Origin of the sequence: Lysinibacillus zambalensis (assembly GCF_040183165.1) — a bacterium.
In the GTDB taxonomy this organism is placed as follows: Bacteria; Bacillota; Bacilli; order Bacillales_A; family Planococcaceae; genus Lysinibacillus; species Lysinibacillus zambalensis.
In genome coordinates this window covers 173,014-230,684 of record NZ_JBEGDG010000003.1, presented here as the reverse complement: position 1 = coordinate 230,684, position 57,671 = coordinate 173,014, and the positions used below count along the sequence as shown (strand labels likewise).

General features: G+C 37.8%; 54 protein-coding genes and 1 riboswitch (2 of these 55 only partly in view). Of the genes, 38 read left to right on the top strand and 16 right to left on the bottom strand.

The window, feature by feature from the left end:
- The 4 genes from ABNX05_RS06775 to ABNX05_RS06760 form a co-directional block, all read left to right on the top strand.
- A protein-coding gene (locus ABNX05_RS06775) for an efflux RND transporter permease subunit (protein ID WP_349659033.1) crosses the window boundary here: on the top strand, positions 1 to 1,450 show its 3' portion. It extends 1,595 nt beyond the left edge of the window; only the last 1,450 of its 3,045 coding nucleotides appear in the window; its start codon lies off the left edge, out of view; its stop codon occupies positions 1,448 to 1,450.
- Between the two features lie 131 nt (positions 1,451 to 1,581).
- Positions 1,582 to 2,667 (top strand): SDR family oxidoreductase, encoded by a 1,086-nt coding sequence (locus ABNX05_RS06770; protein ID WP_349659032.1) that lies wholly within the window; start codon positions 1,582 to 1,584, stop codon positions 2,665 to 2,667.
- Between the two features lie 509 nt (positions 2,668 to 3,176).
- A complete protein-coding gene (locus ABNX05_RS06765; RefSeq protein WP_349659031.1) occupies positions 3,177 to 3,938 on the top strand; it encodes a TerC family protein in 762 nt (253 codons plus the stop codon).
- Positions 3,939 to 4,044: 106 nt separating this feature from the next.
- Entirely contained in the window at positions 4,045 to 5,400 is a 1,356-nt protein-coding gene (locus ABNX05_RS06760; protein WP_197142252.1) for a TrkH family potassium uptake protein, read from the top strand.
- A 503-nt stretch (positions 5,401 to 5,903) separates the two neighbouring features.
- On the opposite strand, the gene ABNX05_RS06755 is transcribed toward ABNX05_RS06760, so the two are convergent.
- Positions 5,904 to 7,643, bottom strand: a complete 1,740-nt coding sequence (locus ABNX05_RS06755; RefSeq protein ID WP_349659030.1) for a B12-binding domain-containing radical SAM protein — start codon at positions 7,641 to 7,643, stop codon at positions 5,904 to 5,906.
- 211 nt (positions 7,644 to 7,854) lie between these two features.
- On the opposite strand from ABNX05_RS06755, the gene ABNX05_RS06750 reads away from it, so the two are divergent.
- On the top strand, positions 7,855 to 9,318 hold the full coding sequence (locus ABNX05_RS06750; protein ID WP_349659029.1) for a PAS domain-containing sensor histidine kinase: 1,464 nt from the start codon (positions 7,855 to 7,857) through the stop codon (positions 9,316 to 9,318).
- Positions 9,319 to 9,437: 119 nt separating this feature from the next.
- The gene (locus ABNX05_RS06745; protein WP_079559637.1) at positions 9,438 to 9,884 is read left to right on the top strand and encodes a MarR family winged helix-turn-helix transcriptional regulator; all 447 of its coding nucleotides are present in this window, start codon (positions 9,438 to 9,440) and stop codon (positions 9,882 to 9,884) included.
- 283 nt (positions 9,885 to 10,167) lie between these two features.
- Here ABNX05_RS06745 and ABNX05_RS06740 read toward each other — a convergent pair whose 3' ends face one another.
- From ABNX05_RS06740 to ABNX05_RS06730, 3 genes are all read right to left on the bottom strand, one after another.
- Positions 10,168 to 10,872, bottom strand: coding sequence for a DUF8580 domain-containing lipoprotein (locus tag ABNX05_RS06740; protein ID WP_349659028.1), 705 nt, complete (start codon positions 10,870 to 10,872; stop codon positions 10,168 to 10,170).
- Positions 10,873 to 10,935: 63 nt separating this feature from the next.
- Positions 10,936 to 11,550 carry a CPBP family intramembrane glutamic endopeptidase gene (locus tag ABNX05_RS06735; protein WP_349659027.1) on the bottom strand — a complete coding sequence of 205 codons (615 nt, stop codon included), beginning with the start codon at positions 11,548 to 11,550 and terminating at the stop codon, positions 10,936 to 10,938.
- A gap of 81 nt (positions 11,551 to 11,631) precedes the next feature.
- Complete coding sequence (locus ABNX05_RS06730) at positions 11,632 to 11,820, bottom strand: YkvS family protein (protein ID WP_053483503.1); 189 nt, start codon at positions 11,818 to 11,820, stop codon at positions 11,632 to 11,634.
- 125 nt (positions 11,821 to 11,945) lie between these two features.
- Here ABNX05_RS06730 and ykzS point away from each other — a divergent pair, with 125 nt between their 5' ends.
- The 3 genes from ykzS to ABNX05_RS06715 all read left to right on the top strand — a co-directional run bounded on the left by ykzS (position 11,946) and on the right by ABNX05_RS06715 (position 13,602).
- The gene (gene ykzS / locus ABNX05_RS06725; RefSeq protein WP_349659026.1) at positions 11,946 to 12,134 is read left to right on the top strand and encodes a protein YkzS; all 189 of its coding nucleotides are present in this window, start codon (positions 11,946 to 11,948) and stop codon (positions 12,132 to 12,134) included.
- A 92-nt stretch (positions 12,135 to 12,226) separates the two neighbouring features.
- Positions 12,227 to 12,403 (top strand): aspartyl-phosphate phosphatase Spo0E family protein, encoded by a 177-nt coding sequence (locus ABNX05_RS06720; protein WP_079559641.1) that lies wholly within the window; start codon positions 12,227 to 12,229, stop codon positions 12,401 to 12,403.
- A 332-nt stretch (positions 12,404 to 12,735) separates the two neighbouring features.
- A complete protein-coding gene (locus ABNX05_RS06715) occupies positions 12,736 to 13,602 on the top strand; it encodes an NAD(P)-dependent oxidoreductase (RefSeq protein ID WP_349659025.1) in 867 nt (288 codons plus the stop codon).
- Positions 13,603 to 13,717: 115 nt separating this feature from the next.
- Here the strand turns inward: ABNX05_RS06715 and ABNX05_RS06710 are convergent, their stop codons facing one another.
- Complete coding sequence (locus ABNX05_RS06710; protein WP_197142234.1) at positions 13,718 to 14,110, bottom strand: DoxX family protein; 393 nt, start codon at positions 14,108 to 14,110, stop codon at positions 13,718 to 13,720.
- A gap of 159 nt (positions 14,111 to 14,269) precedes the next feature.
- Here ABNX05_RS06710 and ABNX05_RS06705 point away from each other — a divergent pair, with 159 nt between their 5' ends.
- The 6 genes from ABNX05_RS06705 (at position 14,270) to ABNX05_RS06680 (ending at position 23,749) form a co-directional block, all read left to right on the top strand.
- A complete protein-coding gene (locus ABNX05_RS06705) occupies positions 14,270 to 14,587 on the top strand; it encodes a winged helix-turn-helix transcriptional regulator (protein WP_349659024.1) in 318 nt (105 codons plus the stop codon).
- Positions 14,588 to 15,294: 707 nt separating this feature from the next.
- Complete coding sequence (locus tag ABNX05_RS06700) at positions 15,295 to 16,623, top strand: MFS transporter (RefSeq protein WP_349659023.1); 1,329 nt, start codon at positions 15,295 to 15,297, stop codon at positions 16,621 to 16,623.
- Between the two features lie 214 nt (positions 16,624 to 16,837).
- Positions 16,838 to 17,740: a chemotaxis protein gene (locus ABNX05_RS06695; protein ID WP_197142230.1), complete on the top strand. Its 903-nt coding sequence runs from the start codon at positions 16,838 to 16,840 to the stop codon at positions 17,738 to 17,740.
- A 277-nt stretch (positions 17,741 to 18,017) separates the two neighbouring features.
- Entirely contained in the window at positions 18,018 to 19,571 is a 1,554-nt protein-coding gene (locus ABNX05_RS06690; RefSeq protein WP_349659022.1) for a Ppx/GppA phosphatase family protein, read from the top strand.
- Complete coding sequence (locus tag ABNX05_RS06685) at positions 19,561 to 21,717, top strand: RNA degradosome polyphosphate kinase (RefSeq protein ID WP_349659021.1); 2,157 nt, start codon at positions 19,561 to 19,563, stop codon at positions 21,715 to 21,717. The genes ABNX05_RS06690 and ABNX05_RS06685 overlap by 11 nt, the downstream gene beginning before the upstream one ends.
- Positions 21,718 to 21,745: 28 nt before the next feature.
- Positions 21,746 to 23,749, top strand: coding sequence for an EAL domain-containing protein (locus ABNX05_RS06680; protein WP_349659020.1), 2,004 nt, complete (start codon positions 21,746 to 21,748; stop codon positions 23,747 to 23,749).
- 25 nt (positions 23,750 to 23,774) lie between these two features.
- On the opposite strand, the gene ABNX05_RS06675 is transcribed toward ABNX05_RS06680, so the two are convergent.
- Both ABNX05_RS06675 and ABNX05_RS06670 read right to left on the bottom strand, forming a co-directional pair.
- On the bottom strand, positions 23,775 to 24,239 hold the full coding sequence (locus tag ABNX05_RS06675; protein WP_349659019.1) for a hypothetical protein: 465 nt from the start codon (positions 24,237 to 24,239) through the stop codon (positions 23,775 to 23,777).
- Between the two features lie 54 nt (positions 24,240 to 24,293).
- On the bottom strand, positions 24,294 to 24,908 hold the full coding sequence (locus ABNX05_RS06670; protein ID WP_349659018.1) for a TetR/AcrR family transcriptional regulator: 615 nt from the start codon (positions 24,906 to 24,908) through the stop codon (positions 24,294 to 24,296).
- 217 nt (positions 24,909 to 25,125) lie between these two features.
- Between ABNX05_RS06670 and ABNX05_RS06665 the strand changes: the two genes are divergently transcribed.
- The 7 genes from ABNX05_RS06665 (at position 25,126) to ABNX05_RS06635 (ending at position 32,314) form a co-directional block, all read left to right on the top strand.
- Positions 25,126 to 26,019: an NAD(P)-dependent oxidoreductase gene (locus tag ABNX05_RS06665; protein WP_432760128.1), complete on the top strand. Its 894-nt coding sequence runs from the start codon at positions 25,126 to 25,128 to the stop codon at positions 26,017 to 26,019.
- A gap of 15 nt (positions 26,020 to 26,034) precedes the next feature.
- On the top strand, positions 26,035 to 27,555 hold the full coding sequence (locus ABNX05_RS06660) for a CoA-acylating methylmalonate-semialdehyde dehydrogenase (RefSeq protein WP_349659016.1): 1,521 nt from the start codon (positions 26,035 to 26,037) through the stop codon (positions 27,553 to 27,555).
- Positions 27,556 to 27,618: 63 nt separating this feature from the next.
- Complete coding sequence (locus ABNX05_RS06655; protein WP_349659015.1) at positions 27,619 to 28,935, top strand: GntP family permease; 1,317 nt, start codon at positions 27,619 to 27,621, stop codon at positions 28,933 to 28,935.
- Positions 28,936 to 28,947: 12 nt separating this feature from the next.
- On the top strand, positions 28,948 to 29,709 hold the full coding sequence (locus ABNX05_RS06650) for a 3-hydroxybutyrate dehydrogenase (protein ID WP_349659014.1): 762 nt from the start codon (positions 28,948 to 28,950) through the stop codon (positions 29,707 to 29,709).
- A 16-nt stretch (positions 29,710 to 29,725) separates the two neighbouring features.
- On the top strand, positions 29,726 to 30,910 hold the full coding sequence (locus tag ABNX05_RS06645) for an iron-containing alcohol dehydrogenase (RefSeq protein WP_349659013.1): 1,185 nt from the start codon (positions 29,726 to 29,728) through the stop codon (positions 30,908 to 30,910).
- 143 nt (positions 30,911 to 31,053) lie between these two features.
- On the top strand, positions 31,054 to 31,506 hold the full coding sequence (locus ABNX05_RS06640) for an HIT family protein (protein ID WP_349659012.1): 453 nt from the start codon (positions 31,054 to 31,056) through the stop codon (positions 31,504 to 31,506).
- Entirely contained in the window at positions 31,499 to 32,314 is an 816-nt protein-coding gene (locus ABNX05_RS06635) for a PP2C family serine/threonine-protein phosphatase (RefSeq protein ID WP_349659011.1), read from the top strand. Before ABNX05_RS06640 ends, ABNX05_RS06635 begins: the two co-directional genes overlap by 8 nt.
- Here the strand turns inward: ABNX05_RS06635 and ABNX05_RS26365 are convergent.
- Positions 32,311 to 32,769, bottom strand: coding sequence for a hypothetical protein (locus ABNX05_RS26365; RefSeq protein WP_432760127.1), 459 nt, complete (start codon positions 32,767 to 32,769; stop codon positions 32,311 to 32,313). The two genes, ABNX05_RS06635 and ABNX05_RS26365, sit on opposite strands and share 4 nt — an antisense overlap.
- 148 nt (positions 32,770 to 32,917) lie before the next feature.
- Between ABNX05_RS26365 and fadH the strand changes: the two genes are divergently transcribed.
- From fadH to ccpC, 4 genes are all read left to right on the top strand, one after another.
- Positions 32,918 to 33,685 carry a 2,4-dienoyl-CoA reductase gene (gene fadH, locus ABNX05_RS06630; RefSeq protein WP_349659010.1) on the top strand — a complete coding sequence of 256 codons (768 nt, stop codon included), beginning with the start codon at positions 32,918 to 32,920 and terminating at the stop codon, positions 33,683 to 33,685.
- A gap of 68 nt (positions 33,686 to 33,753) precedes the next feature.
- Positions 33,754 to 33,993, top strand: a complete 240-nt coding sequence (locus ABNX05_RS06625) for a short-chain dehydrogenase (RefSeq protein ID WP_079559655.1) — start codon at positions 33,754 to 33,756, stop codon at positions 33,991 to 33,993.
- A 247-nt stretch (positions 33,994 to 34,240) separates the two neighbouring features.
- Complete coding sequence (cbpB, locus tag ABNX05_RS06620) at positions 34,241 to 34,681, top strand: cyclic-di-AMP-binding protein CbpB (protein ID WP_079559656.1); 441 nt, start codon at positions 34,241 to 34,243, stop codon at positions 34,679 to 34,681.
- A gap of 68 nt (positions 34,682 to 34,749) precedes the next feature.
- Positions 34,750 to 35,643: a transcriptional regulator CcpC gene (ccpC, locus tag ABNX05_RS06615; protein ID WP_349659102.1), complete on the top strand. Its 894-nt coding sequence runs from the start codon at positions 34,750 to 34,752 to the stop codon at positions 35,641 to 35,643.
- 41 nt (positions 35,644 to 35,684) lie between these two features.
- On the opposite strand, the gene ABNX05_RS06610 is transcribed toward ccpC, so the two are convergent.
- Complete coding sequence (locus tag ABNX05_RS06610; RefSeq protein WP_349659009.1) at positions 35,685 to 35,876, bottom strand: hypothetical protein; 192 nt, start codon at positions 35,874 to 35,876, stop codon at positions 35,685 to 35,687.
- 183 nt (positions 35,877 to 36,059) lie between these two features.
- Between ABNX05_RS06610 and ABNX05_RS06605 the strand changes: the two genes are divergently transcribed.
- The 8 genes from ABNX05_RS06605 to ABNX05_RS06570 are packed head-to-tail and all read left to right on the top strand — an operon-like array spanning position 36,060 to position 47,899.
- On the top strand, positions 36,060 to 38,456 hold the full coding sequence (locus ABNX05_RS06605; protein WP_349659008.1) for a DUF8725 domain-containing protein: 2,397 nt from the start codon (positions 36,060 to 36,062) through the stop codon (positions 38,454 to 38,456).
- Positions 38,456 to 39,391: an ABC transporter ATP-binding protein gene (locus ABNX05_RS06600; RefSeq protein ID WP_349659007.1), complete on the top strand. Its 936-nt coding sequence runs from the start codon at positions 38,456 to 38,458 to the stop codon at positions 39,389 to 39,391. The genes ABNX05_RS06605 and ABNX05_RS06600 overlap by 1 nt, the downstream gene beginning before the upstream one ends.
- Positions 39,388 to 40,236: an ABC transporter permease gene (locus ABNX05_RS06595; RefSeq protein ID WP_349659006.1), complete on the top strand. Its 849-nt coding sequence runs from the start codon at positions 39,388 to 39,390 to the stop codon at positions 40,234 to 40,236. The genes ABNX05_RS06600 and ABNX05_RS06595 overlap by 4 nt, the downstream gene beginning before the upstream one ends.
- A 12-nt stretch (positions 40,237 to 40,248) precedes the next feature.
- Positions 40,249 to 41,682, top strand: coding sequence for a DUF8809 domain-containing protein (locus ABNX05_RS06590; protein ID WP_349659005.1), 1,434 nt, complete (start codon positions 40,249 to 40,251; stop codon positions 41,680 to 41,682).
- 11 nt (positions 41,683 to 41,693) lie between these two features.
- Positions 41,694 to 42,689, top strand: coding sequence for an AAA family ATPase (locus tag ABNX05_RS06585; protein WP_349659004.1), 996 nt, complete (start codon positions 41,694 to 41,696; stop codon positions 42,687 to 42,689).
- Complete coding sequence (locus ABNX05_RS06580) at positions 42,686 to 43,561, top strand: DUF58 domain-containing protein (protein WP_349659003.1); 876 nt, start codon at positions 42,686 to 42,688, stop codon at positions 43,559 to 43,561. Before ABNX05_RS06585 ends, ABNX05_RS06580 begins: the two co-directional genes overlap by 4 nt.
- An 11-nt stretch (positions 43,562 to 43,572) precedes the next feature.
- Positions 43,573 to 45,318 carry a vWA domain-containing protein gene (locus ABNX05_RS06575; protein ID WP_349659002.1) on the top strand — a complete coding sequence of 582 codons (1,746 nt, stop codon included), beginning with the start codon at positions 43,573 to 43,575 and terminating at the stop codon, positions 45,316 to 45,318.
- Positions 45,302 to 47,899, top strand: a complete 2,598-nt coding sequence (locus tag ABNX05_RS06570) for a VWA domain-containing protein (protein ID WP_349659001.1) — start codon at positions 45,302 to 45,304, stop codon at positions 47,897 to 47,899. The genes ABNX05_RS06575 and ABNX05_RS06570 overlap by 17 nt, the downstream gene beginning before the upstream one ends.
- Positions 47,900 to 48,109: 210 nt before the next feature.
- On the opposite strand, the gene thiW is transcribed toward ABNX05_RS06570, so the two are convergent.
- The 7 genes from thiW to ABNX05_RS06535 form a co-directional block, all read right to left on the bottom strand.
- Positions 48,110 to 48,607 (bottom strand): energy coupling factor transporter S component ThiW, encoded by a 498-nt coding sequence (thiW, locus tag ABNX05_RS06565; protein ID WP_349659000.1) that lies wholly within the window; start codon positions 48,605 to 48,607, stop codon positions 48,110 to 48,112.
- A gap of 100 nt (positions 48,608 to 48,707) precedes the next feature.
- Positions 48,708 to 48,815, bottom strand: a riboswitch (TPP riboswitch).
- Between the two features lie 66 nt (positions 48,816 to 48,881).
- On the bottom strand, positions 48,882 to 50,078 hold the full coding sequence (locus tag ABNX05_RS06560; RefSeq protein WP_349658999.1) for an MFS transporter: 1,197 nt from the start codon (positions 50,076 to 50,078) through the stop codon (positions 48,882 to 48,884).
- A 201-nt stretch (positions 50,079 to 50,279) separates the two neighbouring features.
- Positions 50,280 to 51,353, bottom strand: coding sequence for an ABC transporter substrate-binding protein (locus tag ABNX05_RS06555; protein WP_349658998.1), 1,074 nt, complete (start codon positions 51,351 to 51,353; stop codon positions 50,280 to 50,282).
- Positions 51,350 to 52,147: an ABC transporter permease gene (locus ABNX05_RS06550; protein WP_197142184.1), complete on the bottom strand. Its 798-nt coding sequence runs from the start codon at positions 52,145 to 52,147 to the stop codon at positions 51,350 to 51,352. Before ABNX05_RS06550 ends, ABNX05_RS06555 begins: the two co-directional genes overlap by 4 nt.
- The gene (locus tag ABNX05_RS06545; protein WP_197142169.1) at positions 52,144 to 52,956 is read right to left on the bottom strand and encodes an ABC transporter permease; all 813 of its coding nucleotides are present in this window, start codon (positions 52,954 to 52,956) and stop codon (positions 52,144 to 52,146) included. The genes ABNX05_RS06550 and ABNX05_RS06545 overlap by 4 nt, the downstream gene beginning before the upstream one ends.
- On the bottom strand, positions 52,946 to 54,052 hold the full coding sequence (locus tag ABNX05_RS06540) for an ABC transporter ATP-binding protein (RefSeq protein ID WP_349658997.1): 1,107 nt from the start codon (positions 54,050 to 54,052) through the stop codon (positions 52,946 to 52,948). The genes ABNX05_RS06545 and ABNX05_RS06540 overlap by 11 nt, the downstream gene beginning before the upstream one ends.
- 17 nt (positions 54,053 to 54,069) lie before the next feature.
- Positions 54,070 to 54,612: a helix-turn-helix domain-containing protein gene (locus ABNX05_RS06535; RefSeq protein WP_079559677.1), complete on the bottom strand. Its 543-nt coding sequence runs from the start codon at positions 54,610 to 54,612 to the stop codon at positions 54,070 to 54,072.
- Positions 54,613 to 55,018: 406 nt separating this feature from the next.
- Between ABNX05_RS06535 and ABNX05_RS06530 the strand changes: the two genes are divergently transcribed.
- The 4 genes from ABNX05_RS06530 to ABNX05_RS06515 form a co-directional block, all read left to right on the top strand.
- Positions 55,019 to 55,561: a peroxiredoxin gene (locus ABNX05_RS06530; protein ID WP_197142165.1), complete on the top strand. Its 543-nt coding sequence runs from the start codon at positions 55,019 to 55,021 to the stop codon at positions 55,559 to 55,561.
- 135 nt (positions 55,562 to 55,696) lie between these two features.
- Entirely contained in the window at positions 55,697 to 56,149 is a 453-nt protein-coding gene (locus ABNX05_RS06525) for a TlpA family protein disulfide reductase (protein WP_049668264.1), read from the top strand.
- 45 nt (positions 56,150 to 56,194) lie between these two features.
- Positions 56,195 to 56,656 (top strand): hypothetical protein, encoded by a 462-nt coding sequence (locus ABNX05_RS06520; protein WP_349658996.1) that lies wholly within the window; start codon positions 56,195 to 56,197, stop codon positions 56,654 to 56,656.
- Positions 56,657 to 57,096: 440 nt separating this feature from the next.
- On the top strand, positions 57,097 to 57,671 hold the 5' portion of the coding sequence (locus ABNX05_RS06515) for a potassium channel family protein (protein ID WP_079559812.1). Its footprint extends 88 nt past the window's final position; only the first 575 of its 663 coding nucleotides appear in the window; the start codon lies at positions 57,097 to 57,099; its stop codon lies off the right edge, out of view.

Here is a 57,671-nt window from a genome sequence, read left to right as displayed (position 1 = left end):
ACTTGCCTTATTTGGACTTATGAAAATTGGCACAGAGTTTTTACCGCCAACCGATGAAGGATTTGCATCCATAAGTGTAAATCTTGAAAAAGGGGTAGCCGTATCAGAAACAGAAAAAGTGGTTGCGAAAATTGAGGAACGTTTGAAACAGGAGGAAGATGTTGACGTATATGTTAGTTTAATCGGTGGTACACAACAAGCACAAGCTCGGGGACAAACAAGTGCTAACCAAGCTGAGCTATATGTAAAGCTTGTCCCTTTAGCAGATAGGAATCGTTCGATTTTTGAATTTGTAGAAGAGGTTGAAAGAGATTTGCATGCAAAGCTAGGGGAGCAAGTTGAAATCAACTTCAATGTCTCAACGACAACAGGTTCGTCACCAAATACATTAACGTTTAGGTTAACAGATTCTGATGAGAGAAGACTTCATAGCTCTGTTGATAAAGTGCAGCAGGAGCTATCAAAGATGATTGCTATCACAAAGGTATCTACGGATTTAGATATCACTGTAAAAGAACTTCAAGTCGAAGTAGACCGTGAAAAGGCGAAGGACTACGGATTTGTGCCTGCACAAATTGCTCAGACGGTCAATCAAATGACAAAGGGTCAGCTAACTACGCAATTAATGGCAGAGGATGGTGCTGTATTGCCTGTTTATACAGGCTTTGGACAAGTGTTTAATGATAGTATCGAGTCATTAAAATCGATGCAGCTACGTTCACCTGCAGGTTTATTTGTAAAACTAGAGGACATTGCAACTGTTTCTGTACAAGAAGGGCCAGTATCAATAAGACGTTCTGATCAGGCTGCTGCTGTTGCATTTTTTGTAGAATATAAAACGAAAGAATCGCTAGGAGGCATCTCAGCTAAAGTGGACAAAGCATTGGAAAAAGCGGATTTGCCAACTGAAACTCAAGTTGTCTTTAGTGGAGATCGTGAGCTATATGATAGTGCAATTAATGATATGCTTTTAGCAGTTGCGTTAGCGGTCGTACTTGTATATATCGTGATGGCCGCACAGTTTGAATCTTTTAAATATCCATTTGTTATCATGTTCACAGTACCTTTAATGATTATTGGTGTTGCTATTGCTATGTTTGCTACGAACACGCTAATTGGTGTGACATCAGTTATAGGCATCTTAATATTAGTTGGAATTGTCGTGAATAACGGAATTGTCCTTGTAGATTACATTAATCAACAAAAAGCTAGAGGACTGGCGACGTATGATGCGATCATACTTGCTACACAAGATCGACTTCGACCAATTTTAATGACTGCACTAACAACGATTTTAGGATTGCTACCACTTGCTCTGGGCATCGGTGAAGGAACAGAGATGAATAAACCGATGGGAATTGTCGTAATCGGAGGACTTGTGACATCAACTTTATTGACACTATATATTGTACCGATCGTGTACAGCTTAACTTCTTCTAAAAGAAGTTAAAGCCTCCGGCGGATGTCACGGAATCGGAAAGGAGTCCTTTATGCAACAAAGGCGATTCTGGACGCAATTATGCCAATAATTGATTGGATAAAAAAACTAGGAAGATGCGGTAAGTTCAGGGGGGATGAGAGATGGGGGTTCATTTTTTTACAGGCTTTCCGGGTTTTATTTCAAGTCAAATAATACGAGAGTTATTTCGAAAAAATCAATCACAGGAAGTCATCACTATTGTTTTAGCTGGTGAGTTAATAAAAGCAAATTTAGAAAGAGAACATATTTTAGCGGAGTTTCCTAACTGTTCTATTCGTATTGTAGAGGGAGATATTACATTACCGAATCTCGGTCTAGAAGACCAAGCTGTACAGAAAATTGTACCTCAAATAGAGGTGCTCTGGCATCTGGCTGCCATTTATGATTTAGCCGTACCACGCGATATCGCATGGAAGGTAAATGTGCATGGTACGACTATGGTCAATGATTTTGTTCGTACACTTCCAAACGTAAGACGCTATATGTATTTCAGTACAGCGTATGTCGCAGGAATACGCGAAGGTATTTTGAGAGAAAATGAATTAATTCGCCCGCCTGCATTTAAAAACTATTATGAGGAAACAAAATATGAAGCGGAGCATCTGGTAGAGGATTTGAAATTAGAAATACCACTGACAATTATTCGGCCTGGTATCGTACGTGGACATTCCGAAACAGGAGAAACGATTAAATTCGATGGACCGTATTTCTTTTTAAATATGGTAGATAAATTAAAATGCCTACCTTTTATTCCGTACATTGGTCAATCGAAATCAACAATAAATGTAGTGCCAGTGGATTACATTATAAAGGCTTCGACTTATTTAGTTGATGAAAAATGTGCTGAAGGGAAAACATTACATCTAACGGACCCAAATCCGCATCCAGTGCAGGAAGTGTATCGGACGATGGTTAAATTATTAACGAACCATTACCCTAAGGGGCGATTACCGCTAACACTAGCAAGACTATCTTTACAAGTCCCACTTCTTCGGAAAAATCTAGGTGTTGAGCAAGAAACTTTAGATTATTTAACTTGGGATGCTAAATTCGATACGTTGGAAGCAGAGACTATTTTGAAAAAAGGTAATATTACATGCCCCGACTTTATACAAACTATGCCAAGAATGATTGAATTTTATTTAGCGCATAAAGAGGATAAAAGCTATCAAATTCAAATAAAGTGACTTCAAGTAGTAGTACACTAATTGAGGTGATGCAATCGGCTACAGATGTGTTTATTGGGAAATATAGGTTTGTTGTTAATTGATAAAAGCATTTTTGGTTTATATTTTGCTAATGTATGCCCATTTTAACTAATAGTAGCCCGTAGCGGAAATCAGAGCCTTCTATTAGATAGTAGGGTAGAATAATTTTGCCACTCCTATATGATAGTGCTATAATGAGTTTACAGAAGAAGAACCTTCGACGTTTTGTCAAAGGGGAGTAGCTAACAGATACGAGCGATGTATCTGGATTACATCCGTCAGGACATGGTTTTTACCATCGGGTGTGATAAGCGATTAACTCTATACTTGCGGAATTCATTCCACTAGTAATAGAGAGGTACTGATGAATTGTCAGATATTATTTGCTTAGCGAGACCTTTGCCTTTTAATAGGGCAGAGGTCTTTTCTTTTGTACTCGTATAGTGAAAACTAATTTGGGTATACAGAGCTTTAGAGGAGGCACATGAATGGAATCAATTGTATTACAATACGGTTGGGTACTTATTGTACTTGTAGTATTAGAAGGGTTATTAGCAGCAGATAATGCAGTAGTAATGGCTGTGATGGTGAAGCATTTACCACATGAGCAACAAAAAAAGGCACTATTTTATGGATTATTCGGTGCATTAATTTTCCGATTCGCAGCACTATTTGTCATTACAGTATTAGTGAATTATTGGCAAATTCAAGCATTGGGAGCAGCTTACTTATTATTCATGTCCGCCAAAAATATATATGATTTACGCCATAAAAAGGATTCAGAAGATGAATCTAGTGAAGAAACGAGGAAAAAGGGCTCTGGTTTTTGGATGACAGTGCTTAAGGTAGAGGCAGCGGATATTGCATTTGCTATTGATTCTATGCTTGCTGCAGTTGCCATCGCGGTCACTTTACCGAAGGTAGGAAGCTTTGATATTGGTGGCATCAATGGTGGACAATTTATTGTCATGTTACTGGGTGGGTTTATCGGAGTGATCATGATGCGATTTGCGGCACAATGGTTTGTGAAAATATTAAATGACTACCCTTCACTTGAAACAGCTGCGTTTTTAATTGTAGGTTGGGTAGGCGTGAAGCTTGTTGTGTTGACTTTGTCACATGAGAAGGTGGGTATTTTACCTGCAGAATTTCCACATTCAACTGTGTGGGAGTTAACTTTCTGGATCGTACTAGTGGGCATCGCATTAGTAGGTTATTTAGTAGGAGTTCGTTTTAAAAATAAAGCTTAATATCATTTAGAGGGATAGTCGTAGCTATTCCTCTTTCTTTTTTTAAGTATTTTTCCTATACTAATATCTATCGAGTTTGGCATCATATTAGGAAGGGGTTTTCAACGTGCCCTGGAAAAGATCAAAAAATAGACTTGTTACACCTTTTCAGGTGCTTGTCTCTTATTATTTTATTGCTATAGCGATTTCCTTCCTGTTACTACGGCTACCAGGCGTTCATCAAGAAGGTGTACACGTTTCATTATTAGATAGCTTGTTTACGGCTGTAAGTGCAGTTAGTGTAACGGGTTTAACAACATTCGATATATCTGAAAGCTACACAACATTTGGCCTCGTGATGGTACTTGTCATTTTACAACTTGGCGCAATTGGCATTATGTCACTTGGTACCTTTGTGTGGTTACTAGTTGGGAAAAAAATAGGAATGCGTGAGCGTCAGTTAATTATGATTGACCATAATCAATACAATTTGTCAGGGGTTGTCCAATTAATTCGCGAAATATTGAAAATCTTAATCGGTATTGAAGTGATGGGTGCGTTTATTTTAACGTTGCACTTTACAAACTATTTCGATACTTTCGAAGAAGCGCTGATTCATGGTGTTTTTGCCTCCGTTTCTGCTACCACAAATGGTGGTTTTGATATTACGGGCATGAGTTTATTACCGTTTCATAACGATTACTTTGTACAAATAATAACGATGTTATTAATCGTGCTAGGCGCGATAGGCTTCCCAGTATTAATTGAAGTGAAATCGTTTTTACTTCATCGCCATGCAAATTTCCGCTTTAGTTTATTTACAAAAATAACGACCTCTACATATGCAATTTTATTTGTGGTAGGGGCTCTCGTTATTTTATTGCTTGAATCATTCCATTCCTTTAAGGGAATGTCTTGGCATGAAGCGCTATTTTCTGCAATGTTCCATTCTGTTTCAACACGATCAGCTGGACTGACGACGTACGATGTCACAACCTTTAGTGAAGCGACAGATATTTTTATGAGCTTTTTAATGTTTATTGGTTCTTCGCCAAGTTCAGTTGGTGGAGGGATACGTACAACAACGTTTGCCATGGCTATTCTATTTCTAATTACCTTTTCACGAGGAAGAGAGGATATTCAAGTATTCGGACGAGAAATACATTTAATCGATGTATTCCGCTCGTTTGTTGTTATTTTATTGGCATTCTTTATGGTATTAGTCGCGACAATTATGTTACTCATTACTGAGCCACACGCATCACTGATTCAAATAATTTTTGAAATTACATCAGCGTTCGGAACGTGTGGGATGTCTTTAGGGATTACCTCGGATTTATCTGCATTTGGTAAAATTATTATTATGATTTTAATGTTCGTTGGTCGTGTTGGTTTAATCTCCTTCCTTTACACTCTTGGTGGTGGTGGTAGAGGCAAAAAATCAAGTTATCACTATCCTAAGGAACGAGTAATTATCGGGTAAGTACTAGACCATTCAATACTTGAATAGCCCCATATCTAAGATTGAAATAAAAAAAGAGCTAATGTAGCTCTTTTTTTTATTTCCGTACTATTTTCCGGTTGCCAATAAGTTTATTGAACGAGAATTTTAAAGGTTAACTTAGTAGAAAATCTATTCATAAAGAGGTATTTAGATTGCGTAATTGACAAGGAATTGTCTTTGACACACAATTGTCGAAAAATTTTAAATTGTTTTTTCCTGGTTATTATGACTATTTAATAGGTAATATTTCCAATGAATAGCTATCAATGCATTAATATTTTCGAACTAAACTTTTTTAGGATAATAGTAATACTTAAAAGAACATCTGTTAAGTGTAATAAAGCAATTATTTTTGATTGCCGAAGATTTAATAAAAATGTAATTATATGGGTTGTTTTTAAAGGTTGCTGAAAAATTTAAGAGTTTTTAATGTATGAAAAAAACGCTAGTCCTAAATTTTCTTCATGGACTAGCGTTTCTTATTATAAAGAGTCGATTGTTGCAAAATATGGAGCTTGACCGTGACGGAAGTAAGTTAAAAGATAGCCACTTTTTTGTACAATTTTGCCTTTTGAAAAATTTTGGTAATCAATGTAATGTGGAATAATGAGCGTATGTTTAAACAACTCTTTTTCAGATAGATTGAAGTTGGCAAATGTCTCACCTGCGATGGCAGGGTTTTCACGTAATGCCGAATAAAGTGCTTTTTGTTGCTCCTCTGTAGGACGCTCCTTCCACCATAATTTACGCGGCTGGAACTGTTGAGCCATTAAATAATCTAGTTGCATTAGGCTTTGAATGGTAGTTAAATCAGCACCTTCAACAGTTTCTAAAAACATTAATAAGCGAAGGAATAAATCCTCAAGCTGATGTCCGATACGCGACCAACCTTTAGTTTCCCAATAAGTACCGAAGTTTTGGAAGAAATCAAATGGTGTTTCAAACACGTCAGTTACTAAATATTCAATCGTATGATCCATACGGTGAGCGTTCCAGTATTTCTCAAGCACGTCCTCTGCATGTTTAATGCGCACAATATCATCAAATGTTAAGACATTATTAGAGAAAATCTCGTAAGGTGATTGGTCTACATACGTATAGCCAAATTTTTCAGCCTCTAGACGAAGGCCTGTACCACGCAGAAGCTTAAGGAATCCAAGCTGTAATTCTTCTGGACGCATTGCGAAAACGTCATTAAAGGTTTGACGGAAGCTTGCATAATCCTCCTCTGGTAAACCAGCGATTAAGTCTAAATGCTGATCGATCTTTCCACCTTCTTTGACCATTGTCACTGTACGTGTTAGTTTTTCAAAGTTTTGACGGCGTTTCACGAGAGTGTTTGTTAAATCGTTCGTTGATTGAACACCGATTTCAAAACGGAAAAGACCTTTTGGTGCGTTATCATTTAAAAACTGGATAACCTCAGGACGCATAATATCAGCGGTAATTTCAAATTGGAATACAACCCCTGGCTTATGTTCATCGATTAAAAACTGGAACATTTCCATCGCATAGCTGCGGCTTATATTGAATGTACGGTCCACAAATTTAATAGTACGTGCACCGTTGTTCATCAAGAATCGAATATCTTCTTTTATTTTTTCTCGGTTAAAATAACGAACCCCTACTTCAATAGAAGATAAACAAAATTGACAGCTAAATGGACAGCCGCGACTTGTTTCAATATATTGGATTCGTTTGCTTAGATGAGGGAGGTCCTCCTCGAAACGAAATGGACTTGGCAATTCACGTAAATCAATTTTTGGTGCTTGTGCGTGAATGCGTACTTTACCATCCTCTAAGTAGCAAATCCCTGGAACATCCTCCAATGCAATTTCTCCATGCAAATGGCGTAGTAATTGTTTAAAGGAAGTTTCTCCTTCACCCATAACAATGAAATCAACCTCTTCAATTCTACGTAACCAATGGTGCGAATCGTAAGAAACTTCAGGTCCGCCGAGCAAAATTTTAACATTTGGACAGACAGTTTTTAACATTTTGATAACGTGAATAGTTTCTTCAATATTCCAAATATAGCAACTAAATCCTACAATATCAGGTTTTTTTTGGAATAAATCTGATACAATATTAAAAGCAGGATCTTTAATTGTATATTCTGCAATGATCGGATTAAATTCTGGTAAAGCAGCACCTTTTAAATAACGCAGTGCTAAATTTGTGTGAATATACTTTGCATTTAAAGTAGTTAAAATAGTATTCATGAAATAATCTTCCTTTCAATTTCTAATTGTAACAGTCAAGTAGCTGTCAAACAATATAATCCTTTTTGCCTATTTATTTTGTGAACAGTTCGTGAAATAATTTTAAATACTTAAATTTACTAAATTTTGTAATAATAGAATCGTGCAGTCATAAAGTATAGTAAAGGCTCAAAATTCGATTAAGGGGTTTTTTACTCTATTGAAAGGTTCGGTGAGAAAGTTGAAGCAAAATGATATTAATCAATGTTTTGGAAATCTTATGACAAGTACTTCGTCACCAACACTTATTCTTAATAAAGTAGGTAAAATTTTAAACATGAATGAGGCTGCTATTAAACTGTTTAACCTCAATTCATCGTATATAGGTTATTTAACAATGGACGAGTCCTCTAATTTAAATTGGGCAAAATTCGTTAAACAATTACAAAGTGATTTGAGATCAGAAGAAATCTTCAATATTCAAACAGCTAGTAATGAGTTTGAAATGATGTCTTTCAAATGTTTTTTTGATCCGAACACAGAAGAAATCGTTGCGCAAATTTCAACATTAAATAATGACATAGCTCATGAATTATATGTTAGCCAAGAGCAAGAGAGATCACAATCTTTCCATGCTTATGATCACTTACCGTACGCTGTTATTATAAGTGACGCTAGCGGGATTATTCTTGGGCTAAATAAGTATGCTGAGATGTATTTAAAAATAGAAAAATCGCAGCTTCTTCATAAGGCACACCAGCACATCTTTGATACTTTTACACTTAAGAAAGGCCAAATTACTTCATACCTTTCTAAACTGATGGGTGAAAAGCATGCAAATATTCATGTAGTCGATGAAACGCAAGTTATTACCCCTTGCTATTATGAAATTTCAAGTATCTATGATGAATACAACAATATTATTGTCACAGTCATTAATGATGAAACAGAAAAGAAACAACTTCAACATAAAGTTGAACATCAGCAAGCTTTAAATGTTGTCGGTCAAATGGCCGCAAGTATCGCCCATGAAATCCGTAATCCATTAACTTCTTTAAAGGGCTTTACCGAATTATTAAAGTTAAATGCTGATGAAGAGTCCAGTATGTATTTATCTGTCATCGATAGTGAACTCCAACGGATGGAACAAATTTTATCCGAGCTCTTAGTATTGTCCAAGCCAACAAGTATGAAAGTAGAATTATTAGAGCTAAATAACATTGTGAAGCAAGTGATTGAGTTTATGCTTCCAGATGCGCTTATGAAAAATATTATGATTCAATACATTTCTCCTTCTACACAAGTATACATTGGTGGCAATGAGAATCGCTTAAAGCAAGTATTCATGAATCTTATTAAAAATGCGATGGAATCCATGAATAATGGTGGAACGATCACAGTAGAAATGACTGCTGACTGTGCAATTGCTGAATTACAGATTAAAGACGAAGGTGTCGGTATGGACAGTGCTACCCTTCAAAACTTATTCCAGCCTTTTTACACGACGAAATCAGCAGGGACAGGACTAGGCCTTGCTTTTGTGAAAAAGGTGATTGAAGAGCATGAAGGTGTAATAGGTGTGAGTAGTGAATTACAAAAGGGGACATGCTTCCACTTACAATTCCCCATTTACTCATTTAATCAGGTGGATACAATGGATGTGTCCACGAAAGATTCTGCTTATTTAGTAACATAAAAAGAGTCAATGTGTACCGTAAACGACATATGAGGCTTAAAATCAAATAATGCTTTTGACAATGCTTTTCTAATATCGCTATAATGGCATGTATAAAAGCGAATTGAAAGGAAAAGGATATGACGTCAGAAGATATAAAGCAATCATTAAAATTATATATCGTATTATCACGTGCACATAAAGCAATTAATGAGACAACCCAACAATTTTTTCAAGAGAATGGACTAAATCCTACTGAATTTGCTGTCTTAGAGCTTCTTTATCATAAAGGAAGACAGCCATTACAGCAAATTGGCAATAAAATTTTGCTTGCTAGTGGGTCTATTACGTATGTCATTGACAAACTTGAAAAAAGAGGATATTTATTACGTGTTTCATGTCCGTCAGATCGCCGTGTTACGTATGCAGAAATTACGGACAAAGGTGAAGCATTTATGGCGGAACTATTTCCAAAGCATGAACAGCATTTACATGAATTGATGAGCGTGCTATCTATTGAGGAAAAAGATCAAGCTATCACTTTATTAAAAAAATTAGGACTGTCTATTAAGGATTTGTCTTATTAAAAAGGGTTGTCTCAATGAATTTGAGGCAACTTTTTGTGTTGAACAAAAGGCTTAAAACTATTAGGGAGAGAACTTGGTGATTAACGTCATGGAAAAGGGGAAAGCGAGCGACAAAAAAGTATCCTGTCCTTGCGTAACCGCCCTTGTAACGGCTCCTAGCTACCCATGGGTACCAATCCGACCAATCGGAAGGGAAATGAGCCTCACGCTACGGTGTAAACCGTATTAAAAACAATAAAAAGACTGTAGAGCAAACAAGTTTGTCTACAGTCTTTTTGAATCATTATTTTTTAGAAATAGTTGCTGCCATTTTAAACATAGCATCAGTTAAATCAAGTTCTTCGTTATCGTGAATAGTTAATTTAATAATTAAACCATCTTTTTCAAAAACAACGCCGATTACTTTTTCTTTGTCATCAACAAAATTTACAACATAACCTTCAATGTTTTTAATACCCTTAAATGCAGCTAGATCCTCAGAAGATAAAGTTGATGGTTCACCAACAGCATTCATATAATCTTGCATAGATGTTTTTACTTCATCATAGCTTGATTGTGAAACATCTTCGATACGCATGAATACTTCAGCATTTTCGTTAGAAATTAACATGTCTTTACCAGGTTCTTCTTGAGAAAGTTTAAATCCAGGTAGTTGTTGCATTTTATAGCCTTGATCAGCACTTTTCGATTCGCTTGCTGTTTCAGTTTTTTCTTTGCCTTTTTGTACATAGTTAACTTCTTGTTTCGGAGTATTTGCACTATCTGTAGTGTCTGGTTTGTCTGTAGTATCTTTATCTGTTTCATTTGTAGGCGTTTCTTCTGAGTCATTTACAGTTTTATCCTCAGCTGATGGTTTTTGCTGTTGTTCAGTATTTGATGGCTCATTTTTTTGAACATCAGAATCCTCTGTTTTATCAGAAGTGTTACATCCTACGACTAAAATGGCTGTTAGTAATAATGCAGGTAGAGAAATTAATTTTTTTTGCATGAAAAGCCCTCCTTTTATTATTAAACGTTGGTAAAGAGAAAATGTTTCCAAATTTTAATGCTATTATGTTAAAGGTAACACTAAAAATAAGAGTAGTACAAAGACTACATGGGATACAATAACAAGTGGCATACTCTTACGCCATTCATATAACAAGCCCCAAATAATGCCGGTTACAAGTGCAGCAATCATACCTAGCATAAAGCCGCTTATTGCAATAGAGATAGCACTTAAAATCGCTGTTACAATGACTGCTAAAGTAGGTCTCATAAAGCGTTTCAGCTGTTGTTGAACATAGCCGCGCCAAAAGAGCTCTTCACCAATAGCAACGATGAATACAAGTAATATATAGTGCCAAATAGTCTGTGGTCCATAATTTGCTAAAAACTTTTGTACTGATTGTACCAATGAACCATTAATATATGGTGCAAGCCAATAGCCAAAGCGTATAATACCGTATGTTATTGTACCGTATCCAATACCGAAAAGTAAAAATTTCCATGTCGGTAACTGATCTTCAATTTTACCAGCTAAAATCGCAATGGCAATACATACAAGTAAAGTAAATGCATATAGGTACCAAAATACAGCTTGGTTTGCAAAGGTAAAAGCAAGCATGCCATAAACGAATAATAAAGAAAGGAGCCATATTATTGTTTGTTTCGAATTTGTAAGCATTATTCGACCTCCATGCTTTTAATTTTATCAAAAAAAAAGTCCCTTATCATCTATAAAGACAAATAGGGACTATTCAGACTATTAAGCTTCATTTGTATATAAAATTTTGTAACGTTTATGGTTGACGACCGTCTTTTCTTCAATTTCAAGGGAATCGAAATTCTCCATGTATGTTAAATCAACGATCACCGAATTTTCATTTACTTTTTCGACTATACCTTGTAAGCCGTCTTTAAACTCGATAATATTTCCAACTTCAGCTATTTTCACAGACAGTCAGCTCCTTCATCGACTAATAATATACAGTTTGCATGAAAAAATGGAAAACGTAAAGCCTTTTTTGAATAATTCATAATTAATTACACAGAATGCTAAAAAAGAGAGGAATCAAAAAAATGGAAAAATACGAAAATATGCTTAAACAATTACAAAACGGGGAATTAAAAAGTATAGAGATAGAAAAGGAACAATTTTATGAGTTCCGAGAAGTACTAGTAAAACATCCTTTATTTAAACATTATAGAGGTGAGGCCAAACAAAATGGACGCGTAATTTATACTTATCAAGAAATTCCAAGAAGCTGATTTGTCGAACATTGTCGTAAGTTAATGCTGTAAGAAATGAAATATAAATGTATAATAATGGTATGATTATTTGTGTGTGGAGGGTTATATGAATGGTCAATCTACTCTTGAAACAAATGGAACAAACTCGTGAGATGATGATTCGCTCAGGTGTAGAGAACGGGTTACAAAATGCGAAAACCATTCAACTGAGTCGCAGATTAGATCAGTTAATGAATACTTATTATAGACAGACAACATTTGAAGAAGAAGAGCGTCAAGAAGATTGAAAGAATGTTCCAGTATTCAGAGTATAAACTTTTTAAATAATATGTTTAAAAAGCATTTGGTGGGGAATACTTATTTTGAACACAGCAACATTCTCATTTCCCCTTTAGAGCAGTGATACCCCATCTACTGCTCTCTTTTTTTTGTCTTCATTAAGCCAAGATGAAATTGATTTACTCGTATATATGCAGCGCATAAAGTTTTTAGTACAAGTTAATAAGAGAAGTTTGAATTATCGCACTTATTCAACTACACTTATAGATAAGAATAAGTGCTAACGGTTGATCATTTAAAAAGATCAATCATTGCCTTGATCACAAAGGAGTATGTACATATGGGAAAAGAAGGTATTGCATTTGTCGGCACAGGCGTAATGGGCGCAAGTATTATAAAACATTTATTAAAAAATGGTCATGAGGTAACAGTTTTTACACGCACAAAGGAGAAAGCGGAGCCACTCTTGGCGTTAGGTGCAACTTGGGCAAGTACACCAGCAGAAGCATTTAAACATAAGGATATTGCCTTTACGATGGTTGGATACCCTGCGGACGTAGAGGAAGTTTATTTTGGAGATAACGGTTTATTTCAAACAGCTGAATCCGGCAATATCGTTATTGATATGACCACTTCAGAGCCAACATTGGCAAAGAAAATTTTCGAACATGCTCAAAACCAAGGAGTAGAAGCGCTGGATGCACCTGTTTCAGGAGGAGATATTGGCGCTCAAAATGGGACATTATCAATTATGGTTGGAGGTAGCCAAGCTACATTCAATAAAGTATTACCAATTATGAATCATTTCGGTGAAAATATTGTTTATCAAGGAGAAGCTGGTGCAGGGCAGCATGCTAAAATGTGTAATCAGGTCGTTATTGCATCTGGAATGATTGGTGTGTGTGAGTCACTGGCTTACGGTTTAAAGGCTGGACTTGATTTATCGACAGTATTGCAATCCATTTCGTCTGGTGCAGCAGGCTCTTGGTCGTTAAGTAATTTAGCCCCTCGTATGATCAAAGGAGATTACGCACCAGGCTTTTATATCAAGCATTTTGTAAAGGATATGAAAATAGCATTAGATGAATCTAAAAAAATGGGAATTACATTACCAGGTCTAACACTTGCTTATGATATGTATGAAAGGCTAATAGAAGAGGGTTATGGTGAAAACGGTACTCAGGCACTTTTAAAGGCCTATCAATAGAGGTTAACCGACCACTAGAAAACTGAAGAATATAAAATTTTATGAAACCCGAAGTATCGATCTTAGATACTTCGGGTTTAGTAGCTCACTCAGAAAATAGTTAACTACGGCAGCATTACTCTTTATCAAAAAGTTTTGCGTCTAAAGAAAAACTAGATGCTCCTGCAAGTGCAAAGTATAAAGCCATCGCAGCTAAAGCTAAATCCAATTCGTACCCGGCTAAGCCGTTTTCCCCGATAAAGCCAACGCTAAGCTTCGCTGTAAAAATGGCAACGATCATTGTTACTGTCAATAAAGCGCCGATAAGTCTTGTACCTAAGCCTAAAATAATGGCTACACCACCGACTAATTCTATAATGGCAACAATATAAGCCATGAAGCCTGGAATACCAATGGCATCAAAATAATCAGCTGTGAAGCCGATACCTCCCTGAAACTTTTGGAAACCGTGAGTTGCAAAAATAATGCCAAGCACCACACGTAAAATAGTTGAACCGATATTTTGCATAGTTAAATAAACTCCTTTTGTTTTTTAGCTTACATTTCGTAACTTAGTTTATTTTTAAAAACAACTTTTGTCAAGTAACTAAATTTTATTTTTGGAAATGATTTTCGAAAAAATGATATACTGTTATATAAGAACAAAATACATTGGAGGCAGGAAAATTTGGATCAAAAAAAAATTTGTCCCCGATTTGAAAAAGCGCTGAAAATATTAAATCATAGCTGGAACACCCTGCTTATATATCAGTTATTGGAAGGTCCTCAACGATACTCAACGATAAAAAATAAAGTGGGTATTAGCAGTCGTGTGTTAACGGAAAGATTAAAAGAGTTAGAGATTGAGAACATTGTGGAGCGCACGGTTATTCCATCAACACCAGTAGTGATTGAATACGAGCTAACAGAAAAAGGACATGCACTTGCACCGGTCCTTAAAGCAATTGAACAATGGTCTTCTATGTGGGTGAATATAGAAGAATAGTAAAAAGGATATCCAAGCGAGGGGGCTTGGATATCCTTTTAGTGTTGTTGGGAAATGGTAAGGAAATTGAAGGGGGATTTCCGTCAAAAAAGTATGGCTCTCTTTTTCATAGCGAGGGGTTGATTTCCGTTCCGGCTGGGTGCTTTCCTGGGGGCATCCGATGAGCCGCTTCACTCGCGTTGCTCGCTCTAGGGTCTCGGGCCAACAGGATGTTGGTCACGAAGGCGTTATCACAGGAAGTGATGCTTATAGTCTTCGTTCCTCTATATCGCTGATCCCCAAGGAGTCACCCAGCCTCCACTCCAATCAACGACTTTCACATAGCATGTGTGAAAATACAGTGCTATCTTAGCGACATAAGCTACAAAGCGAAGTATGTGGCTCGATTCTTCCCAGAATAAAACGAGTAGATGGATAGACATCTTATTTTTTGACAATAGTTTTACAAAAACAGTAATATCCAAGCGAGGTGGGCTTGGATATTTTTTATTATGAAGGTATAGAAGTTACTGTTTAACTTATAAAGTACTAAAGTCATTGTTTAATAAGTAAATCTTAAGTTTCTCGCAGCTAAGGAGAATTTTAGAGTGTTAGTTAAATGAAAATGCATGTATATTGTAAATAGTGTTAATTTTCATTAAATAAAAGGTATTTTTTATTACATGAGGGAATTTATTTAATAATATAGAGAAGGGAAGGAGGGTTTTATGAAGCGGAATTCAACAGTAGACGTCCAGCATCGGAGTCAGTTAGCACTTTATTTATCATTGCCAATTTTGTCATGGGCATTTTATGATTTTGCGAATACAATATTTTCTTCAAATATTAATACGATATTTTTCCCGTTTTATATGGATGAGGTTTTAGGGACGAATGAGGTAATGCAGCAGGTGGCAAGTACATTTATTTCTTATGCGAATGCGATCGCTAGCTTGTTTCTCGTTCTTTTTTCGCCACTTTTTGGAGTATGGATCGATCAAACAGGCTATAAAAAGAGATTCATAGTATGGTTTGCATCTATATCCATCTTCTTTACTTTTATGATGGGGATTTTTGCGAATTTACAGATGCCAACAAATTTTTCGGGTGTGCCACTTAGTTTGTTTTTAGTTGTAGCTAGTTTTATCATCGCAAAATTTTTCTTTAATTCCAGTCTAGTATTTTATGATTCCATGATGGGTGATTTAGGGACAAAAGAGGAAATGCCCCTTATTTCGGGCTATGGGGTAGCGATTGGGTATCTTGGTACAATATTGGGACTACTTGTTTATTTATACGTAGGAAACAGTGATTTCCATCGAGCATTTATTCCGACTGCCATTTTATATTTATTATTTTCTTTGCCATTATTTTTTATTAATAAAGATACACCGATACCAACATCTCAACGAAAGCCTATTAAATTTTTAGATGGGTATAAGGAAATTGTTCAAACCTTTAAGGACATGAAGCAATATAAAGCTATTTTCACCTTTATGATTGCTTACTTCTTTTTAAATGATGCAATTGCAACAACTATTGCAATGATGGCTGTATATGCAACAACAATCGTAGGCTTTACTTCAGGTCAATTTATCGTGCTTTATTTAGTGTCTACGGTGTCAACTATTATTGGCTCTTTTGCATTTGGTTATATTACAAAAGCAATCGGTGCCAAACGTGCGATAACTATGGTGGCAATATTAATGATAGTTGCTTTAGCATTTGCTGTTTTTGCGACTGAGCAATGGATGTTCTGGCTTGCAGGTAGTATGTTTGGCGTATCGCTAGGATCCATGTGGGTAACATCTAGAACTTATATTATTGAATTGTCTCCTGAAGAAAAACGGGGTCAGTTCTTTGGCTTATTTGCATTTTCGGGTAAAGTATCCTCCATTATCGGGCCAGCAGTCTACGGAACCGTTACGTTATGGATGAAAGATTATGGAACGCTAGCAAGTCGTGTTGCGTTATCGACATTAATTGTGATGACGATAATTGGCCTATTGATACATTTAAAAGTCAATGGCTCAAAAGTTGGAGATGATATTAGATAAGACATATACGCATTCCATGTATATCCGGCTGAACACTTTCCTGAGGGCGCTTGGCGAGCCAATTGGCTTTTTGTTTTCTGTATGGTAGTTCACCCGTGTTATGGATGGCGAGCCATGTTAATAATAAAATTGGAAAAAGCAAGTAGGAGAAATGTATCGCCTATGATACAATTGAATTATAAATAGAAGTTGGATAGAAAGGAGCGGGGTTGCTTTGGAACATAAAGGTATATTATTAGAAAGTGGCACAAATGAGCTAGAAATTGTTGAATTTGAAGTAGCTAATAATAAATTTGGTATTAACGTTATTAAAGTAAAAGAAATTATTCAACCGATTCCAGTAACATTTATTCCACACGCGCACCCGCATGTAGAAGGGATCATTCAATTACGAGGTGAGGTATTACCAGTAGTTGATATGCTCCGAGTATTAGGTATTCAAAGTCAAGAGCGTAGTTCTCAGCAAAAATATATTGTAGCTGAGTTTAATAAACAGCGTGTAGTATTTCATGTAGATAATGTAACACAGATTCACCGTATCTCATGGAATCAAATCGAGAAGCCTTCTGATATGTATCAGGGAGGAACATCACAAGTTATTGGTGTTATTAAGCAAAACGAGCAAATGATTTTATTGCTTGATTTCGAGAGAATTATGGTAGACATAAATCCCGATTCTGGTATTAGTGTAGAAGCCGTTAAAAAGCTTGGTAAACGTGAGCGTTCTGAAAAACGAATTTTAATTGCAGAAGATTCACCATTATTACGTAAGCTCTTATTCGATACTATGAATGAAGCAGGTTATGAGAATGTTGAATTCTTTGAAAACGGCCATGATGCTTATGAATACCTCCAAGCTATCGTTAAAAGTGGTAGCGATGTAGCCGAGCATATTCAATTAGTTGTGACGGACATTGAAATGCCACAAATGGATGGGCATCATTTAACGCGTAAAATAAAGGAGCATCCAGATCTCCAAAAGCTTCCTGTCATTATTTTCTCAAGCTTAATTACAGATGATCTTCGTCATAAAGGTGACCAAGTAGGTGCAGAGGATCAAATTAGTAAGCCAGAAATTACGGAGCTTATTTTACGAATCGACCAACTTATCATATAAAATAAAATTAAAGTTGGAAAAGGTACTTCACAATATTAATAATGGGTATCCTGAAAGTATATTAATAATGTAAGAAAGTCGGATGCCTCTTTTAGGCTCCGGCTTTTTTGTATAGATACATGAGGCTAGGGAAAAATAATATACAACGAGGAAGGCAAACCATTAGTCGACGAAAAAGAGGAGAGCACCCGAATGTTCGAGTACTTATACATTGTGGTTCACCTCCATATTTGATGTAGATCCATTAATACTATGCATGCGCTAAGGAAGTGATTATTTGAATGATTTAAAAACCGCTATTATCGATATTGGCTCAAACACTGTTCGCTTAGTATTGTATCGATATGATAAAGAAGAGGGACTTCGTGAGATTGGAAATATTAAAACGGTTGCACGTTTACGTACATATTTACAGCCCTCTGGTGAAATGTCTGAAGAAGGTATAAAAGTATTAACAGAAACATTACTGACTTATAAAGCAATACTTGATGATTATGAAGTGACTGATGTGAAAGCTGCTGCAACAGCTGCAATCCGTCAGGCAACTAATAGAGAAGAAATACTGACCTTAATGAAAAAACAGACAGGCATTCAAATAGAGCTTTTAACTGAAGAAGAAGAGGCATATTATGGCTTTGTTGCAGTGGCGCATTCTATAAGCACAAAGTCCGCTGTAACAATCGATATTGGTGGCGGTAGTACAGAAATAACGCTATTTGAAAATAAAGAACTACAGAAATCTCATAGTTTCCCGTTTGGTACAGTTTCTTTAAAGCAACGTTTCGTAAAGGGCGAGATTATGAATGGTAGTGAAAAAAAGGAACTAATTGCATTTGTGAAGGAACAGTTCAAATCACTTTCATGGATTCAAAATATCGGTTTACCGATTATTGCTATTGGCGGTAGTGCTCGAAATATTGCCCAAATTCATCAACAAAAACATGCATATCCAATCGCAAGTGTACATGGCTACGAAATGACGCAGGGCAATTTAGATGAGCTCAGTGTATTTTTAAATAATTTAAGCTTTCATGATTTGAAACAGTTAGATGGGCTTTCGACAGATCGTGCGGATATCATCGTTCCTGCATTAGAGGTTTTTAATGTGTTGATGGAAATTGTCGGAAGTGGATTATTCCAGATAACAAAAAAGGGTTTGCGAGAAGGGCTCGTTATACAGCGTATTTTACAAACAGATAAAAGTGCGTTTGATAAATACAATGTGTTTGAGGGAAACGCTAAAAGATTTGCTCGTCAGTATGGTCGTTCTGAAGAAGAAGCGGACTATTTAATGCAGTTAACGGATCAATTGTACCGTGAATGTTGCCACTTTGGTTATTTACAACATCATCCAAAAGATTTGCACTTATTGTCGAAAGCGGCGAGGGTGTTTAATATTGGGGAGTATATTGAGTTAAGTTCGGCTAGTCAGCATACTTTTTATTTAATTGCGAACCAAACTATCGATGGGTTAAGTCATAAGGAACGTGTAAAATTAGCACTTTTAGCTTCGTATAAAAATAAAGATTATTATCAGCGATTCGCTGCTCCGTTTATAGAATGGATGAGTCGTGAGGAGTATCGCAAAATACGAGACTTTGGTGCTTTTTTGAAATTTGTCTATGCGTTAAATGTGTCTAAACGAACAATTGTTAAGACTATAAAGATGCAAACAAAAGAGGATTATGTACAGCTTAGCATCTATGTGAAAAATAATGCGGCCGCTGAAAAATACCAAGCAAACCGACAAAAAAAACATCTAGAGCGCGCACTAAAGATACCGATAAAAATAAACTTTGTGGAAGTAGGGTTGAACAATTATGACAACTGAAATTACGAATAATCAGTTAAATGACAAGGAATCAACAGAAATACAAGGTCGATTACTAGAGGAAATCGCTAAACCGCAATACTATAACAACCGTGAATTAAGCTGGCTTGCCTTTAATGAACGAGTTTTAGAGGAAGCAGAGGATATCGATAATCCTCTGCTAGAACGATTGAAGTTTTTAGCAATTTTTAGTTCGAATTTAGATGAATTTTTCATGGTGCGTGTTGCAGGACTACAGGATCAAGTGCGTGCAGGTTTCCATAAGCCCGAAAATAAGTCAGGCTTAACACCAAAAGAGCAATTAGCGAAAATTGCAGAACGAACTCAGGCATTAGTGCGCCGACAAACTGAAGTTTACAGACACTTAATATATGATTTATTACCACAGCATAATGTACATATCGCAGACATGAAAGACTTAAATAGTGCACAGAAAGCATTTATCAATGAAATGTTTGCAGAAACAATCTTCCCTGTTTTAACACCCGTAGCTGTAGATGCTTACCGTCCTTTCCCGACTTTGCTTGGTAAAACATTAAATTTACTTGTTTTATTAGAGCAAGATGAAGCGGACATTGAGAATCATGAAAAGGTAGCTATTGTACAAGTTCCATCTGTTTTAGATCGTTATATTAAAGTACCATCAGCAGACGGAGAGACGGTTATTGTCTTATTAGAAGACGTGATTGTAGCGCATATAGAAAAGCTCTTTTATGGTTACAGTGTCAAATCAGCGCAGGCTTTCCGTTTGACACGTAATGCTGATTTAACGATTCATGAAGAAGGTGCAAGAGATTTACTTGTAGAAATCGAAAAAGAGCTGAAAAAACGTAAATGGGGTGTAGGCAGTCGTCTCGAAGTTCGTGAGGGTGAGATGAGTGAGGAAGTGCTTACATACTTACTCGATGAATTTGAAATTGAAGAAACGGATGTCTTCCATATAGATGGACCATTAGATTTAACATTTATGTTCTCTTTTGTAAAAGGTATATCTGTTGGTAGAGAACATTTAGAATATGAAAGCTTTATCCCACAGCCGCCATTAGATTTGCAATCGGATGAAAATATTTTTGAAAAAGCGCTGCAACAAGACATTTTCTTCCATCATCCGTTTGAATCATTTGCGCCAATTGTAGATTTTATTGCAGAAGCGGCCGTTAATCCGAACGTTTTAGCAATCAAACAAACTTTATATCGTGTAAGTGGTAATTCACCCATTATACAAGCCTTAAAGCTTGCAGCAGAAAATGGTAAACAGGTAACAGTTTTAGTTGAATTAAAAGCACGTTTTGATGAAGAAAATAATGTTCTTTGGGCAAAGCAACTTGAGCAAGCTGGCTGCCTTGTTATTTACGGCATGAATAACTTAAAGACACATTCGAAAATAACGCTTGTTGTAAGTCGGCGTAATGGGAAAATTGAGCGCTTTGTTCATCTGGGTACAGGAAATTATAATGATGCAACTGCAAAAATTTATACAGATATGGGTATCATAACAACAGATAAGGAATTTGGCATTGATGCCACTAACTTCTTTAACTATTTAAGTGGCTATACAGAGAAACCAACTTTTAATCATTTAGTTGTGGCCCCGTTTGATATTCGAGATGAATTTATCCGCTTAATGGATGAGGAAATTGCCTGTCATAAGAAGCATGGTAATGGTTTTATTCGAGCTAAAATGAATTCACTAACGGACAAAGACTTAATGATGAAGCTATATGAGGCATCGATTGCAGGTGTGAAAGTAGAGCTGATCATTCGTGGAATTTGTTGCATTAGACCAGGCATCCCTGGAATTAGTGAAAACATAACAGTAACGAGCATTGTTGGTCGTTTCCTCGAGCATTCGCGTATTTATTGGTTCCATCATAATGGGGAAAATAAAGTATATTTGTCTTCGGCGGATATGATGACTCGTAATATGATTAAACGTGTGGAAATTTTATTCCCAGTATATGCAAGCGAAGCCAAAGCTCGTATTATTAACATTATGAATACACAACTTGAGGATACAGCAAAAGCTCGTATTCAAGACTCCAATGGAAAATATCATTATAAAGAATTTGATCGTGGTGAAGATCCAATTAACAGTCAGGAAATTTTCCTAAAGGATGCACTAAAACCTACGCTAGACGAAGAATAAGCAAACACGCTACTTAGTGAGGGATATAATGAAAAAATATAAAGAGAATGTAGCGCAATTTGCAGACTATCATCAAATCATACAACTTAATCCATTTGATGCGGTCGTATGTTTGAGAAAAGTGGATACAAAAGCGTTTGAAGTCGTTAATTTTAACGATAAACTACCGTCATTTTTGAACCTACAAGATGTGAAAGCTACTAACGCTGAACAATTTTTTACGGAGCAGTGCTGGCTACAATTATCGAATATAGTACAACAACAATTAAATCTAGAGCAAAGGCTAGAAGTATGTACGGAGCACAAAGTAAAAACATTTGCTGTTCGTGTACAGCACTTAGAAAATTCAGTTGTAGCAGTTATTCTACGTGAGAAGAAAATTGAAGTAGAACCTTATTTGCAATTTGTGGAACAGCACGTATGTCCGGTGTTAACAGCTGATTTACAAGGTCGCATTATTCATCAAAATGTTGCTGCCACTTCTCAGTTGTTAAAAGAACAACAAAGCTTGATCGGACAAAATATTTTTTCATTATTAGAGAGTAAGTATATCGACGAATTTAAATTATTATTTGCAAAAACTATTGAGGGCTCAGCATTTGGTATGCCAGAATGCTTGTTTAAACAACAACTGTTAAGTAAAGAACCATTTTATTTACGAACGCATCCAACATACTTTAATGGTGAAATTATAGGTGTACATTTATTTGTGAAAGACGCAACCTCATTTATGAATGATCATCAAGCCTTTTATTACCTAGCGTTAATGGACGAATTAACGGGTATTTGGAATCGTAAGGCTTTAAAGGAACAGTGGCTTCAGCATTTAAATGATAAAAAGCAAAATAAGCAAGCAGCTATTATTTTGATGGATATTGATCGTTTTAAAAAATTTAATGAATCCCTTGGCGAAAGTAAGGGTGATGAGCTTATACGAATGTTTAGTCAAAGACTTCGGGAGCTCTGTCACGCTAAATGCTCGTTTTATCGTTATAATAGCGATGAATTTATTTTTGTTCTTAAAGATGCAACCGTCGACAAAATTGAACAGATGGCCAATGCTATTTTAGATGCATTAAAACAGCCATTCATGATTGATGGGCAGGAATATTTTATTAGTGTGTCGATTGGTATCTCCCTTAGTCCAGCGGATGGCAAAGATTTAGAAACACTTATACGTAAAGCAGATAAAGCATTATTTTCTGTAAAAGACCATGGTCGTTCACACTACCGTTACTATCGTGAAGATACGACAACTATTTTTCCAAATGAGGCACTAATGGAGGCGCATTTACGTCGTGCTATCGAATTTAACGAGTTAAGTATCCATTTACAGCCACAAATGGATTTAACGAATAACAGTATTAATAGCTTTGAGGCATTATTACGATGGAATAACCGGAAATTTGGCTTTGTGTCACCTGCACAGTTTATACCCATTGCAGAGGCATCAGGCTTAATTATTGAAATCGGTGATTGGATTATTGACGAGGTGTGTCGCTATCAAAAAGAGTGGCAGATGAATGGCTATCGACCAGTACGAATTGCCATCAATATTTCGCCAAAACAATTTAGAAAAGAAAACTTTGCTCGGAAAATTAAAGCGGCTTTGAAAAAATATAATGTGCCACCTGAATTATTAGAGGTGGAAATTACCGAAAGCTCTATGACGAATGTCCATGAAACATTTTCAATTTTAACTGAATTAAAGCAGCTAGGTGTTTATGTTTCCGTGGATGATTTTGGAACGGGCTATTCATCTTTAAGCTATTTAAAACGTTATCCGATAGATATTATAAAAATTGACCAATCGTTTATAGCGGATATTACGAAAGATGATAAAAATGAGGCCATTATTAAAGCCATTATTTCAATGTCCCATAATTTAGGGTTGGAGGTCGTAGCTGAAGGAATCGAGGAACTATCACAGGTCGATTTTCTAAAACGTCACCAATGCCAAAAAGGACAAGGCTATTTATATAACAAGCCATTGCCCGTAGAAACCATTGTTAATAAATATTTTGTTAGCTAAAGCTAACAAACAAAGTAGCACTTCATCAATTCTGATGAAGTGCTACTTTTTTAGAGCTTGGGAAAGGGGTGGGGGGATCTAAGCGAAATGAAGGTACAATCCGACCGAAATAAGGGATAACCGAATCACTACTCCAGGCAACCTGATCAAAAAAGGGTATACCCGGATCACTTTTCCGTGCAACCTGATCAAAAAAGGATATAACCGGATCACTATTCCAGGCAACCTGATCAAAAAAGGATATAACCGGATCACTTTTCCAGGCAACCTGATCAAAAAAGGGTATACCCGGATCACTTTTCCAGGCAACCTGATCAAAAAAGGGTATACCCGGATCACTTTTCCGTGCAACCTGATCAAAAAATGGTATACCCGGATCACTTTTCCGTGCAACCTGATCAAAAAAGGGTATAACCGGATCACTTTTCCGTGCAACCTGATCAAAAAAGGATATAACCGGATCACTACTCCAGGCAACCTGATCAAACAATGGCTTTACCCGAACGCATGCAGCTTCCACCTATACAAATCCTTCTAACATGAGCTATTTATTTTTTATTTTCAATCCATCTAACACAATAGCTGTAAATTGTGCCATTTCCGCGGATAAATCGAAGTCTTCATTATGAATTAACCAGTCATAGACATTTGCACGCATACAACGTTGAATAATTGTTTGAATATGATTAACCTCAATATCGTGACGAAACTCCCCAAGTTGAATACCCTCTTCGATATAACTGTTCATAATTTGGAAAATCATTCTTTGTGGACTAATTAAATAATGATCTTGTTCCACTTGACTTGTCATCGCCGCAGTATAGACTGTACGCAATAAATCCTTTCCCACAACGTTCGTTAAATACTTCATTTGCTCTTGATAAAGCGTTAAAATTTTTTCGCTTGCTGGTAAAGAAGAGTCGATATTTTTTTCTACAGTGCTATAAAAACTATCGAGTTCCTTAAATTTTTCTAAAATAACATCGTACTTAGTTGGGAAATAAGTGTAAAACGTTCCCTTCGATACATTGCATGCTTTCGTAATTTGTTCAATGGATACATGCTCATATCCATGTTTATTAAATAAATCTAAAGATGTTTTAAGTAATTTTGCCCGTGTTTCTATTGCCTTTTTTTGACGGCTCGTTAGTGGATTCATGTTCTCATATTCCTCCGAAATAAGTATATTAAGATGCCCTTGTAAAAAATCTGAAAATATAAAATATTTTGATTGACGTAAGGGATTTAGTTTGATTATCATTTAATTGACTGGGGTCAATGACTGCGGTTAATTAATATTTTGTTATTAATGTTACGACAAAGGAGTAGAGTTGGCTAGTGTTTCTCGAATTTTCAAGGAGCAGGGGAGGTCAATAATGACGGAGAAATTAGGTTTTATCGGCTTAGGCAATATGGGGTTACCGATGTCAGTAAATTTATTAAAGGCTGGCTATAAGGTTTATGGTTTTGATATTAATTCGCAAGCAATTGAGCAATTTAAAAAAGAAGGTGGAGTTGGATTTGCAACAGCAAAGGAAGTTGCTGAGCAAAGTGATATTATCATGACTAGCTTGCCGACACCACAAGTAGTAGAACAAGTATATAGATCTGAACAGGGTATATTGCACCATGCTAAGAAAGGATGTTTATTAATAGACTTTAGTACGGTGAATCCCGAATTAAATGATTCCTTACATAAGGAAGCACAATTATTGGGATTAAGTTATCTTGGGGCACCTGTTAGTGGAGGCGTTATAGGTGCTATTAATGCAACACTTACGATAATGGTTGGTGGTAAAGAGGAGGATTATCAAACTGGGTCTGAAATTTTCCAAATAATAGGTAAAAATATTTATTATCTTGGTACGTCTCCAAGTGTAGGTACACGTATAAAATTACTCAATAATTTAATGATTGGATTCTATACAGAAGCAGTCGCTGAAACAATCGTGCTTGGTGAAAAAATGGGGATCCATGCAGATACGCTGTATGAAGTATTAAGTAATAGTTATGGTCAAAGCCGTATTTATGAACGCAATTATTTGGAATACATGAAAAACGACAACTATCAGCCAGGTTTTTCTACAAATCTATTACTAAAAGATTTGAAGCTTGCAAAAAATATGGCAGATGAAGCAGGGGTACCACTTCGAATCGGGGAAAAATTAGTGGATCTTTATAGCGATATTTCTCAGCAGGGCTATGGAGAAAATGATATGTCTGCCACTTATTTAAGTTTAAAAGAAAACTGTAAAATTGAACAATCTTAAAGGAGGACTAAAAATATGACAACAGCACAAGAGGCTAAAACTTTAACACACTTTATTGGTGGAGAACTAGTAGAAGGGAAAAGTGGACGTTTCGGTTCAGTATATAATCCAACGACGGGAGAGGTAATTGCAAAGGTTCCACTGGCAACTGTAGAAGAAACGCGGGAGGCTATTGATAAAGCACAGGCAGCGTTTCCACAATGGAGAGATACGTCAGTAGCAAAACGTGCTGAGATTGTATTAAAGTTCCGTAATCTTATTACTGAAAATATGGAGGAACTTCTACAAGTTATTTGTACAGAGAGCGGTAAAACAATTGAGGATGCGAAAGGTGAAATTACACGTGGTTTGGAGTCTGTTGACTTAGCTATTAGTGCACCTCATTTAATGAAGGGAGAGTATTCTGTCAACGTCGGTGGTCAGATTAATGCCTACTCTGCAAAGTATCCATTAGGTGTAGTAGCGGCTATCTCGCCATTTAACTTCCCAATCATGGTGCCTTTAGCACAAACAAGTATGGCAATTGCTGTCGGCAATGCAGTTATTTTAAAAGCTTCTGAGCGTGTTCCTATGACTGCCTTATATGTGAGCGAACTTTGGAAAAAAGCTGGTTTACCAGATGGTATTTGGACGGTAGTAAACGGGGATAAAGATGCAGTGAATGAACTATTAGAGAACCCGATTGTACAAGCAATTTCATTTGTAGGATCGACACCAGTTGCCCAATATATTTATGAAACAGGCTCGAAATACGGTAAACGTGTTACAGCTCTTGGTGGAGGGAAAAACAATATGGTTGTGATGCCTGATGCAGATCTTGATCAGGTAGCAAATGCATTTATCGGAGCAGCTTATGGGGCAGCCTCTCAACGTTGTATGGCCATTTCAACGATTATGCCTGTTGGCAAAGATACAGCAGATCGTCTTGTTGAAATCTTAAAGGAGAAAATCTCTAACTTGAAGGTAGGTTCATATACAGATCCAGAGACAGATTTTGGCCCTGTCATTTCACAGCAATCGAAGGAAGCGATTATTGCGGCTATTAAACGAGGCGAGTCTGAAGGTGCGACGGTTATTTGTGATGGTCGTGAGCTCGATATTGTCAAAGAGTCAAAAGGATTCTTTGTAGGGCCAACATTGCTAGATAACGTAAAACCAGGCATGGAAATTTACGAACAAGAAATATTCGGTCCAGCTCGAAATGTTGTACGTGTTGATTCATTAGATGAAGCCATCCAACTTATTAATAAGCATGAGCTTGGAAATGGGGTAACAATCTTTACGAATGACGGTTTAGCAGCTCGTAAATTTACAACAGAAATCGATGTTGGGATGGTTGGCGTGAATGTACCAATTCCTATTCCAGTTGGTTACCATAACTTTGCAGGATTTAAAGGCTCTCGTTTTGGTGAAGGGCATATGTTTGGTCCCGATCAGGCACGCTTCTTTACAAAAACAAAAACAATATCAGAGCGTTGGATGACAGGTCAAGTATCGACAGCATCTACGTTTGCATTCCCAAGTAATAACGACTAGTGAAAATAGAAGAGCTGTGTTCTTTTACAGCTCTTTTTTCAAAAAGAATATGAGGAGGATGGGATGTTAGAATACGTTGGGCTTTTTGGTAGTTTAGCTTTACTCGTGTATTTAACGATGAGAGGCGTAAATTTACTGATTTCAGCGCCGTTGACAGCATTGATAGCGGCAGTAACGAATGGTCTAGCATTTTTTCCACAAACAGCTGATGAGAATCAGACTAACTTCTTAACAAGTTATATGGACGGGTTTACGGGATTCGTGGGTTCATGGTATTTAATGTTCATGGCAGGTGCTATTTTTGGAAAGGTAATGGAGGATACTGGGGCGGCCGATAGTGTTTCTAAATGGATTGTAGAAAAAATTGGAGTGAAATATGCAGCCTATGCAGTAGTACTTGCTGCAGCTGTACTAACATATGGTGGTGTCTCAGTGTTTATCGTAGCCTTCTCGGTCTATCCAATGGCTATTAGTTTATTCAAGCAAGCGAATTTTCCTCGTCGCTTTATACCTGCTGCACTTGGTTTAGGTTCTGTAACCTTTACGATGACCTCAGCAGGTTCACCGGAAATTCAAAACTGGATTCCTATTCCATACCTTGGTACAACGCCATATGCTGGATGGGAAGTAAGTATAGTTGTTGCAATTTTTATGGCAATTGGTGGGTCACTGTGGCTAAATTGGATGATCAAACGTGCAGTAAAAAGCGGAGAGGTATTTATAGAACGATCTAATGACCCAGTAGTTGATGAATCTCGTAAGCTTCCGAGTCCAATTTTAAGTGTTGTACCACTATTAGTAGTTTTAGGAATTTCCTTTGTGTTCCATAATTCTCTTGGAACTTCAGCTTTAATTGTGGCATTAACGAGTGGATGTATTACTGCTTATTTAGTGAGCTATAAATATTCAAAATCTGTCGGTGCCACACTAGGAGCTGGTGCTATGGGTGCTGTTGTAGCTATTGCTAATACAGCAGCGGTGGTTGGTTTCGGAGGTGTGGTAAAAGCTACACCATCATTCGTGGCAACTGTTGACGTTATGACTAATATTCCTGGAAGCCCGTTAATTGGCGGTGCATTAGCCATTGCTGTAATAGCTGGTTTAACAGGCTCAGCTTCTGGCGGTCAAACAATTGCAATGCCTTTACTTGCGCCTCACTATATTGACATGGGAGTTGATACCGAAGCATTACACCGTACAATTGCTATTGCGTCGGGGTCTCTCGATTCATTGCCGCATGGCGGTTATGTAGTAACAACGATCAATTCTGTATGCAATGAAAAGCATAAAGATGCTTATATGCCATTTGGTGCCTTAACTGTCATTATACCAATCATAGGTACGATCATCGCAATCATATTATTCTCACTAGGAATGTAGGAGGACTTTGAGGTGAAAGGAAAAACAGTTTTTATTACTGGAGCAGCTCGTGGTATCGGGTTATCCATGGCATTAGCGTTTGCTGAGCAGGGAGCGAATGTAGTGATAACAGATATAAATGAACAGCTTTTAGCAGAGGCAGTTAAGCATAATCCGCAATTAACTGCATACACATGCGATGTTACAAATGAACAAGCTATATGTGATGCGATTGACTTTACTGTTAAAAAGTTTCAGACAATAGATGTTTTAATCAACAACGCAGGGTTTCAGCATGTTTCTCTTATAGAGGATTTCGCGACTGAAATCTTCGAATCTATGCAAAAGGTGATGCTTGTTGGGCCTTTTATAGCAATGAAATATGTTTTACCACATATGAAGAAAAATAAGTTTGGACGCATTATTAACATGGCATCTATTAATGGCGTTATTGGGTTTGCAGGTAAAGCTGGATACAATGCCGCAAAACATGGGCTTGTCGGTTTAACGAAAGTGGCTGCACTAGAGGTTGCAACTGAGGGGATAACCGTGAATGCCATTTGTCCAGGATATGTCGATACAGAATTAGTGCGTAATCAGTTTAGGGATTTGGCAAAGACAAGGGGAATTCAAGTAGAAGAAGTGCTTGAGCAGGTGCTATATCCACTCGTTCCTCAAAAACGTTTACTAGATGTATCGGAAGTTACGGGACTTGCGCTTTATTTAGCTAGTGATATGGCAAAGGGTATAACAGGTCAAGCAATACTTTTGGATGGCGGTTATACAGCACAATAGCTTAGGAGGGTGAAATATGATTCAAACAAAAACAATCTATACAGTTCATTCACCAGGAACAATCGTTTATGGACGAGATTCTTTTGAAGAAGTGGGCGTATATGCAAAAAAATTAGGGACTAAGGCTCTTATCATTAGTGATCCGATCATGGATCGCTTAGGCTTTGTTAATCAATGTAGCACATTCTTAAGAGACAATGGATTGGAAACGCTTTCATATTTAGGGGTAACAACGGAACCAGTGGATACGTATGTAGCGGAGGGGCTTCATATTTTACAGTCTGAGGGTTGTGATCTTATTATTTCCGTCGGTGGCGGGAGCTGTATCGATACAGGAAAAGCTATCGCAGTAGTCGCAACGAATGGTGGCTACATTGGCGATTATATGAAAATGGAAAAAATTGCAGAGCAAGCACCGATTCCACATATCGCAATACCGACAACAGCGGGAACGGGCTCAGAAGCAACAGATGCAACCGTCATTACTAATACGAAAAATGAAGTGAAAATGATGATTAAGCAGCCCGCATTTATGCCAAATATAGCTATTGTTGACCCGATTTTAACGGTTACATCTCCACCATCCATTACTGCGGCAACTGGTATCGATGCATTAAGTCATGCCATTGAAAGTTATTTATCTCGATTAGCACATCCGTACTCGAATGCTCTTGCATTATCAGCTATGGAGCTAATCGTAAATAATATTTTAAAAGTTTATGAGCAAGGTAACGATATTGATGCGCGGGAAGCGATGTCACTAGGCTCAATGCAAGCAGGTCTTTCATTCTCAAATGCTTCTGTCGCTTTAGTGCACGGCATGTCTCGTCCAATAGGAGCGCTATTTCATGTACCACATGGTATTTCAAATGCAATGCTTCTGCCAGCAGTATTAGAATTTTCAAAGGATGCTTGTGTCGATCGCCTAGCAGATCTAGGTAAGTTTTTCAATAAAGATAATGAACTGTTATCTCAAGAAGAGCTTGCCGATTTAGCTATTGTTTCAATTAAGGAAATGTGCAAGAAGATGGATATAGGGAATTTGAAACAATGGGGAATTGATGAGCAAGCGTTTTACGATGCTATTCCAAAAATGGCAGCTGATGCAATTGCCAGCGGTAGCCCCGGAAATAATCCTAAAGTCCCGACACAGGAAGAGTTAATGGAGCTTTATAAAATTGCTTTCCATTATGAGTTTTAGGAATTCGAAAAGAGACTGTCTAAAATAGAGTTACAAATTCATATGTAATTTGTAACTCTATTTTTTATTAGATTGGAAAAACATACCAACTTATTGATAAATGTGTTATAATTTCGAAAATTTAGACGGAGGAGTGAGGATTAATGGAGGAATGTTTTATTTGCAATAAACATGCTGGCAACATTCTAGCTTCAGAGTTAAGGATTTATGAAGACAAATACGTTTATGTTGGGCATATAGACAGAAGTGGAGCACCAAATTATATAGGTCATATCATGATTGATTTAAAAAGACATGTTCCTACTCTTGGAGATATGACTATAGAAGAGGCAAAAGCATTTGGTGTTATTATGGCTAGAGTTAGTAAGGCAATTATGGAGTGTGAGAATGCAGAGCATATCTATTCATTGGTTTCTGGAAACTCAGTGCCACATTTGCATATGCATTTAGTTCCTCGATATCCGAATACGCCTAAACAGTATTGGGGACCAAATGATGTGTATGATTGGGAAAATGCCCCTATGGGTGACAATATAGAAGTTGTTAAGCTTTGTACTCGAATAAAAACATATCTTGAGAATAATGCATATGAGTGAATCTATAGAAGATTTTAGTTGGATAGGTAGCCAAGACAACTTCATAGATCACCCGAATCTTTATCAAATTAAACATGTTATTGTTGGACGATATGGTGGTAACTCCGACGCAGGACAATATAAAAACGAAGACGGTTGCTTAGTATGGCTAGATGAAAAGCTAGATTGGGAGTTTTCCATTTTACTAGATGCTCATAATACATCTGAGAGTGCTCAAAAAATTATCGAACAATTTCTTGATCATAAAAATGAACTTACACATTTATTATCTTTACCGACAAATCATCAAACCTTCAAAAGGATCGAAGAGAAAATTTTAACTATATTTCAAGCGGAACAGTTCTTATCTATTTGCCGCAATATTACTGGAGAAACTGCGTGTTTAATTGTTGTAAGAAAGGATAAATATGTATGGTGGTTTTCGATTGGAGACTGCGTTCTTTTTTTACTTCATCAAGAATTGGCTGCATTAGGTCAGTTTCAATTAAATCAAAGGCAATTTTACGAATGGATAGGACAAGTCAACACGTTTGAACAGGACGTCCCTTGCTATAGTGTAGGAATTAAAGAATTAAGAAAAGGAGAAAATCGTCTTTTTCTAACTACAGATGGCTTACTTGAATGTCCTCATGAACCATACACTAACCCAATTAACATTTACAATTCCTTCTGTAACGCAAACGATAAGGAAAGCATTTGGTCAATGTTAAAGAATATCCAAAAAAATGGTGTCAAAGATAGCACTACTATAGTTTTCTGGAAAGTGAATATTTCAAAGGAAGCTACTAGAGCGAGTAATCAAGATTAATGGGTGTAATACTCGTGCGGGTCAGTGAAATGCCCGCGGAAGAGAAGCAAATACCCGCGCGAGGCGGTGAAATACCCTCGGAAGAGGAGCAAATACCCGCGCGAGGCGGTGAAATACCCGCGCGGAGCGGTGAAATACCCGCGGAAGAGAAGCGAATACCCGCGCGGAGCGGTGAAATACCCGCGCGAGGCGGTGAAATACCCGCGGAAGAGAAGCGAAGCCCGCGCGAGGCGGCGAAATACCCGCGGAAGAGGAGCAAATACCCGCGCGAGGCGGTGAAATACCCGCGGAAGAGAAGCGAATACCCGCGCGAGGCGGTGAAATACCCTCGGAAGAGGAGCGAATACCCGCGCGAGGCGGTGAAATACCCGCGGAAGAGGAGCAAAGCCCCGCGCGGAGCGGTGAAATACCCGCGGAAGAGAAGTGAAGCCCGCGCGCAACAATAAAATATCCACGAATACCCCGCAACATAAGAATTCCAGCTAGAAGAACCTTTCAATTTTGCATCCTCTCTATAGATTTGTAGAATTAATATGACATATGTGAGAGAATATAGTAATATTTAAGTGAATCATCATTCATTTTTACGAAGGGGGAAATTGTATGTTGCAGGGGAAAACAATTATTATTACGGGTGGATCAAGTGGAATGGGGCTTTATATGGCGAAGCAATTCGTTGCTGAAGGGGCAAATGTTGTCATTACAGGTCGTAATGAAGAGCGGCTGGCAGAGGCGAAAGCTTTTATTTTAGAGGCGGGAAAAACGATTGAAACATTTCCAATGGATGTTCGCGTGCCTGAGCATGCGGAGGCGATGCTAGCATTTGCTGTTGAAAAGTTTGGACAAGTTGATGGGCTTGTGAATAATGCAGCTGGTAATTTTATTGTGCGTGCAGAGGATTTATCTCCTAATGGTTGGAAGGCTGTTGTTGATATCGTTTTAAATGGGACATTCTTTTGTTCTTCTACGGTCGGTAAGTACTGGATCCAAAATAATATTAAAGGATCTATTCTTAATATGGTTGCAACTTACGCATGGAATGCAGGTGCTGGTGTTATTCATTCGGCAGCAGCGAAAGCAGGTGTATTGTCATTGACTCGAACGTTAGCTGTTGAATGGGGAAAACAATATGGCATTCGAGTAAATGCAATTGCTCCAGGTCCTATTGAGCGTACAGGTGGTGCAGATAAGCTTTGGGAGTCAGAGGCTGCAGCGGCTCGTACATTGGACTCTGTTCCATTAGGTCGTACAGGTACGCCTGAAGAAATTGCTGATTTAGCAACATTTATGATGTCTGATAAGGCAAGATATATGAATGGGGAATGTGTGACACTTGATGGTGGGCAATGGCTCAATCAGTATCCATTCTAAAATAAATATTATTGCATAATGGAGAGCTGAGTTGACGCATACTAAGGGCAAAGAAAGGAGTTTTGCCGATGGGTATGTGGTTAATACCGGCTCTTATTGCTATTACGATTATTTCTGCTATTTCGCTTGTGTCCACGCTGAAGATTGCCAAAATGACGTCTCAGCGGAAATCGGAAAATGATACGCCGATTTCAGAAACCGTTGAAGATTATTCGACGATGCTCAACCCGATTGTCTGGGTATATATCATTTTTTTACTGTTTCTAGGGATAATGATTTTTTATTATTGGAGTAAGTACGGTTATTAAAAAGATTTTTTTCTTCATTCAGCTATATGTAAATATAGCTGAATGAAGAAATTTCTATTTCTCTCAGATGAAACCTTCTTTATATATGCCCTTTCGATACTTAGTTTTGTTTCAAATTGCTAAAATAATTCGTTGCTAATAAAAAACTCTTCTCAGCCTTGTCGTGGTCATATAAGGAAAAGTTATGATATGATAAAAGGGAAGCATCCTGTTCTGCAAAGCGGGGACAGAAAAGGAGAAGAAGTTCATGATTTCAACTAACAGCAAAGACTTATTAGCAATGCCAATTAGTGATTTTATTATTTCATCTGAAAAGGTTGCGCATGTACAAAGTGGAAATAGTGCGGAACATGCACTCCTAGTACTGACGCGTACAGGGTATTCTTCGATACCTGTTTTAGATTTGAAATATCGACTTCAAGGTTTACTAAGTATGAAAATGATTACTGAATCTATTCTTGGACTAGAACATATTGAATATGAAAAGCTACCCGATATTAAAGTGGATACGATAATGGATAAAGATATCGCTGTATTGAAATTGACGGATACTTTTCAGCGGGCTCTAGACTTAGTAATTAACCACGCCTTTTTATGTGTTGTGGACGAAGATGGAACATTTGCAGGGATTTTAACGAGACGAGTTATTCTAAAGCAATTGAAAAAATATATTTATCAAAAAGAGTAGTAGTTTAAGAGGGGACTCAGATGAAAATCATGAGGCCCTCTTTGCTTGTAACGGAGGTTTACTGATTGATGGCAACGGAGGCTGAAATTTTAAAAGTACTAGCAGAAGAACGTAATATGCGTAAAGCAGCAGAACGTTTATTTTTATCGCAACCAGCACTTTCTCAAAGGCTTCAAACTATTGAAAAAGACTGGGGCACGCAATTATTTATTCGTTCGCAAAAAGGACTTACGGCGACACCTGCTGGAGAGCTTATTATTGCCTATGCAACAGAAATGCTCAGCAAAAAAGAAGAGATTTATGAAACAATCCAGTCATTAACGACGAAAGTAAACGGGACATTGAAAATTGCCTGTGCCTCGATTGTCGGACAAAACTGGCTTCCGATAATATTAAAGGATTTTGTATCGAAATATCCTGATGCAAAAATTTCTCTTATGACCGGCTGGAGCTCTGAAATTGTAAAAGCACTTTATGAGGGTGAGGCTCATGTAGGGATTGTGCGTGGGCAGGTTGATTGGAAAGGGGAAAAGATTCACCTTTTCCGTGACACCCTTTATTTAGTGGATAAAGAGTTAAAAACGATAGAAGATGTGCTGACGACAGATCGACCTTTTATTCAATTTAAAAGTGATTCCAATTACTATCAGGAAATTCAACAATGGTGGCGTCAACATTTCGCTTCAAATCCAAGAAAACAAATTTTAGTTGATCAAATTGAAATTTGTAAGCAAATGGCATTGAATGGTATCGGTTACGCTATCTTACCTTCAATAACGTTAAATGACAATGATGGTATTAATAAAATAGCATTAACTAATAATGAAAAAGAATTTGGTATAACGCGTGATACATGGTTAATTGGCTATGAATCTTCATTTGAGTTACGACAAGTAGAGGCATTTGTAGAGGTAGTGCAAGACCATGCGCGATGTTTGTTTGATTATACGAAATTAAAATAATAGCAAGGCGGTCTCAAGTGATTCACTTGGGGCCGCCTTTTTTATACAATTCTTAATCTCACCATCATGGGGTTGATTTCCATTCCGACTGGGCGATTTGCCGCTGCCGCTTGCTTTCGCGCAGTTAAAACATTTGTTGCTGCCGCTACGCTTTCGCGCAGAGCAGAGCTTCCTGGGAGCGTACGATGAGCCGCTTCCCCTCGCTGATCCCCAAGGAGTCGCCCAGTCTCCACTCCAATCAACTTATATCAATTTCGCCTTGGCATAGTTTAACAAATATCATCCCTAACTATGGTAATAAGTTAATTCTTAAGAGTTTATGAATATTGATGAAGATGTCATAAGAAATGGAACAAAGTGTAATTAAAAACGTATAATTATGTAGCCAACAATTTACAGAAAAAGGGGTTGAGTTTTTGAAGAAAACAAATATAACGGTACTCATACTACTATTCATGTTTGTTATTAGTCTTATTCTTCCTGTGGAGCAGGCAAGTGCTACTGCAACTGCTACGTTAGAGGTACAGGCTAAAGTAGGGATTGCGGGTAAGGCTAAATACCAATCAGTTGTGCCGCTTCAAGTAACAGTAAAAAATATTGGGGCAGATTTTTCTGGAGATATGGTCATCAATGCTTCGGGCAACTATCAAGCTGCAACAGCAAAAGTACTTCCGATAGATATAGCGGCAGGAGAAGAAAAAACATTTGATATTTATCTAGATGGTATTGATAACTATAATTACTCGAATTCAGATGTGTTTGCATTTTTTGAAGGGGGCATAGAAAAGGGAAAAAAGGTTGCTTATAAAGGAACAAAGCAGCTACAAAGTAATCTTTTAGATCCTTCAGCCGTTTTTATTTATACATTAACGGATAATAGTGATCGTTTATCAGCATTTTTGCGCCTTTCTCAATTAGCTCCTCAAAATAATGTTGAAGTGTTCAATTTAAAGCAAATGAAGGATTACACATTACCAGAGGATACAGAAGGGTTTGCAATGGCGAATGTTATCGTCATCGATGAAATTGCTAGTGCTGATTTATCCCAAAAGCAACAAGAGTCTTTACTAAAATGGGTACAGAACGGTGGAACATTATTAATAGGAGCTGCTGATCAAGTAAATGCAACAGCAGCTATTTTTAAGGATTATTTACCACTAACTTTATCACAAAAAATGACATCCGTTTCTGCAGAGAGCCTATCGAAATTATCAGGCGGAGGGGCTTTTACACAGTCTATTTCTATTTATGAAGCCACTGGAAATCAAGGAAGTATTCCTGTTTTAGCAGAAAACAATAAGATTTTAGCGTCTAAGAAAAAAGTGGGCAGTGGAGAAATTATTCAAACGACGTTTTCTTTAGGGGACCAACCTCTTGCGTCTATGGATGGTTACCCATCATTAGTGGCGAAATTGATAAATATTCAAAAGATGTCACAACAAATGGTTCATGGACAGTCGTCGCTGGAGCAAATTTCAAATGAACTGAGTAATATAAATGAATTATTCCCTTCGTTTGAAGTATCTGTTAGCTATATGCTCATTGTTATCATTTTATATATTTTAATTATCGGACCTATTTTATATTTCATTTTAAAGAAAATAGACAAACGTGAGCATGCATGGTGGATCATTCCCGCGATATCCATTGTGTTATCTATTGCTTTATTTATTTTTGGTGCAAAAGATCGAATTGGGCAACCGCAAATTCAACAATCTGCATTTTATAAAGTAAATGAAGATAGTAGTTTAAATGGTTATTACGTAGAGTCCATTTTAACAAATCGTAGTGGTGATTTTGTTGTGAATACAGATAAGAATACAAGTGCGTTCGCGCTGCGAAATTCTAATAATTTTGCAGGGACAATAGAGGATTTACATGAAATATCCTATATTAAGGAAAATGCCAATGGTTCAACGCTGACACTACGTGATTTAAGCTATTGGTCTATTCAGTCTTTTGCAGGGAAAACAGCGGCACAAAATATTGGCAAAATGGATATCGATATTACGTTGAAAAATGAAAAGCTGACTGGGACTATTAAGAATAATTTCCCGTTTGCCTTAAAGGACGTTACGTTAATCTCCGGCATTAAAGAAATTAAACTTGGCGACATTGCAGCGAACGGTACTCTTAAAGTCGATAAGGAGCTAAAAGCAACAGTTCTTCAAAAACCATCTGATTTTACAAATTACAATTACAGTAATTATCCAACGAAGAAGGAAGAAGTGAATCCTGCACGTATTGAGTCAATGAAAACTATGGCATTACCACTTGTAGAAAAAGAGAAAAAGCCTGTCATTACAGCATGGGCCGATCAAGCTATAGCTGGGGTTGAATTGGAAACAGGTGCGGATATGTCTCCGCTTACTTATTTGGTTCAGCCATTTGATGGAAAAATGGAGTTGTCGGGTCCATTCACAATGAAGCGTAATAACTTTACGTACTCAGTAAACCCTCTATCTCCTAATTCGAATTATGACAAAATTGATGAGCAGTTAAATAGTTGGTATTTATCTAATGGTTCATATGAAGTAACCATCGCGATGCCAGATCATTTTATGAATTCAGTTCAAACATTAAATGAATTGACGATTTCGAATAAGGATAGTAATCGTATGCAGCTATCGATTTGGAATAACGAGACGAAAACTTATGAGCCGTTGGTAGATACGAAACAGGTGTTTACAGATAACATAAAAAAATACTTCAATAATAATGATGAATTGTTGATTGAGATTAAATTCGGACCGGATCAAACGGGTGAGCAAACGAAATTACCAGATGTAGAGCTGAAGGGAGTGGCGAAATAATGATTGAAATTCGTGATTTAACGAAAAGATATGGCTCCTTTACGGCACTAGACCATTTGAATCTATCTTTGGAGGAAGGGGTTGTCTTTGGCTTTGTAGGTGCCAATGGGGCAGGTAAATCGACTACATTTTCGATTTTAGCAACGTTGCTGTCTCCAACTTCAGGTGATGCTCTTATTAATGGAAAGAGCGTTATTAAGGAATCAAAGGAAGTACGAAAACTAATTGGTTATATGCCAGATTTCTTTGGCGTCTATGATCAACTAAAAGTAGACGAATACTTAGACTTTTACGGTGCCAGCTACGGCATTGGGGCAGCTGAACGAAAAGTACTTATTCCACAGCTGCTAGAGCTAGTAAATTTAACAAATAAACGGTATGACTATGTTGATTTACTATCACGGGGGATGAAGCAGCGTCTATGTTTAGCACGAGCTCTTATCCACGATCCTAAAGTATTAATTTTAGATGAACCTGCATCAGGTTTGGATCCACGTGCACGAGTAGAAATGCGTGATATTTTACGTAATTTAAAATCTATGGGAAAGACGATTTTAATCTCCTCACATATTTTACCTGAGCTTGCAGAAATGTGCGATGAAATCGGTGTGATTGATAATGGTAAGCTTATCGCTCATGGCAACGTAGCTTCCATTCAAGCGCAGCTACAGGGGGAGAAGCGTATCGTAATTAAAGTAACGGATAGTTTAAACGAGGTTCGTGCATTTTTGGAGGAGGATCCACTCATCTCTTCTATTGATGTAATAGAGAATCGCTTAGAGATTGCCTTTAACTACCGTGGAACAGATGCTGATCAAGTAGCACTATTGAAAAAAGCTATACTTGCGAATTTACCTATTTATGCGTTAAGTGAAGAGGAAAAAGATTTAGAGGACGTCTTTATGGCTATTACGAAGGGAGCGGACAATCAATGATGGAACGATTTTATAATCCGGTATTTGTAAAAGAATTGAAGTTGCGCTTCCGTTCTTTTAAAAGCTTTTCAGGGTTAATGTTTTATTTAGCGGTTATTTGTATTTTTATTGCAGGTTTTTTGCTTATAACAACAGGTTTTACAGGCAAGGGTTTCTTCAAACCAGAAACAAGCTTTATGATGTTTGCGGTATTAACAATATTACAAATGGCTCTTGTTCTTTTCATTACACCAAGCTTAACGGCCGGCGCAATTAGTAGCGAAAGGGAAAAGCAAACATTAAATATTTTACTAACAACGACACAAAGCTCTACTCAAATCATCGTTGGAAAATTATTATCCTCGGTAGCATTTTTAGTCTTAATGCTGATCGCAGGATTACCATTATATAGTTTAGTCTTTTTATTTGGTGGCGTATCGCCGTCTCAATTAATCTCGATATTTTTATTTTATTTATTAACAGTCGTAGCAATTGGTAGTATTGGTGTTATGTTTTCAACGATTACAAAGCGAACAATTGTTGCGATGATTTCTACGTATGGTTCAATCATCTTTTTAGGTGGCATTACAGCATTTTTCTTCTTTTTAACAGTGGCGTTCCATCAAATGGGGAATACAGCGTTAGGTACTACGACTTCTTATATGGCTTACTTTTGGGCTTCTATTAACCCGGGTGCATTAATGCTTACACTTACTTCGCCATCTATGGGCGACGCATTAGCACAAGTTTCAGGAGTGGAATTACCTGTATGGATTAGTTATTTAATAGCCTATTCATTGATTATTGTTTTTTGTTTAACAATTGCGATTAAAAAATTACGTGCCAATATGAAAAGCAATCGATAAGGAGGAAATCTTATGGAGCATCGTAAGCAATTACGAAAATATATTCAACGTGCTAAGAAGAGTTTAACGGTAGAGCGAAGCATTCCAATTGCACAGTACGGCTTGTTTTTTGCATTGCTTTCGAGTGCTTCCCTCTTCCTCGTTTCAAGACTCTTTGTTTTGCCGTATTATCGCCAAACGGCTCTTACTATCTTTATCGTTGTCATACTAGCAACCGTGCTATTTATGTGGTGGAAGCGTATAAAGGAAAAGACAGCATTGCATACACTGGATAATTATTTTTCTCACAATGAGCTAGTGACAGCCTTATCATTCGAGGATAATCAGGACCCACTCGTTCAATCTTTACTAACGAAAGCAGTAGAAAACGTTGAAAAGGCGTTTGCTGACTTTAAGGCTCGAAAGAAAAACTTGTTCCGTCCAAAAGCGCTGATTGGGTTGTTTGGAACAGCTGTCGTACTAGCAATTCTTTATATGTTTCCGGCAGCTACACAAATTGAAGCAATTGAAGTGGAAAAAGAAAAAGCTGTCATTGAGGATGTTAAGAAGGAAGTTGCTAAATTAGAGAAAAAAGCAGACACAAAAGAAGTGAAAGAGCAAGTAAAAGAATTGCAAAATAAGTTAAAAGAGGCAGAAACAGCAGAAGAAGCATTACGTGAAGTAGTGAAAAAGCAAAAGGAGCTTGCTTTAAAGGAACAACAATTAAAAGATAAGCAACCGGCTAGTAAGGACGGCGCTTCTGACGAGAATGGCTTATCGAAGGAAGAAGTGGAGCAATTGAAAGAGCTTGCCCAAATGCAGCAGGAGTTAACGCAACATGCAAATGCTACTCAAACAGCTATGAGCAAGCTTGGGAAGCCCGCAAGTAATTCCTTACAAAATGCTATTGCGAGTGCCAATAGTGCCAATAACAATCAGCAAAACAATGCTAATTCAAATCAAAATCAACAGACTTCAGCGAATTCACAGCCGAGCAATCAACAAGGTCAAACAGGGCAACAAGCTCAATCTAATCCCAAAAACGGTTCACAACAGGCTAGTGGTAAAGGTCAGGGAAAAGGATCGAGTCAAAGTAATCAACAAGGAAAAGGTCAAGGTCAAGGGAACGGGCAAGGTCAAGGAAATGGTAATGGCATTGGCTCTGGTTCTGGTTCAGCAGGTGGTAGAGGTGCAGGCACAGGGCAGGGTGGCCGTGATTTATTAACGACACCGAAACGAATTGGTGGCTCTAGTCAGACTTCCGTTGATAGTGGGGCATTGGGCGAAGGATCACATGTTTCCGAGCAACAAGGAAATGGTCCCATTACTAAAGGTTCTATCCGTCCATATGAGGAAGTTATAGGTTCCTATAAAGATAGCTATTTAGAAAGCTCAGAGCGTTTACAATTACCGAAGGATTTACAAAAAGTCGTGCAATCATATTTCACGTCAATTGAGTCTCAGTAGGAGGAAAAGGAATGGCATTTACAGAACAACAATATGTTGAAATGAGTAAGCAATTACTACAAGTAAAGGAAGAAATTCATCGCTTTATCGTCGGGCAAGAGGAAGCCATTGATTATACATTATACGCAGTGCTTGCTGATGGGCATGCATTATTAGAGGGCCTACCGGGTTTAGGGAAAACGATGTTAATCCGTACAATTTCTGAAGTGCTAGATTTATCATTTTCGCGAATTCAATTTACACCTGACTTAATGCCAGCGGATATTACAGGGACAAGTATGATTGAACGCACATCTGATGGCAAGCAGCAGTTTACGTTCCAGCAAGGTCCGATTTTTAGCCAAATGGTATTAGCGGATGAGATTAACCGAGCAACACCAAAAACACAAAGTGCATTGCTTGAAGCAATGGGTGAAAAAACGGTAACAATTTTGGGAGATACGAAGAAAATGGCAAGGCCATTCTTCGTGTTAGCAACACAAAACCCGATTGAGATGGAGGGAACGTACCCTTTACCAGAGGCGCAAATGGACCGTTTCCTATGTAAAATTCTTGTGCCGTATCCTGAGAAAAGTGAACTAATGGAAATTATGAAGCGCACAACAGGTGCTACGGAAATTGGTTTACAAAAGATCATGAATACGGAAGCTCTTATTGAAGCGCAACAAATGGTGAAGGAAGTACTTGTTGCGGATGAAATGCTCGAATTTGCGACGGACCTTGTTGTGGCTACACATCCTGAGAGAGTAGAAGCCATTGATGAGGTCAAGCAATATGCCATGTATGGTAGCGGCCCTCGAGGTTTACAAAGTTTAATCAAATTAGCAAAGGCAAGGGCGCTTATGAACGGACGTTTCCACGTTTCTGTAGCAGATATTAAATCTGTGGCGAAGCCGGTGTTACGCCATCGTATGCTGTTGAATTATGAAGGGGAGGCTTCAGGGAAAACAGCAGACGATGTGATTGATGTTATTTTAGAAAAAGTGCAGCAAGGTGTTAATAGGTGACGCAAAAATTATTATTGCCCGAGGATTGGCTAGCGAAAATCAGTCGCTTCCAAGTAGCGACGGCCTCCAAATTACGTGGGCAACACAAGGGCTCCCACCGTTCGCAACGCTTCGGTGCATCACTCGATTTTTCCGATTTTCGTGAATATCATTTAGGAGATGATGTGCGTCAGGTAGATTGGAATGTCTTTGCGAGAACGGATAAATACTTCATTAAACGTTTTTTAGATGAACAAGAGATGCGTGTTCACATTTTACTAGATACAACTAAATCTATGGGCGATCAAGCAAAATGGATGTTTGCCCGGCAAATTGTCGCCTCACTTGGTTTAATGGTGCTCGGTCGCGATGATCGCTTATCATTTTCATTTGTACAGGATGAGGTGAAGCCACCATTTCGTCGTAAAGGTGCCATGTATCGTCGTGCCTTTTTACAGGTAGTCACAGACATAGAGCAAGCAACTTATAAAAATAGCTTCGCACAGGGAGCTTTAAAAGCATTGCCTAAGGATAGTACAGTACTATTTATTGTGACGGATGGACTGGAGCCAATCGAGGAATGGGAGCAGCTTTTAAAAAGACTACCACGCTTTGCGGGGGATGTGCGTATTTTGCAAATAGTTACGCAAGAAGAACTATCACCAGAATATACAGGTGATGTGCGCTTACTCGATCGTGAAACAGGCAGAGATGTGAATGTTACGATGTCTTCTAAAGTTCTAGACACATATTTGGCAAGACGTATATTACATGAAGAGGAATTTGAGGCAATTTGTCGGCGTTTTGGTGTTCGACAATTACAGCTTAAAGTAGAAGATGGATTACAACATGCAATCTTTCAACAATTATTAAAAGCACATTGGATTAGGTGAGGTGAGCCGTATTGGGCTTTAGTCAAATAATTTTTAGCTGGACGGCCATCATCCCGGTCATTGTCCTTCTATATTATTTCTTTCGAAAAAAATATACAGATCAAACCGTATCCTCCACACTTTTTTGGTCAGAAATTATGCAAGAAACACGTGTATCACCATACTTAAAACATCTTCAAAAAAATGCACTGCTTTATTTACAACTGCTAGCGCTTCTTTTACTTGTACTGGCATTAATGAATCCTTACGTTAAAAAGTCAACGATTATTGGCGCGCAGGCAATTTTCATTGTAGACACGTCTGCAACAATGTTAGCGGGGAAAGGGCAATCAACATTCGACACACAGAAAAAAGAAATGCTGTCATTGGTTAATGAGCTTGATGGAAGACCTGTGACACTCATTACAACAGGTAATACGCCAAAAGCTATATTACAGCAAGAAACAAATACAAAAGATATTGAAAAAGCTATTCAAGAATTACAGATAACCTATGAAACAGCTCAAATGAATAAGGCTCTCGATGTGGCACAGGCTTTTGTCGGTAATACACCAACATCTATTTATGTCTTTACAGATTCGCTCGATAAAAAGCGATTGCCGATGGAAAAAGATACGGTGAAGTGGATTGTAAAAGGAGCTGCGAAAGATTTAACAAATATTGCAATTACCCGTTTTGCTGCTACTACAGATGGTCAATCTGCAGTGGCGCTTGTACAAATACAAAATGATACGGACCAAGAACAACATGTGACTCTTTCGATAGAAAATGTTAAAGGTAAGGAGTTAGTTTCGGAAAGTGTCGCATTGCCTCCAAAAGAAGCTGTAACAAAAACTTTTAAAGACTTACCGTTAGAAGATACTATGACGGCCAACATAGATGCTAAGGACGATTACGCGGTTGATAATTCACAAACTGTATTGTTACAAACAGCGACTTCAAAAGTAGTTGTTGATCAAAGTATGCATCAACTTATTCAAAAAGGTTTTCAAACGATTAATAGTAGTGTGAAAATTGTTCCATCTTCACAAGTAGCCGACAATAAGGATGCCACTGTTGTGACAAATCAGACGGCGCTCCTCGAAAAGATAGACAAGCCAATTGTATTATTTGGACGAGATGATGTTGAGAAAGTTGAAGCTACTGGGGAAATCGGGACAACAAGTCATGCATTATTCGCGTTTAGTGAATTAAAAGACATTTATGTCAGTGCTATATATCCTGGATTCGATGGCTATAAAACAATTGCATCGGTTGGAGACCAGCCATTTATACAACGTTCACCAGAAGGAGATATTGTTGTATTAGCGGATATTGCTGATACAGATTGGCCACTACATCCTTCATTCCCATTATTTTTATGGAGTGCTGAACAGCAGCTTTCAGAATCGATTGGTTCACTCGGTATTTTTACACCAAATGAGCAACGAGCCGTTGCTTTAGCGCAAGGTGATTGGAGTGTTTATTCGCGAGATGATGAGTTTTTATCGTCCGTTACGAATGGATTATTAACTGCTCCAATGAAGCCAGGAATTTATACAGCGCGCTCAAATGATGAAGAAAAGCGCTTTATCGTACAGCTTCAAGCACAGGAGCGTGTGATTGAAAAAGGAACAAGCTATACGCTTGGAGAGCTTCAGGACAATGGGAAGAAAGAAGTATCCAAAACTTCGTTCGTACCTTGGCTGATTCTTATAATCTTACTATTACTTGTTGTAGAGTGGGAGGTGCAACGACGTCGTGGATTTACGAATTGATATGCCATTAGCATTGTTGCTTTTACTTCCGTTACTCGTGTATTTTGGATGGACCTATTGGCGTGAGCGTCATCGACTTAAAAAAAGTCATATCGTCGTTCTAGGTATCCGTATAGTAGCAATATGCTGTTTAGTTTTTGCACTAGCCGGTTCCTATATTTTATTGCCTGTAAAGGAAGAACAAGTATTATTCTTAGTTGACCGTTCTGCTTCAATGAATGGTACAGATGATGAGATGGTCAATTATATAGCGGAAAGTTTACAGTCGAAAAAAGATGAACAACTTGCCGGAATTTATTCGTTTTCATCGACATTACAAACGGAAGCTATGTTATCGAACTCTTTAAAGGAAGTACCAAAGTTTACAACTATAAAAGCAACAGATCAAACAAATATCGAACAGAGTCTACAGCTTGCTTCAGGTATTGTAGATCCGAAAAAAGCAACACGACTTGTGCTCTTAACGGATGGTAATGAAACAAAAGGAGATGCCTTAGAATTTGCATCAAAGTTTAAAGGATCGAATAGTAGTGTTGATGTAGTGTCATTTAACCAACCTGTAGCTAAGGATGTATCTCTGAAAAGCTTTGTAACACCACAAGTTGCTTATGCAGGTGAACAGCAGCAGCTAGTCACTGAAATAAATGCAACTGTAGCAGAACAAGGTGAGCTATTATTATACGAAAACGATCAGCTCATCCATCGTGAGACAGTGGAGCTTGCAGAAGGTTCAAATATCTTAACGTATAAACATACCGCAACGGCTGAAGGGCTTGTAAAATATGAAGCAGTCGTGCAGGTCGATCAAGATGCGATTTTTGAAAATAATAAATTAACGAGCGTCACGATGGTGCAAAGTGAACCACATTTACTAATTGTTAATGGTTATGAAACACCATCACCAATTGCAGCGGCACTTGGCAATCAATCCATTTCCTACGATGTTGTAGATACTAAAAGTTTACCAAATGAGCTTTCTAGTTATTTACAATACAATGCAATCATTTTTGATAATGTGCCAGGACATTTAGTCGGTGAGGCAAAAATGAATGTCATTGAGCAAGCAGTGAAAAATTTTGGCGTCGGTTTTACAATGGTTGGTGGCGAAAATAGCTTTGGCTTAGGCGGTTATTTTAAAACACCAATCGAAACTTTACTACCTGTTGAAATGGAGATTAAAGGTAAGGAGCAATTACCATCATTAGGGTTGGCAATCGTACTTGACCGTTCTGGAAGTATGTCTGGAGCAAAGCTAGAGCTTGCTAAGGAGGCTGCTGCTCGTTCAGTTGAAATGCTACGAGATGAGGATACGCTCGGGTTTATTGCCTTTGATGACCGACCTTGGGAAATTATCGAGACAGGGCCACTTGGCAATAAGGAAGAAGCTGTAGATACGATTTTATCTGTAACGCCAGGCGGGGGTACTGAAATATATGGTTCACTTGCTAAAGCTTATGAAAATCTAGCAGATTTAAAACTACAGCGTAAGCATATTATTTTATTAACGGATGGACAGTCACAGTCGGGCAACTATGAAGACTTAATTGCACATGGAAAAGAAAATGGCACGACTCTTTCAACAGTTGCAATTGGTCAAGATGCAGATGCTAACTTACTTGAAGCACTCAGTGAGATGGGGAGTGGGCGTTTTTACGATGTTGTTGATGAGCAGACGATTCCTTCTATTTTATCTCGTGAAACTGCCATGATTTCACGCACCTATATTGAAGATAATCCATTCTACCCAACTATATTTAATGCCTCTGGCTGGAATACGTTATTTGCAAATGGGGTACCTAAAATGAATGCTTATATAGGTACGACAGCAAAGCAGGGGGCCACTATTATTGCAAAAAGTGAGAAGGAAGATCCCGTACTTGCAGAATGGCAATATGGCCTTGGCAAAACTTATGCCTTTACGTCTGATTCGACAGGAAAATGGACGGGAGACTGGGCAAGGTGGCAAAATTGGGGTGCATTTTGGCAAACGCTTATTTCTAAAATGCTACCAAGCTATAACGATGTTGCCTACGATGTACGTCTAGAATCGGACGGCTCCTTTGTCATTACTGACCCAACAAATGAAGCGGCATTTTTAGATATTGTTGCTGTCAATGAAGCGGGTGAGGAACTTGAAACACAGCTTGAGGCAATTTCGGCATCACAAGTTCGAGCAGTCGTGCAAGCAGAACCAGGACTCATCTTTTTCCGCATTGCCGATGAAGAGCAAGCTATTTACCAGGCTGGTTTAAGTGTACCTTATAGTGCTGAATATGAATTACGTCCAGTGAACGATAAGCTAGTCAAAGAATTAACAAAGCAAACAGGCGGCTCTGTTTTGAAAGAACCGAGCGAAGTATTCCGTGAATTTACTAAAAAAGGAGCGGAACGCCAAAATATCGCAACATGGCTTTTATTAGCAGGGATGCTACTATTCTTCATTGATATTACCATTAGACGCTTTGGTTGGGGTTTCCTAACAAGACCGAAGAAAAAAGATCAGCGTGTAGAGGAAAAACCAATACAGGCAGAGGACACAAATGTTGCCCAGCTATTAAAGGGCATGAAAAATCGACATTAGCAATTAAAAAACGATGGTTCAACGCTTTATAGCAATGAGCCATCGTTTTTTGTCATTCCAAGGCTATCATCAATAGTTGGATGACATTTACAAAGTAGGTGGTTAAAATAGGGAATATAGAATTCCTGCAAACTATTAGTGCGGTCAGATATACTGTATTTTCAAAAATATTCCGATAAATCACTCATCCCTTCAAAAAGGATTTATGAATTATAAAAGAGTATTAAGGTTAGTTACAAATACAGTTTTACGTAAATTGCTAGCAATGACAATGCCTAATACAGCACCAATAGTACTTGAAGTTAAAAAGGCTGGCATAAAAAATAAAGAAGCTACAGATGTCCCCATTAATAAATGTGCGTAAGGTGCGGCAATGAGTGAGGCAATTATACCTGTTCCAAACATTTCACCGATACCTGCGAGCCATTGTTTGCCGCTGTATTTATAGGCAAGAGCTGCACATAAAGCACCAATAACACTGCCGGGTATAGCTAATAATGAGCCTGTGCCTGTTAAAATACGAATAATGGCTGTGATAAAGGCGACCATAACAGTTGGCACTGGTCCAAGAATGATCGCGCCAATTACATTAATGGCATGCTGTACAGGGTAGGCACGCGCAATGCCTGTTGGTATTGAAACGAAGGTAGAACCTGCTACGGCAATTGCTACTAATAAGGCCATGATTGTTAATTTTCGAATTGACATAATTTCCACTCCTATTTAGTATTTTGTGAATCGCTAATTAACTAGAAAAAAGCCGCTCCCTAAAAGCATTAGGAAGCGGCCTTGCATTTAAAATAGCAAAAAGCAAGTGTCGCCACTTCCCTCCGCTAGTGTGAACTAGATCAGGTTCAAAGGGTCCGTATATGACAATATACGTCTCAGCCTTTTAAAGACTCCCCTAGTGGTAAACATTTAATTGTTAGTTTTTCTCCTAATAATGTAGCACACTACTAAAAATAGTCAATAACTTTTCAGACTAATTTGAATCAGGGTGCATAAGGTGTGGTGCTTTTTTCATTGTCCAAATAAGGGCAAGGAAGAAGCAAGCCATTAAAATAATAGACCCGAAAATATAAGGACTGTTCATATTCCAATCGAATAACATACCTGCTAAAGCTGGACCAATCATATTACCAAGACTCATATACGCATTATTCAGACCAGCTGCATAGCCTTGTTCATTTTCAGCAAGCTTTGAAATCAGTGTGTTGACAGCTGGGCGAATCAATGTCGTAGCTGTAGAGAAGATTGTCGCTACAATTAAAATAAGTGCAAACCCGGATGCGAATAATATTAAGAAAATCGAAACGGCTGCAATAAATAAATTGACTAACACTACTTTCATTTCGCCGAAGCGATTAAACAGCGGTGTAATAACAAACATCTGTACAACAACACCAAAAGCGCCGCCCATTACTAATATAATGGCGATATCAGTAGGTGTATAATTAAACTTTTCTGTAACAAATAATGATAATGTTGTTTGGAAGTTAGCAATTCCGAAAGAGAATACAAGCATGATAATTAGCATGACAAAATAAGGCATTTGGACTGAACGGGCCATCTGCTTTACAAGATTATCCTGCTTCTGCGCTTTTTTCGCTGTGTTCGGTTTTGTAGCAGGTAATAAAAAGAACGATAAAATAGCTGCTAAGATAGCTGCAAATCCAGCAGTATAAAATGGAAAGTGTAAACTAACTTTTGAGAGGAATCCACCGATACCTGGTCCGATCATAAAACCAAAGGACATTGCTGCCCCTATCATCCCCATACCTTTTCCGCGTTCCTCGTACGTTGTGACGTCAGCCACAAATGCCATTATAGGAGGTGCGACAAATGCAGATCCAAGGCCACCTAAAAAGCGTGCCAAGAAGAGCATCCACACATCTGTAGATAGCCCGAAACCAATTTGTGCAAGGCCTGTAACTATAAGACCGAAAATAATGAGATTTTTACGACCGTATTGATCGGAAAGATTCCCAGCAATTGGAGAAAAAACAAATTGTGCTAAGGCGAACGTTGCAATCAACATGCCAAGTACTTGTCCTGCAGCACCAAATAGTTGTAAATACTCAGGCATGACAGGAATAATAATTCCGATACTCCCCATTGCGATAAACATATTAAACATTAAAATATATAAAGCCGCCTTATTAGACTTCTGCTGGGTCATCGAATACCCCTTTCTTTATTCAAATATATTACAGTCTACCACAAGGCTTGTACGTTTACTATTGACTATAAGTCTGAAATAAGAGACTTATTTATGGGGATTCTAATTATTAAAACAAGTTTCTGCACCAGTCTTCCCTTGGGATTCTCTTCCAGATAAACAAAAAAGCTATTCTCAACGTAATGTGAGAACAGCTTAAGTTTATCGAATACTCATTTTAAATTCTAAAAACAGCTCATTGTATTTACCCAAATAATCAGGGCCTAAGTTTTTATAAACTTCTAATGTTTTACGTTGTTCTTCAGAAGGATAGAATCGCTTATCAGATACAACTTCCTTATCCATTAACTTCATCGCTGCAATATTAGGGGAAGAGTAGCCTACATAATCAGCGTTTTTAGCACCTGATTCAGCTTTTAGCATGAAATTAATGAACGCATGTGCACCATCTAGATTTTTTGACGTTTTTGGGATGACCATATTGTCAAACCATAAGTTTGAGCCTTCCTTCGGTACAGCAAAGTCTAAATCTTCATTTTCTGACAACATGTCAGCTGCTTGACCAGACCAAGTGAGTGCCACGGCCGCTTCTTTATTAACCATCAGCGGTGTAATTTCATCGCCGATAATGGCTTTTACATTTGGCGCTAATGTGATTAGTTTATCCGTAGCCGTACGTAGCTCCTCGTTATTTAAAGAGTTGAGCGAGTAGCCAAGGCTGTTTAAGCCCATACCAATCACTTCACGTGCACCGTCTACTAAAAATACTTTACGCTTTAATGAAGGATCCCATAAGTCCTCCCAAGAAGAGAAGTCAAGATTTCCAACGAGCTTTGGATTATAGACAACGCCAACTGTTCCCCAGAAATATGGAACAGAATATTTATTGTCGTCATCAAATGGTAAATCTAAAAAATACGGATCGATATTTTTAAAATTAGGGATTTTCGTTTTATCTAAAGGAACAAGTAAGTTTTCTTCCTTCATTTTTTCAATCATATATTCAGAAGGTACTGCAATATCGTAAGCTGTACCACCTTGTTGAATTTTTGTCATCATTGCTTCATTTGAATCAAACGTCTCATAGATAACATGAATGCCTGTTTCTTTTTCAAATTGTTTCAGCAAATCAGGGTCAATATATTCTCCCCAGTTAAAGATTGTTAACGTATCTTTACCACTTTTCCCACCGCCCGCACTTAGGGCGTCAGCAGCATAGAATAAAAGGGCGGAAACGACAAGTATTGCGATTGTAGCTTGAATTAATTGCTTCATTGAGTTCCCCCCGTTCTTTTATTAGCGCGGCTTGTGATGAAGTAATAGCCAACTACGACTATAACCGTTACAAAGAATACTAAACCAGAAATAGCATTAACCGTTAAGGAAATACCGGCACGTGCCATTGAATAAATTTCAACAGATAATGTACTGAAACCGTTACCTGTTACGAAAAATGTTACCGCAAAGTCATCTAGAGAATACGTTAAGGCAAGGAAGAACCCTGCAAAAATACCAGGTTTAATATACGGTAAAATAACACGCATCATAACATCTTTTTTCGTTGCTCCTAAATCTAATGCAGCGTCGATTAATGATTTATTCATTTCTAATAGTTTCGGTAAAACCATCAGTACAACGATTGGAACACTGAACGCTACATGTGCTAATAAGACAGAAGCAAAGCCTAATTTAATACCAATCATTGTGAATAAAATTAAAAAGCTTGCACCAATAATGACATCCGGGCTAACAATTAACACATTGTTTAAAGAAAGTAGTGTATTGCGCATTTTTGAATCTTTAACAGTAACAATACCAATAGCTCCTAGTGTTCCGATGATTGTAGAAATCAATGCAGAGAGTAATGCCACGATGACTGTATTAATTAGAATGACGAGTAGGCGTGAATCCTCAAAAACAGCTTTATAATGTTCTAACGTAAAGGACTCAAAACTATTCATCGTTCCACCACTATTGAACGAATAGAAAATTAAATAGAAGATAGGTGCATACAAAACGATAAAAACAATCGCTAAATATACTCTTGCTGAAGCAGATAGTTTTTTCATCGTACGCGACCTCCTTTATCCTTTTTCTGTCCCGTAATTAACATAATAATGACCATAAATAAAATTAAGAAAACAGCAATTGTTGAACCCATTCCCCAGTTTTGAGTGACAAGGAATTGTTGTTCAATAGCTGTACCCAGTGTAATAACACGGTTTCCTGCAATTAAACGAGTAATCATGAAGAGTGATAATGCAGGAATAAATACAACTTGAATACCTGATTTAACACCGTCCATTGTTAACGGCAAAATAACGCGACGGAACGTAGTAAAGGCAGATGCCCCTAAATCACGTGCTGCATAAATAAGTGCCGGATTTAAACGATCCAATGAGTTGAAAATCGGTAAAATCATAAATGGAATAAAAATATAAACGGATACGAACACAAAGCTAATATCAGTGAATAGCATTTGCTTCGGATCAAAACCAAATACTTCGATAAATGCATTTAATGGGCCGTACAAGCCGAAAATCCCGATAAAGGCATATGTTTTTAACAATAGATTAATCCAAGAAGGAATAATAATTAGTAAAAGCCAAAGCTGCTTATATTTTGTTTTTGTTAAAAAATAGGCTGTTGGATATGAAACAAGTAACGTAAAGAATGTAATTAAAAACGCATACCAGAATGAACTTAATGTCATTTTTAAATAGACAGAAGTAAAGAATGCTTTATAATTATCGAGCGTAAAATTGCCATGTATATCTAGTAGGGAATAGTAAACAACGAGTGCAATCGGCGCGATAACGAAAAGTGCAATCCATAAAACATAAGGAAATAAGGCTGATTTCGAAGTCTTAGTTTGCATCTTCGTCGTCCCCATACGCCTCTAAACGTTTATCGAATTCTTCTTCTGTTTCATTTAAGCGCATTACATGAATTGCTTCTGGGTCAAAGTCTAAACCAATTTCTGTCCCTACCTCAGCTTTTTTCAATGAATGCACAAGCCATTCATTGCCATCTTTGTCGTACGTAGATAATTCATAATGTACCCCGCGGAACAATTGAGTATCGACTTTAACGACAAGTTTTCCTTTATCGATTGTTGTCATTTCTAAATCCTCTGGGCGAATGACAATATCAATTTTTTCGTTTGGCTTCATACCTTGGTCGACACATTCAAAAACTTTACTAGCAAATTCTACTTTGAAATCTTCGATCATTACGCCAGGAACAATATTTGATTCACCAATAAAATCAGCAACGAAGCGGTTAATTGGCTCATCATAAATATCTACTGGTGTACCAGATTGTTGAATTTCACCTTCGCTTAAAACAAAGATTTCATCACTCATGGCAAGTGCTTCTTCTTGATCGTGTGTGACAAATACAAATGTTTTCCCAAGTCGTTGTTGTAACTCACGTAATTCATACTGCATTTCTGTACGTAGCTTTAAATCTAACGCTGACAGAGGCTCATCAAGTAAAATTACTTCAGGATCGTTCACAATCGCACGAGCAATTGCTACACGTTGACGTTGACCACCAGACATTTCAGAAATTTCACGGTTACCATAGCCTGCTAAGTTAACGAATTTTAATGCTTCTGCAACACGGTTTTTAATTTCACTTTCAGGAAGCTTTTTTATACGAAGCCCAAATGCGACGTTTTCAAAGACATTTAAATGAGGAAATAACGCATAATCCTGAAAAACTGTATTTACTTGTCGTTCATTGGCTGGTACTGAGTTGATTTTTTTATCATGAAAATAGATATTTCCTGTTGTCGGTTCTGTGAATCCAGCGATCATACGTAAAATAGTTGTTTTACCACAACCGGACGGACCTAGTAGCGTATAGAATTTTCCCTTTTCTAGCTCCAGGTTAATGTTTTTTAAGACGACCGTGCCGTCATTATAAGACTTTGAAACGTTTTCAAAGCGGATAATCGAATTCGTTGTCATAGATGCGCCTCCTTAAGCTATAAATATGAATCCGTTGCGACAAGTAAAATTTTTGTTTCATCAGCATGTGCATTAAAAATTTGATGATGATCTGTCGCTTCAAAATAGAGAGCATTGCCTTCACTCGCTATGTACTGTTCATCTCCTAAAACGAGACGAATACGCCCTTCGACAACATAAATAAATGTTTCAGAAAGGGAAGGTTCAAACTGCTTAAATTCACCATCAGCAGCAAGTGTTAAGAAAATGGGCTCCATTTCTTTTTCATTTGATGTAGGAATCAACCACTGAATTTCATATTTTTTTTCTTCATCTGTATAAGTAGATTGATCTTCCTCTGTATATACAACCTTTTGTTCAGGTGCTCCATCATCGAAAAATTCCTTAGGTGTTGACCCTAAAACTTCTAATAGTGAAAATAATGTTTCAATGGAAGGTGAATTTAGATCACGTTCTAATTGTGAAATATACCCTTTACTTAAATCTGTACGTTCTCCAAGTTCCTCTTGGGTAAGACCTTTTTTTAAACGAAGCGCTTTGATTTTTGCTCCTATTTGCATCTTTTCCCTCCTAGAAGAAGTTTAGCAATCATAAACTTTTGAAATATGAAGTTTACTTTAACGAAACTTTTAGTTTACTAAAACCATTACAATTATACATAATAAAAAAGAATTTGCAATCGTTTTTAATGAAAAAAAAGTAGATGAAATTTTTAGAAATTATACATAAATGTTGTGTAGAAAAAATTTGTTTAAACTAGAATAAAATTGTTAAAAGTAGCTAATAAATAGGCTGTAGCAGCTATTCCATTTTGGGATTTGGCGAAAATTTGTCAGATAATTAAAAGTGTGCACTTTTGTGAAGTTTACTTGTTTGAAAAACTACGATTACTCTGCTATCGTAGAAGACGAGTTCGCTGGTGCGAATGGAATATATACACTACATATATAATCGGAGGGATTTATAATGGCAGAACGCATGGTAGGTAAACAAGCACCTGACTTTACAATGGAAGCGGTACTTGCAGACAAATCATTTGGCAAAGTATCATTAGAAGACATTAAAGCACAAGACAAATGGACAGTACTTTTCTTCTATCCAATGGACTTCACTTTCGTATGTCCAACAGAAATCACTGCAATGAGCGATCGTTACGATGAGTTCGAAGACTTAGATGCAGAAGTAATCGGTGTTTCAACTGATACAATCCACACTCACTTAGCTTGGATTAACACTGACCGCACTAAAAATGGTCTTGGTGAGTTAAAATACCCATTAGCAGCAGATACAAATCACCAAGTTTCAAAAGAATATGGTGTATTAATTGAAGAAGAAGGTATCGCACTACGCGGCTTATTCATCATCAACCCAGAAGGCGAATTAAAATACCAAACAGTATTCGATAACAACATCGGCCGTGATGTAGACGAAACTTTACGTGTACTTCAAGCTTTACAAACTGGTGGTCTTTGCCCAGCAAACTGGCGTCCAGGTCAAGCGACTCTATAATTTAAGAAGAGTTTTTATATCAGGCGTTGAACTAAATTCGAGGCTGGACGAAATTGATCATTCAAAAATAAAGAGTCCCCACAGTAAGTTTGTGGGGATTTTTTTGAACTTGATATAGGAAAAGGAGAATGTTTTATGAAACTTCGTGAACAAATGCCTGAACTTGCAGGCGCAACGACTTGGTTAAATGGAGAAGTAACAAAAGCAGATTTAGTAGGCGAAAAACCAACGTTAATCCACTTCTGGTCAGTTAGTTGTCATTTATGTAAAGAGGCAATGCCGGATGTGAACAATTTCCGTGACCAATACAAAGATGAGTTAAACGTTATTGCTGTGCATATGCCACGTTCTGAGGAAGATACAAATTTAGAAACAATCAAATCGGTAGCGGCAGAGCATGACATTGTTCAACCAATCTTTGTGGACAGCGAATTAAAGCTAACAGATGCATTTGAAAATCAATACGTACCTGCTTATTTTGTGTTCGATAAAGATGGTCAGCTTCGTCACATGCAAGCTGGTGGTAGCGGTATGAAAATGTTGGAAAAACGTGTAAATCGTGTTTTAGATGAAATGCGTAACGCATAAAATTGCAGATTAAGAGGCGGGGATATTTTAATCCTCGTCTTTTTTATGGAAAAAATACGGGAGGGGGATCGGAGCGGATTTGAGGCTACCCCGATCACTTCCTCCTCGGGCGACCCGATCAGATTTGGTGGAAACCTGATCACTTCTTCGGGCAACCGGATCAGATTTGGTGGAAACCTGATCACTACCTCGGGCAACCCGAGCAGTTTTGAGACTAACCCGATCACATCTTCGGGCAATCTGATCAGATTTGAGGCTACCCTGATCACTTCCTCGGACAACCTGATCAGATTTGAGGCTACCCTGATCACTTCCTCGTGCAACCCGATCAGATTTGGTGGAAACCTGATCACTTCCTTGGGCAACCCGATCAGATTTGGTGGAAACCTGATCACTACCTCGGGCAACCCGATCAGATCTGAGGCTACCCTGATCACTTTTTCGTGCAACCGGATCAGATTTGAGACAAACCTGATCACTTCCTCGGGCTACCCCGATCAGATTTGAGACTAACCCGATCACATCTTCGTGCAACCGGATCAGATTTGGTGGAAACCTGATCACTTCCTTGAGCAACCCGATCAGATTTGGTGGAAACCTGATCACTACCTCGGGCAACCCGATCACTTCCTTGGGCAACCCGATCAGATTTGAGACAAACCCGATCACTTCCTCAGGCAACCGGATCAGATTTGAGACAAACCTGATCACTTCTTCGGGCAACCGGATCAGATTTGAGACAAACCTGATCACTTCCTAGGGCAACCGGATCAGATTTGAGACAAACCCGATCATTTCCTAACGACAACCGAACAAAAAAGCACTAGGCGGAACGGTCCTGTACAAGGATAGTCTATTATTGACGAATAGTCTCTTGTTTTGGCGATACATATAGCAGAGAATGCGTTACAATAAGGGTATAGTAGTTTTCGGAGGGATTTATAATGATGAAAAAAGAGTTTGCTGTCATTGGACTTGGACGTTTTGGAGGAAGCATTGTCCGCGAACTAATGAGTCAAGGGGCACAAGTTATGGCGATCGATCATTCATCAGAGCGGGTGGACGAATTCGCTTCCATTGCCACACAGGCTGTTATCGCAGATTCGACGGATGAATCGGTATTAAATTCATTAGGTATTCGTAATTTTGAGCATGTGATTGTAGCAATCGGTGAAGATATTCAGGCTAGTATTTTGACGACAATTATTTTAAAAGAAATCGGCGTTCAGCAGATTACTGTAAAGGCTCAGAATGATTATCATGAAAAAGTGCTGCGTAAAATTGGAGCAGATTTTGTCGTGCATCCTGAGCGTGATATGGGGATTCGTATTGCTAATAATATGCTGTCTAATACAGTGCTTGATTATCTAGAGCTTTCTGATGAACATTCCATTATGGAGCTTAAGGCCAATGATGCGATTGCAGGTTATTCTATTATGGATTTAGATATTCGTGCAAAGTACGGGATAAATATTGTAGGCCTTAAGCGTGGTGCAGATATTATCGTATCTCCACAGGCGAG

Coding starts and splice junctions, on each gene's coding strand:
- ABNX05_RS06770 (WP_349659032.1), top strand. CDS start 1,582: ATGGGGGTTCATTTTTTTACAGGCTTTCCGGGTTTTATTTCAAGTCAA.
- ABNX05_RS06765 (WP_349659031.1), top strand. CDS start 3,177: ATGGAATCAATTGTATTACAATACGGTTGGGTACTTATTGTACTTGTA.
- ABNX05_RS06755 (WP_349659030.1), bottom strand. CDS start 7,643: ATGAATACTATTTTAACTACTTTAAATGCAAAGTATATTCACACAAAT.
- ABNX05_RS06745 (WP_079559637.1), top strand. CDS start 9,438: ATGACGTCAGAAGATATAAAGCAATCATTAAAATTATATATCGTATTA.
- ABNX05_RS06740 (WP_349659028.1), bottom strand. CDS start 10,872: ATGCAAAAAAAATTAATTTCTCTACCTGCATTATTACTAACAGCCATT.
- ABNX05_RS06735 (WP_349659027.1), bottom strand. CDS start 11,550: ATGCTTACAAATTCGAAACAAACAATAATATGGCTCCTTTCTTTATTA.
- ykzS (WP_349659026.1), top strand. CDS start 11,946: ATGGAAAAATACGAAAATATGCTTAAACAATTACAAAACGGGGAATTA.
- ABNX05_RS06720 (WP_079559641.1), top strand. CDS start 12,227: ATGGTCAATCTACTCTTGAAACAAATGGAACAAACTCGTGAGATGATG.
- ABNX05_RS06715 (WP_349659025.1), top strand. CDS start 12,736: ATGGGAAAAGAAGGTATTGCATTTGTCGGCACAGGCGTAATGGGCGCA.
- ABNX05_RS06710 (WP_197142234.1), bottom strand. CDS start 14,110: ATGCAAAATATCGGTTCAACTATTTTACGTGTGGTGCTTGGCATTATT.
- ABNX05_RS06700 (WP_349659023.1), top strand. CDS start 15,295: ATGAAGCGGAATTCAACAGTAGACGTCCAGCATCGGAGTCAGTTAGCA.
- ABNX05_RS06685 (WP_349659021.1), top strand. CDS start 19,561: ATGACAACTGAAATTACGAATAATCAGTTAAATGACAAGGAATCAACA.
- ABNX05_RS06680 (WP_349659020.1), top strand. CDS start 21,746: ATGAAAAAATATAAAGAGAATGTAGCGCAATTTGCAGACTATCATCAA.
- ABNX05_RS06670 (WP_349659018.1), bottom strand. CDS start 24,908: ATGAATCCACTAACGAGCCGTCAAAAAAAGGCAATAGAAACACGGGCA.
- ABNX05_RS06665 (WP_432760128.1), top strand. CDS start 25,126: ATGACGGAGAAATTAGGTTTTATCGGCTTAGGCAATATGGGGTTACCG.
- ABNX05_RS06660 (WP_349659016.1), top strand. CDS start 26,035: ATGACAACAGCACAAGAGGCTAAAACTTTAACACACTTTATTGGTGGA.
- ABNX05_RS06655 (WP_349659015.1), top strand. CDS start 27,619: ATGTTAGAATACGTTGGGCTTTTTGGTAGTTTAGCTTTACTCGTGTAT.
- ABNX05_RS06645 (WP_349659013.1), top strand. CDS start 29,726: ATGATTCAAACAAAAACAATCTATACAGTTCATTCACCAGGAACAATC.
- ABNX05_RS06640 (WP_349659012.1), top strand. CDS start 31,054: ATGGAGGAATGTTTTATTTGCAATAAACATGCTGGCAACATTCTAGCT.
- ABNX05_RS06635 (WP_349659011.1), top strand. CDS start 31,499: ATGAGTGAATCTATAGAAGATTTTAGTTGGATAGGTAGCCAAGACAAC.
- fadH (WP_349659010.1), top strand. CDS start 32,918: ATGTTGCAGGGGAAAACAATTATTATTACGGGTGGATCAAGTGGAATG.
- ABNX05_RS06625 (WP_079559655.1), top strand. CDS start 33,754: ATGGGTATGTGGTTAATACCGGCTCTTATTGCTATTACGATTATTTCT.
- cbpB (WP_079559656.1), top strand. CDS start 34,241: ATGATTTCAACTAACAGCAAAGACTTATTAGCAATGCCAATTAGTGAT.
- ccpC (WP_349659102.1), top strand. CDS start 34,750: ATGGCAACGGAGGCTGAAATTTTAAAAGTACTAGCAGAAGAACGTAAT.
- ABNX05_RS06600 (WP_349659007.1), top strand. CDS start 38,456: ATGATTGAAATTCGTGATTTAACGAAAAGATATGGCTCCTTTACGGCA.
- ABNX05_RS06595 (WP_349659006.1), top strand. CDS start 39,388: ATGATGGAACGATTTTATAATCCGGTATTTGTAAAAGAATTGAAGTTG.
- ABNX05_RS06590 (WP_349659005.1), top strand. CDS start 40,249: ATGGAGCATCGTAAGCAATTACGAAAATATATTCAACGTGCTAAGAAG.
- ABNX05_RS06585 (WP_349659004.1), top strand. CDS start 41,694: ATGGCATTTACAGAACAACAATATGTTGAAATGAGTAAGCAATTACTA.
- thiW (WP_349659000.1), bottom strand. CDS start 48,607: ATGTCAATTCGAAAATTAACAATCATGGCCTTATTAGTAGCAATTGCC.
- ABNX05_RS06560 (WP_349658999.1), bottom strand. CDS start 50,078: ATGACCCAGCAGAAGTCTAATAAGGCGGCTTTATATATTTTAATGTTT.
- ABNX05_RS06555 (WP_349658998.1), bottom strand. CDS start 51,353: ATGAAGCAATTAATTCAAGCTACAATCGCAATACTTGTCGTTTCCGCC.
- ABNX05_RS06550 (WP_197142184.1), bottom strand. CDS start 52,147: ATGAAAAAACTATCTGCTTCAGCAAGAGTATATTTAGCGATTGTTTTT.
- ABNX05_RS06545 (WP_197142169.1), bottom strand. CDS start 52,956: ATGCAAACTAAGACTTCGAAATCAGCCTTATTTCCTTATGTTTTATGG.
- ABNX05_RS06540 (WP_349658997.1), bottom strand. CDS start 54,052: ATGACAACGAATTCGATTATCCGCTTTGAAAACGTTTCAAAGTCTTAT.
- ABNX05_RS06535 (WP_079559677.1), bottom strand. CDS start 54,612: ATGCAAATAGGAGCAAAAATCAAAGCGCTTCGTTTAAAAAAAGGTCTT.
- ABNX05_RS06530 (WP_197142165.1), top strand. CDS start 55,019: ATGGCAGAACGCATGGTAGGTAAACAAGCACCTGACTTTACAATGGAA.
- ABNX05_RS06525 (WP_049668264.1), top strand. CDS start 55,697: ATGAAACTTCGTGAACAAATGCCTGAACTTGCAGGCGCAACGACTTGG.
- ABNX05_RS06520 (WP_349658996.1), top strand. CDS start 56,195: ATGGAAAAAATACGGGAGGGGGATCGGAGCGGATTTGAGGCTACCCCG.